The organism is Streptomyces sp. EDA2-14, assembly GCF_054963755.1.
Genome location: NZ_JBUEGE010000003.1, coordinates 569,606 through 626,703, shown reverse-complemented (window position 1 = coordinate 626,703; position 57,098 = coordinate 569,606). Strand labels below are relative to the sequence as shown.

Annotated in this window: 52 protein-coding genes and 1 riboswitch (2 of these 53 running past the window's edge); of the genes, 35 read left to right on the top strand and 17 right to left on the bottom strand. The window is 70.7% G+C overall.

All coding sequences use genetic code 11. The features are described from left to right. Positions 1-408, top strand: partial view of a serine protease gene (locus ACY34M_RS12525; protein WP_462718501.1) — the 3' end only. 426 nt of this gene lie to the left of the window's left edge; only the last 408 of its 834 coding nucleotides appear in the window; the start codon falls outside the window, past its left edge; its stop codon occupies positions 406-408. 102 nt (positions 409-510) lie between these two features. On the opposite strand, the gene ACY34M_RS12520 is transcribed toward ACY34M_RS12525, so the two are convergent. Beyond that, positions 511-741 carry a DUF7455 domain-containing protein gene (locus tag ACY34M_RS12520; RefSeq protein ID WP_207826496.1) on the bottom strand — a complete coding sequence of 77 codons (231 nt, stop codon included), beginning with the start codon at positions 739-741 and terminating at the stop codon, positions 511-513. Between the two features lie 440 nt (positions 742-1,181). Here ACY34M_RS12520 and ACY34M_RS12515 point away from each other — a divergent pair, with 440 nt between their 5' ends. From ACY34M_RS12515 to ACY34M_RS12490, 6 genes are all read left to right on the top strand, one after another. After that, a complete protein-coding gene (locus ACY34M_RS12515) occupies positions 1,182-3,305 on the top strand; it encodes a DNA gyrase/topoisomerase IV subunit B (RefSeq protein WP_462718500.1) in 2,124 nt (707 codons plus the stop codon). 197 nt (positions 3,306-3,502) lie between these two features. Continuing rightward, positions 3,503-4,009 (top strand): DUF1453 domain-containing protein, encoded by a 507-nt coding sequence (locus ACY34M_RS12510; protein ID WP_462718499.1) that lies wholly within the window; start codon positions 3,503-3,505, stop codon positions 4,007-4,009. Next, positions 4,006-5,163 carry a sensor histidine kinase gene (locus ACY34M_RS12505; protein ID WP_462718498.1) on the top strand — a complete coding sequence of 386 codons (1,158 nt, stop codon included), beginning with the start codon at positions 4,006-4,008 and terminating at the stop codon, positions 5,161-5,163. The genes ACY34M_RS12510 and ACY34M_RS12505 overlap by 4 nt, the downstream gene beginning before the upstream one ends. Next, the gene (locus ACY34M_RS12500; RefSeq protein ID WP_462718497.1) at positions 5,160-5,867 is read left to right on the top strand and encodes a response regulator; all 708 of its coding nucleotides are present in this window, start codon (positions 5,160-5,162) and stop codon (positions 5,865-5,867) included. Before ACY34M_RS12505 ends, ACY34M_RS12500 begins: the two co-directional genes overlap by 4 nt. Before the next feature lie 94 nt (positions 5,868-5,961). Then, positions 5,962-6,501, top strand: a complete 540-nt coding sequence (locus tag ACY34M_RS12495; RefSeq protein WP_462718496.1) for a DUF485 domain-containing protein — start codon at positions 5,962-5,964, stop codon at positions 6,499-6,501. Continuing rightward, complete coding sequence (locus ACY34M_RS12490; protein WP_462718495.1) at positions 6,498-8,108, top strand: solute symporter family protein; 1,611 nt, start codon at positions 6,498-6,500, stop codon at positions 8,106-8,108. Before ACY34M_RS12495 ends, ACY34M_RS12490 begins: the two co-directional genes overlap by 4 nt. Positions 8,109-8,154: 46 nt before the next feature. On the opposite strand, the gene ACY34M_RS12485 is transcribed toward ACY34M_RS12490, so the two are convergent. The 4 genes from ACY34M_RS12485 to ACY34M_RS12470 all read right to left on the bottom strand — a co-directional run bounded on the left by ACY34M_RS12485 (position 8,155) and on the right by ACY34M_RS12470 (position 12,868). Continuing rightward, a complete protein-coding gene (locus tag ACY34M_RS12485) occupies positions 8,155-8,832 on the bottom strand; it encodes a response regulator (RefSeq protein ID WP_462718494.1) in 678 nt (225 codons plus the stop codon). Then, complete coding sequence (locus ACY34M_RS12480) at positions 8,829-10,472, bottom strand: sensor histidine kinase (protein WP_462718493.1); 1,644 nt, start codon at positions 10,470-10,472, stop codon at positions 8,829-8,831. Before ACY34M_RS12480 ends, ACY34M_RS12485 begins: the two co-directional genes overlap by 4 nt. Positions 10,473-10,582: 110 nt before the next feature. After that, positions 10,583-11,560, bottom strand: a complete 978-nt coding sequence (locus tag ACY34M_RS12475) for a sucrase ferredoxin (protein ID WP_462718492.1) — start codon at positions 11,558-11,560, stop codon at positions 10,583-10,585. 39 nt (positions 11,561-11,599) lie between these two features. After that, on the bottom strand, positions 11,600-12,868 hold the full coding sequence (locus ACY34M_RS12470) for a citrate synthase (protein WP_462718491.1): 1,269 nt from the start codon (positions 12,866-12,868) through the stop codon (positions 11,600-11,602). A gap of 97 nt (positions 12,869-12,965) precedes the next feature. Here ACY34M_RS12470 and ACY34M_RS12465 point away from each other — a divergent pair, with 97 nt between their 5' ends. Next, complete coding sequence (locus ACY34M_RS12465; RefSeq protein ID WP_462718490.1) at positions 12,966-14,132, top strand: citrate synthase; 1,167 nt, start codon at positions 12,966-12,968, stop codon at positions 14,130-14,132. A gap of 60 nt (positions 14,133-14,192) precedes the next feature. Here ACY34M_RS12465 and ACY34M_RS12460 read toward each other — a convergent pair whose 3' ends face one another. Continuing rightward, positions 14,193-14,429: a hypothetical protein gene (locus ACY34M_RS12460; protein WP_462718489.1), complete on the bottom strand. Its 237-nt coding sequence runs from the start codon at positions 14,427-14,429 to the stop codon at positions 14,193-14,195. Between the two features lie 155 nt (positions 14,430-14,584). Continuing rightward, positions 14,585-15,115 carry a DUF6082 family protein gene (locus ACY34M_RS12455; RefSeq protein ID WP_462718488.1) on the bottom strand — a complete coding sequence of 177 codons (531 nt, stop codon included), beginning with the start codon at positions 15,113-15,115 and terminating at the stop codon, positions 14,585-14,587. Positions 15,116-15,460: 345 nt separating this feature from the next. On the opposite strand from ACY34M_RS12455, the gene ACY34M_RS12450 reads away from it, so the two are divergent. Beyond that, the gene (locus ACY34M_RS12450) at positions 15,461-16,549 is read left to right on the top strand and encodes a CobW family GTP-binding protein (protein WP_462718487.1); all 1,089 of its coding nucleotides are present in this window, start codon (positions 15,461-15,463) and stop codon (positions 16,547-16,549) included. A 36-nt stretch (positions 16,550-16,585) separates the two neighbouring features. On the opposite strand, the gene ACY34M_RS12445 is transcribed toward ACY34M_RS12450, so the two are convergent. Then, a complete protein-coding gene (locus ACY34M_RS12445) occupies positions 16,586-19,042 on the bottom strand; it encodes a DNA gyrase/topoisomerase IV subunit A (RefSeq protein ID WP_462718486.1) in 2,457 nt (818 codons plus the stop codon). 298 nt (positions 19,043-19,340) lie between these two features. Between ACY34M_RS12445 and ACY34M_RS12440 the strand changes: the two genes are divergently transcribed. From ACY34M_RS12440 to ACY34M_RS12425, 4 genes are all read left to right on the top strand, one after another. Beyond that, a complete protein-coding gene (locus ACY34M_RS12440) occupies positions 19,341-20,684 on the top strand; it encodes a M16 family metallopeptidase (RefSeq protein ID WP_462718577.1) in 1,344 nt (447 codons plus the stop codon). Positions 20,685-20,701: 17 nt separating this feature from the next. Beyond that, positions 20,702-22,069, top strand: coding sequence for a M16 family metallopeptidase (locus tag ACY34M_RS12435; protein ID WP_462718576.1), 1,368 nt, complete (start codon positions 20,702-20,704; stop codon positions 22,067-22,069). 239 nt (positions 22,070-22,308) lie between these two features. Then, positions 22,309-22,471, top strand: a riboswitch (cyclic di-AMP (ydaO/yuaA leader). 13 nt (positions 22,472-22,484) lie between these two features. After that, positions 22,485-23,285, top strand: coding sequence for a M23 family metallopeptidase (locus ACY34M_RS12430; RefSeq protein ID WP_462718485.1), 801 nt, complete (start codon positions 22,485-22,487; stop codon positions 23,283-23,285). 228 nt (positions 23,286-23,513) lie between these two features. After that, on the top strand, positions 23,514-24,200 hold the full coding sequence (locus tag ACY34M_RS12425; protein WP_462718484.1) for a GntR family transcriptional regulator: 687 nt from the start codon (positions 23,514-23,516) through the stop codon (positions 24,198-24,200). A 202-nt stretch (positions 24,201-24,402) separates the two neighbouring features. On the opposite strand, the gene ACY34M_RS12420 is transcribed toward ACY34M_RS12425, so the two are convergent. Then, positions 24,403-24,684 carry an HPr family phosphocarrier protein gene (locus ACY34M_RS12420; RefSeq protein ID WP_030021209.1) on the bottom strand — a complete coding sequence of 94 codons (282 nt, stop codon included), beginning with the start codon at positions 24,682-24,684 and terminating at the stop codon, positions 24,403-24,405. A gap of 188 nt (positions 24,685-24,872) precedes the next feature. On the opposite strand from ACY34M_RS12420, the gene ACY34M_RS12415 reads away from it, so the two are divergent. The 4 genes from ACY34M_RS12415 to ACY34M_RS12400 all read left to right on the top strand — a co-directional run bounded on the left by ACY34M_RS12415 (position 24,873) and on the right by ACY34M_RS12400 (position 30,286). Continuing rightward, the gene (locus tag ACY34M_RS12415; RefSeq protein WP_462718483.1) at positions 24,873-27,713 is read left to right on the top strand and encodes a bifunctional acetate--CoA ligase family protein/GNAT family N-acetyltransferase; all 2,841 of its coding nucleotides are present in this window, start codon (positions 24,873-24,875) and stop codon (positions 27,711-27,713) included. A gap of 70 nt (positions 27,714-27,783) precedes the next feature. Next, positions 27,784-28,383, top strand: coding sequence for a DUF5998 family protein (locus ACY34M_RS12410; RefSeq protein ID WP_462718482.1), 600 nt, complete (start codon positions 27,784-27,786; stop codon positions 28,381-28,383). Next, complete coding sequence (locus ACY34M_RS12405; protein WP_462718481.1) at positions 28,380-29,567, top strand: alkaline phosphatase family protein; 1,188 nt, start codon at positions 28,380-28,382, stop codon at positions 29,565-29,567. The genes ACY34M_RS12410 and ACY34M_RS12405 overlap by 4 nt, the downstream gene beginning before the upstream one ends. Before the next feature lie 68 nt (positions 29,568-29,635). After that, positions 29,636-30,286 (top strand): thymidine kinase, encoded by a 651-nt coding sequence (locus ACY34M_RS12400; protein ID WP_462718480.1) that lies wholly within the window; start codon positions 29,636-29,638, stop codon positions 30,284-30,286. Positions 30,287-30,293: 7 nt separating this feature from the next. Here ACY34M_RS12400 and ACY34M_RS12395 read toward each other — a convergent pair whose 3' ends face one another. Continuing rightward, a complete protein-coding gene (locus tag ACY34M_RS12395) occupies positions 30,294-31,070 on the bottom strand; it encodes a VOC family protein (RefSeq protein WP_462718479.1) in 777 nt (258 codons plus the stop codon). A gap of 286 nt (positions 31,071-31,356) precedes the next feature. Between ACY34M_RS12395 and ACY34M_RS12390 the strand changes: the two genes are divergently transcribed. Next, positions 31,357-32,214, top strand: a complete 858-nt coding sequence (locus tag ACY34M_RS12390; protein ID WP_462718478.1) for a sulfurtransferase — start codon at positions 31,357-31,359, stop codon at positions 32,212-32,214. A 128-nt stretch (positions 32,215-32,342) separates the two neighbouring features. Here the strand turns inward: ACY34M_RS12390 and sepH are convergent, their stop codons facing one another. Continuing rightward, a complete protein-coding gene (sepH, locus tag ACY34M_RS12385) occupies positions 32,343-33,425 on the bottom strand; it encodes a septation protein SepH (RefSeq protein WP_462718477.1) in 1,083 nt (360 codons plus the stop codon). A 519-nt stretch (positions 33,426-33,944) separates the two neighbouring features. On the opposite strand from sepH, the gene ACY34M_RS12380 reads away from it, so the two are divergent. Continuing rightward, positions 33,945-35,297 carry a hypothetical protein gene (locus ACY34M_RS12380; protein ID WP_462718476.1) on the top strand — a complete coding sequence of 451 codons (1,353 nt, stop codon included), beginning with the start codon at positions 33,945-33,947 and terminating at the stop codon, positions 35,295-35,297. 33 nt (positions 35,298-35,330) lie between these two features. Here the strand turns inward: ACY34M_RS12380 and ACY34M_RS12375 are convergent, their stop codons facing one another. Together ACY34M_RS12375 and ACY34M_RS12370 are read right to left on the bottom strand one after the other, a co-directional pair. Next, complete coding sequence (locus ACY34M_RS12375) at positions 35,331-36,671, bottom strand: D-arabinono-1,4-lactone oxidase (RefSeq protein ID WP_462718475.1); 1,341 nt, start codon at positions 36,669-36,671, stop codon at positions 35,331-35,333. After that, on the bottom strand, positions 36,610-37,878 hold the full coding sequence (locus ACY34M_RS12370) for an MFS transporter (RefSeq protein ID WP_462718474.1): 1,269 nt from the start codon (positions 37,876-37,878) through the stop codon (positions 36,610-36,612). Before ACY34M_RS12370 ends, ACY34M_RS12375 begins: the two co-directional genes overlap by 62 nt. Positions 37,879-37,983: 105 nt before the next feature. Here ACY34M_RS12370 and ACY34M_RS12365 point away from each other — a divergent pair, with 105 nt between their 5' ends. After that, positions 37,984-39,123 carry a ferrochelatase gene (locus tag ACY34M_RS12365; RefSeq protein ID WP_462718473.1) on the top strand — a complete coding sequence of 380 codons (1,140 nt, stop codon included), beginning with the start codon at positions 37,984-37,986 and terminating at the stop codon, positions 39,121-39,123. A 10-nt stretch (positions 39,124-39,133) separates the two neighbouring features. Next, positions 39,134-39,967: an inositol monophosphatase family protein gene (locus tag ACY34M_RS12360; protein ID WP_462718472.1), complete on the top strand. Its 834-nt coding sequence runs from the start codon at positions 39,134-39,136 to the stop codon at positions 39,965-39,967. A gap of 111 nt (positions 39,968-40,078) precedes the next feature. On the opposite strand, the gene ACY34M_RS12355 is transcribed toward ACY34M_RS12360, so the two are convergent. Next, complete coding sequence (locus tag ACY34M_RS12355; RefSeq protein ID WP_356378267.1) at positions 40,079-40,252, bottom strand: hypothetical protein; 174 nt, start codon at positions 40,250-40,252, stop codon at positions 40,079-40,081. Positions 40,253-40,592: 340 nt separating this feature from the next. Between ACY34M_RS12355 and ACY34M_RS12350 the strand changes: the two genes are divergently transcribed. The 4 genes from ACY34M_RS12350 (at position 40,593) to ACY34M_RS12335 (ending at position 44,158) form a co-directional block, all read left to right on the top strand. Then, complete coding sequence (locus ACY34M_RS12350; RefSeq protein ID WP_266714992.1) at positions 40,593-41,246, top strand: response regulator transcription factor; 654 nt, start codon at positions 40,593-40,595, stop codon at positions 41,244-41,246. 7 nt (positions 41,247-41,253) lie between these two features. Further along, positions 41,254-42,495: a sensor histidine kinase gene (locus tag ACY34M_RS12345; protein ID WP_462718471.1), complete on the top strand. Its 1,242-nt coding sequence runs from the start codon at positions 41,254-41,256 to the stop codon at positions 42,493-42,495. A gap of 426 nt (positions 42,496-42,921) precedes the next feature. Beyond that, complete coding sequence (locus tag ACY34M_RS12340) at positions 42,922-43,218, top strand: DUF4193 domain-containing protein (protein WP_018535993.1); 297 nt, start codon at positions 42,922-42,924, stop codon at positions 43,216-43,218. 13 nt (positions 43,219-43,231) lie between these two features. After that, positions 43,232-44,158 carry a hypothetical protein gene (locus ACY34M_RS12335; RefSeq protein ID WP_462718470.1) on the top strand — a complete coding sequence of 309 codons (927 nt, stop codon included), beginning with the start codon at positions 43,232-43,234 and terminating at the stop codon, positions 44,156-44,158. Positions 44,159-44,189: 31 nt separating this feature from the next. Here ACY34M_RS12335 and ACY34M_RS12330 read toward each other — a convergent pair whose 3' ends face one another. After that, a complete protein-coding gene (locus ACY34M_RS12330) occupies positions 44,190-44,639 on the bottom strand; it encodes a DUF3093 domain-containing protein (protein WP_462718469.1) in 450 nt (149 codons plus the stop codon). A 58-nt stretch (positions 44,640-44,697) separates the two neighbouring features. Here ACY34M_RS12330 and ACY34M_RS12325 point away from each other — a divergent pair, with 58 nt between their 5' ends. From ACY34M_RS12325 to ACY34M_RS12295, 7 genes are all read left to right on the top strand, one after another. Continuing rightward, positions 44,698-45,282, top strand: coding sequence for a PaaI family thioesterase (locus ACY34M_RS12325; RefSeq protein WP_462718468.1), 585 nt, complete (start codon positions 44,698-44,700; stop codon positions 45,280-45,282). 5 nt (positions 45,283-45,287) lie between these two features. Further along, the gene (gene dut, locus ACY34M_RS12320) at positions 45,288-45,833 is read left to right on the top strand and encodes a dUTP diphosphatase (RefSeq protein WP_462718575.1); all 546 of its coding nucleotides are present in this window, start codon (positions 45,288-45,290) and stop codon (positions 45,831-45,833) included. 1 nt (position 45,834) lies between these two features. Continuing rightward, entirely contained in the window at positions 45,835-46,587 is a 753-nt protein-coding gene (locus ACY34M_RS12315; RefSeq protein WP_462718467.1) for a DUF3710 domain-containing protein, read from the top strand. A 188-nt stretch (positions 46,588-46,775) separates the two neighbouring features. Then, positions 46,776-49,406 carry an ATP-binding protein gene (locus ACY34M_RS12310; protein WP_462718466.1) on the top strand — a complete coding sequence of 877 codons (2,631 nt, stop codon included), beginning with the start codon at positions 46,776-46,778 and terminating at the stop codon, positions 49,404-49,406. Then, positions 49,403-50,086, top strand: a complete 684-nt coding sequence (locus tag ACY34M_RS12305) for a response regulator (RefSeq protein ID WP_462718465.1) — start codon at positions 49,403-49,405, stop codon at positions 50,084-50,086. Before ACY34M_RS12310 ends, ACY34M_RS12305 begins: the two co-directional genes overlap by 4 nt. 66 nt (positions 50,087-50,152) lie before the next feature. Then, positions 50,153-50,563, top strand: coding sequence for an OB-fold nucleic acid binding domain-containing protein (locus ACY34M_RS12300; protein WP_385765766.1), 411 nt, complete (start codon positions 50,153-50,155; stop codon positions 50,561-50,563). A 3-nt stretch (positions 50,564-50,566) separates the two neighbouring features. Further along, positions 50,567-51,358 (top strand): DUF3159 domain-containing protein, encoded by a 792-nt coding sequence (locus ACY34M_RS12295; RefSeq protein ID WP_462718464.1) that lies wholly within the window; start codon positions 50,567-50,569, stop codon positions 51,356-51,358. A 76-nt stretch (positions 51,359-51,434) separates the two neighbouring features. Here ACY34M_RS12295 and ACY34M_RS12290 read toward each other — a convergent pair whose 3' ends face one another. Beyond that, on the bottom strand, positions 51,435-52,106 hold the full coding sequence (locus ACY34M_RS12290; protein WP_266715002.1) for a potassium channel family protein: 672 nt from the start codon (positions 52,104-52,106) through the stop codon (positions 51,435-51,437). Further along, positions 52,106-52,774, bottom strand: coding sequence for a potassium channel family protein (locus ACY34M_RS12285; RefSeq protein WP_306318136.1), 669 nt, complete (start codon positions 52,772-52,774; stop codon positions 52,106-52,108). Before ACY34M_RS12285 ends, ACY34M_RS12290 begins: the two co-directional genes overlap by 1 nt. Before the next feature lie 270 nt (positions 52,775-53,044). On the opposite strand from ACY34M_RS12285, the gene ACY34M_RS12280 reads away from it, so the two are divergent. The 3 genes from ACY34M_RS12280 to ACY34M_RS12270 all read left to right on the top strand — a co-directional run. Further along, a complete protein-coding gene (locus ACY34M_RS12280; RefSeq protein ID WP_462718463.1) occupies positions 53,045-55,090 on the top strand; it encodes an APC family permease in 2,046 nt (681 codons plus the stop codon). A 122-nt stretch (positions 55,091-55,212) separates the two neighbouring features. Further along, a complete protein-coding gene (locus tag ACY34M_RS12275; RefSeq protein WP_462718462.1) occupies positions 55,213-56,541 on the top strand; it encodes a class I SAM-dependent RNA methyltransferase in 1,329 nt (442 codons plus the stop codon). Between the two features lie 62 nt (positions 56,542-56,603). Then, on the top strand, positions 56,604-57,098 hold the 5' portion of the coding sequence (locus ACY34M_RS12270; protein ID WP_462718461.1) for a TetR/AcrR family transcriptional regulator. It continues 84 nt past the right edge of the window; 495 of the gene's 579 nt are visible here — the first part of the coding sequence; its start codon is at positions 56,604-56,606; the stop codon falls past the right edge of the window.

The following is a 57,098-nucleotide window of genomic DNA, read 5'->3' as shown; positions in this document are numbered from 1 at the left end:
TCCGCACCGCTGCCCGAGGGATACGTGCTCCCGATGGCCGAGGCGGACGACCCGGCCTACCGGGCCGGCACCGAAGCGCATGTCTACGGGTGGGGTGACACGACCGGGGCCGGCGACTACGCGCGTACGCTGCACGCCGCTCAGGTGCAGGTGCTCGCCGACTCCGCGTGCAAGCAGGCCTACCCGCCGGGCGGCACGGACGGGACGTACCAGCCGTCGTCGATGGTGTGCGCGGGCGAACCGGAGGGCGGCAAGGACGCCTGCCAGGGGGACAGCGGAGGCCCGCTGGTCGCCAAGGGCAAGCTGATCGGTCTCGTGTCGTGGGGGAGCGGGTGCGGGCGCGCCGGGAGCCCCGGCGTCTACACGCGCGCCTCGAAGGCGCTGGAGGTGCTCCGAGAGCACGCCTGACGCGTCGTACGGATACGAGGACGGGCGGCTGCTCCCGATGTCGGGAGCAGCCGCCCGGTTACCGGCCTGGTGCCGGAGCTGGCTCGTCGTTAGTGCGAGGTGTCAGCGTTCCTCGGTCTCGGCGCTTGCCGGAACGGCGGTGAGCCGCTCCGTCTCGTCCTGTATCTCAGCGGCGATCTTCTTGAGTTCCGGCTCGAACTTGCGACCGTGGTGGGCGCAGAAGAGCAGTTCACCACCGCTGATCAGTACGACGCGCAGATATGCCTGGGCGCCGCAACGGTCACAGCGGTCAGCGGCCGTCAGCGGGCTCGCGGGGGTCAGAACAGTAGTCACGTCGCCTCTTCTCTAGCTCGACGAGCTGTCGTACCAGGGTCAACATCCAACCAGGCCGAAAACGTTCCCGCTCTCAGCTTTTCCTCGAAAAATTTCTTCGAGGCCGGCTGTCTGTCGCCGGGTGGCGGCGAATGTGCCGTATTGCGTCTCTAGCGTCTTACGGGTTCGCGCGTTCTGTCAGGTCGGTCCTCCCCCGGCTGGTTGCCGGTTTGTTCATGAGGACGTGCCCGGAGCCTAAATGGTTCATGCCTGGAAGGGAACGTGATGTGGGCTTCACTCCATCGAGGGATCGAACACTCATGCGATCCTGGACTAGTCTGGGCTGACGTGAGGGTGGCGTGACAAAGGCTCTACCAGGCCTCGGTACCCTCTGAACGGCGACCGACGCCGGCCCTTCATCCACAAGGGCCTCATCTGAAATTCAGCGAGGAGCGAACCGCGTGACCGCCGATACGTCCGTGCCGTCCACAGCGCTGCTGACTGGAGCAGACCGGGACGGTTCCAACTACACCGCGCGGCACCTGCTCGTCCTTGAGGGGCTTGAAGCCGTACGCAAGCGTCCGGGCATGTACATCGGCTCGACCGACAGCCGCGGCCTGATGCACTGCCTCTGGGAGATCATCGACAACTCCGTCGACGAGGCACTCGGAGGTCACTGCGACCACATCGAGGTGATCCTGCACGACGACTCCTCGGTGGAGGTGCGGGACAACGGCCGCGGCATCCCCGTGGACATCGAGCCCAAGACCGGCCTCTCCGGAGTCGAGGTCGTCATGACCAAGCTCCACGCGGGCGGCAAGTTCGGCGGCGGCTCGTACGCGGCCTCCGGCGGTCTGCACGGCGTGGGCGCCTCCGTGGTGAACGCGCTGTCGGCGCGCCTCGACGTGGAGGTTGACCTGGGCGGGCACACGCACGCCCTCAGCTTCCGGCGCGGCGTGCCCGGTGCCTTCGCCAAGCAGGGGCCGGATGCCTCGTTCGACCCCTCGGTGGGACTGAGCAAGGTCAAGAAGATCCCCAAGGCGCGCCGGGGCACCCGCGTCCGCTACTGGGCGGACCGCCAGATCTTCCTCAAGGACGCCAAGCTCTCCCTGGACAACCTGCACCAGCGGGCGCGGCAGACCGCCTTCCTGGTGCCGGGCCTGACCATCGTCGTGCGCGACGAGTTCGGCCTCGGCGAGGGCGGCAGCAAGGGCGAGGAGTCCTTCCGCTTCGACGGCGGCATCAGCGAGTTCTGCGAGTACCTGGCGCAGGACAAGGCGGTCTGCGACGTCCTCCGCTTCACCGGGCAGGGCACCTTCAAGGAGACCGTCCCGGTGCTCGACGAGCACGGCCAGATGACGCCGACCGAGGTCCAGCGCGAGCTCGGCGTCGACATCGCGCTGCGCTGGGGCACCGGCTACGACACGACCATCAAGTCGTTCGTGAACATCATCGCCACGCCCAAGGGCGGTACGCATGTGACGGGCTTCGAGCGCTCGCTCACGAAGACGATGAACGAGGTTCTGCGCAGCCAGAAGGTGCTGCGCGTGGCCGAGGACGACATCGTCAAGGACGACGCCCTGGAGGGCCTCACGGCCGTCGTCACGGTGCGTCTGGCGGAGCCGCAGTTCGAGGGTCAGACCAAGGAGGTCCTCGGCACCTCTGCGGCCAACAGGATCGTCGCGAACGTCTTGGCCAAGGAGCTCAAGGCGTTCCTGGCGTCCACGAAGCGCGACGCCAAGGCGCAGGCCCGCGCCGTCATGGAGAAGGCCGTCGCCGCGGCCCGTACCCGCATCGCCGCGCGTCAGCACAAGGATGCGCAGCGCCGCAAGACGGCCCTGGAGTCCTCGTCCCTCCCCGCCAAGCTCGCGGACTGCCGCAGCGACGACGTGGAGCGCAGCGAGCTGTTCATCGTCGAGGGGGACTCCGCGCTCGGCACCGCCAAGCTCGCCCGGAACTCGGAGTTCCAGGCGCTCCTGCCGATCCGCGGCAAAATCCTCAACGTTCAGAAGTCGTCCGTGTCGGACATGCTGAAGAACGTCGAGTGCGGCGCGATCATCCAGGTCATAGGAGCTGGGTCCGGCCGGACCTTCGACCTCGACACGGCGCGCTACGGCAAGATCATCCTGCTGGTCGACGCCGATGTCGACGGCGCGCACATCCGCACGCTGCTGCTGACGCTGTTCCAGCGCTACATGCGGCCGATGATCGAGGCCGGCCGTGTCTTCGCCGCTGTGCCGCCCCTGCACCGCATCGAGCTTGTCCAGCCGAAGAAGGGCCAGGACAAGTACATCTACACGTACTCGGACCGCGAGCTGCGCGAGACGCTGCTCGAGCTCCAGCGCAAGGGTGTGCGGTACAAGGACTCGATCCAGCGGTACAAGGGTCTCGGCGAGATGGACGCCGACCAGCTGGCGGAGACCACGATGGATCCGCGTCACCGCACGCTGCGCCGGATCAACATCGGCGAGCTGGAGGCGGCGGAGCAGGTCTTCGATCTGCTGATGGGCAACGACGTGGCGCCGCGCAAGGAGTTCATCAGCAGCTCCGCCTCGACCCTCGACCGGTCGCGCATCGACATGTAGCGCAGACGGCGTGGGCGCCTCCGCGGTGACCGTGCCCCCACGCAGTCCACACTGGTGCGGCTCCACCCACGGGTGGAGCCGCACCAGTCGCATGTTCCACCCGCGATCCACCCTGGCTCCGATCTCCTGACCTGCTGATTTCCGTAGCGTCGAAGGCGTTGAACCACTTCGCTCCCGACCGCTCCACGGAGGCAGTCATGTCCGGGGTCCCCACCGTCTTGGTGATCGTCGCCGTCGTCGCACTCGTCCTTGTGCGCCAGTTCCGCACGGAGCGCCTGTCCGGCGACCGGAAGTGGTGGCTCCTGCCCGCGATCCTCGCGGTCGTCGCCGTGAAGGACGGCGTGGTGACGGATCCGCACCATGTGCCGGGCTCGGTCGTCCTGCTCGCCGTCGAAGTGCTCGTGAGCGTGGGCATAGGCATCGGGTGGGCGTTCACCACACGGGTCTGGACGGACGAGCGGGGCGATGTGTGGACCAAGGGCACCGTCGCGACGGCCGGAGCCTGGCTCGGTGGTGTCGCGGCCCGCGCCGCCGTGGCGGGCGTCGGCCTGGCGATGGGCATCCACCTCGGCAGCTCCGGCCTCATGCTCGGCTTCGCCGTCTCGCTCCTGGTCCGCTCCGGACTGCTGATGCTGCGGGCCGACCGCGAGCGCCCGGCGTACGTTGGTCCTGTCGCCCAGCCGGCGTGGGAGGACCGAAGGTGATCCGCGGAAACTGGACGGAATGGCCCTCCCGAGAGGCGCTCTCCCGCGAGGGGGTCACCCGCGCCCGGCGAATGCTCGCCCGCACGGTGCGGGTCGCCGCCCTCGCGGTCCTGGTGTGGACGGCCGTCACACAGCGCGACATCAGCCACGGGGCGCTGCTTCTGTCCCCCGTCCTGCTGATTGCGTGCGTGGCAGCGGCCTGGGCCTTCTACCGCACCACGCTCGAGCACCGGCTGTGGACCTCCCTCGGGCTGCTGGCGTTTCTGGTGGCGGTCGCCGTACTGGCCCAGTGGGCCGGATTCACCGGTCCGGCCGTAGTGCTCTGGTGCGGCTGCGCGGTCTCCGCGCTCGAGCGGCTGCCCCTGGTCGCCTCCGTGCCCGCCGCCGCGGTGACGATCACCGGATTCGCGGTGGTCAACAACGACGCCTGGCTGACCACCGCCGTCATCGCCGTCGGGCTCGTACTCTCGGCGTACGTGCTGCGCCTGGACGCCGAGGCGCGGGGGAGCGCACAGCGGGCTCTGGTGCAGGAGCGTGCCGCGCGGGCCGCCGAGGCCGAGTCGGCGGCGCTCGCCGAGCGCTCGCGGATCGCCCGCGAGATCCACGACGTCCTCGCGCACAGCCTCTCCGCCCAGCTCGTGCACCTGGAGGCCGCCCGGCTCCTCATCGAGCGCGGGGCGGACCGGGACCAGATCCTGGAGCGGGTCGTGGCGGCGCGCGGCATGGCCAGGGACGGGCTCGACGAGACCCGGCAGGCCCTGTCCGCGCTGCGGGGCGAGATGACACCGCTGGAGGACTTCCTGCGGGAGCTGGTCGCGTCCTCGGACGGGGCGACGCTCACGGTGGAAGGCGAGCGCAGACCGCTGCCCGCCGAGGCGTCCCAGACCGTGCGCAGAGTCGCGCAGGAGGCCCTGACGAACGTACGCAAGCACGCGCCGGGGGCCAGGGCGGACCTGCGGTTTGAGTACGGTCCGGCCGAAGTCGCTCTGGAAATACGGGATTCGGGGGCGTCCCGGCCGCACGAGGAGCTCACTGTCAGTGGCGGCGGTTACGGTCTGTTGGGGATGAAGGAGCGTGCGGAGTTGCACGGCGGCACGCTCGAGGCGGGGCCGTACGAGGAGGGTTTCGTGGTCAGGTTGAAGGTTCCCGTATGACGGGGAGCGAGGCGGGGGCGAGCGCGGGGAGGCCACCGGCCCGCGTGGTGGTGGTCGACGACCAGACGGTGGTGCGCGAGGGCATCGTGATGCTGCTCGGGCTGCTGCCCGGGATCGAGGTCGTCGGATCCGGGGGAGACGGTGAGGAGGCGGTCGCACTCGTGGCCGAACTGGCGCCGGACGTGGTCCTGATGGACCTGCGGATGCCGCGCTGCGACGGAGCCGAGGCGACGAGACGGATCCGGCAGGAGTACCCGGGCACTCAGGTCGTCGTCCTCACCACCTATGTCGACGACGAGTCGCTCTTCCCGGCCCTGAAGGCGGGAGCGCGCGGGTATCTCACGAAGGACGCCGGCGGGGAGGAGATCGTCCGGGCGGTGGAGGACGTGCTGTCCGGTGACGCGGGTCTCTCGCCGAGGATTCAGCGGCGGCTCCTGGAGAGACTGTCGCAGCCCGAGGCCACCGCGCCGGAGCCCGTGGAGCCGCCCGACGGGCTCACGGCGCGCGAAGCCGAGGTGCTGGTGCTGATCGCCGACGGTCTGACGAACCAGGAGATCGCCCGGGCCCTGCAGGTCTCCACGGCCACGGTGAAGACGCACATCAACAATCTGTTCGCGAAGTCCGGGCTCAAGGACCGCGCTCAGGCGGTGCGTTACGCGTATCAACACGGGCTTGCGAAGCCACCGGGGACGTCCATCACCTAATGGGGTGAAGGGTCTGCGGAGTGCGTCCGGGATCTTCCCGGTCTGTCCATCCTTGGCCACGCGGCTGCAGTGGGCCGCGGACAAGGAGAGTTCGGTGGACAAGCACGACGGGCGCGCGACCGCGCAGCCCAGGGCCGGTGCCATGAGCGGCATCGGCGATCCCTGGTACGACGAGCCGGACTCGGATTGGAGTGAGTGGCGCGCTCCGGGCGCGCGGGTGGCCGCGGTGCCCGCCCAGGCCGCGCCGTCCGAGCGGAGCGCGGCGGGGATCTACCTGGAGGTGCAGCGCAGCGCGGCGTTCCAGGAAGTGCGCAGGCGCTATCGGCGGTTCGTCGTGCCGGCGGTCGTGCTCTTCTTCGCCTGGTACGTCGCGTACGTCGTGACCGCGACGACGGCGCCCGGACTGATGGCCCAGCCGGTCGCGGGCGCCGTGAACGTGGCGATGGTCGCGGGCCTCGGGCAGTTCGCCAGTACGTTCCTGCTGACGTGGCTGTACGCGCGTCACGCCCGGCTGCGGCGGGACCGCTTGGCGCTCCAACTGCGCTGGGACACGCAGGAGATGACGCGTGGTCTCAACGGACACGCGCACATGAGCGGAAACGGTGCTGCGCGCGGCGAGGGCGGCCAGCGATGACCGGCGCACATCAGACCCTGGCCCTCGTCCTGTTCAGCGTGTTCGTGGCGGTCACGCTCGCCATCACGACCTGGGCGAGTCGCAATCGGCACGGTTCGGCGGAGGAGTTCTACGCGGGCGGCCGGCTGTTCTCACCCATGGAGAACGGATTCGCCATCGCCGGCGACTACATGTCGGCCGCGTCCTTCCTCGGCATCTCCGGACTGATCGCGCTGTTCGGTTACGACGGGCTGCTCTACTCGGTCGGCTTCCTCGTGGCCTGGCTCGTGGTGCTCTTCCTCGTCGCCGAACTCGTGCGCAACTGCGGCCGGTTCACACTCGCCGACGTCGTCGCGGCGCGGATGCGGGAGCGGCCGGTGCGCATCGCTGCGGGAACTTCCTCCGTGACCGTGTCCGTTCTCTATCTGGTGGCGCAGATGGTGGGCGCGGGAAGCCTGGTCGCGCTGCTGCTGGGAGAGGCGAGCGGCGCCGCGCAGGCCTGGACCGTCGTCGGTGTGGGCGCGCTCATGATTGTTTATGTGTCGATGGGAGGGATGCGGGGCACCACCTGGATCCAGATCGTGAAGGCCGTCCTGCTCATGGGCGGGGCGATCGCCCTGACGGTGCTCGTCCTGGCGCGCTTCCACGGTGACTTCGACCAGCTGCTGCGCACCGCCGCCGCACGCAGCGGACACGGCTCGGACTTCCTCGTGCCCGGTCTGAAGTACGGCGGAAGCTGGACCGCGCGATTCGACTTCATCAGTCTGGGCCTCGCGCTCGTGCTGGGCACGGCGGGCCTTCCGCACATCCTGTCGCGGTTCTACACCGTGCCGACCGCGCGGGCCGCGCGCCGCTCGGTCGTCTGGTCCATCGGGCTCATCGGCAGCTTCTACCTGATGACGATCGTGCTCGGGTTCGGTGCCGCGGCCCTCGTGGGTTCCGATGCCGTACGCAGCTCCAATGCCGCGGGGAACACCGCGGTTCCGCTGCTCGCCCTCGACCTCGGCGGTGGCGCGGACTCCACCGGGGGCACGGTGCTGTTCGCGATCGTCGCCGCGGTCGCCTTCGCCACCATCCTCGCCGTCGTCGCCGGGATCACGCTCGCGTCGTCGGCCTCCGTGGCACACGACCTGTACGCCACTCTCCGCAGCGGCGGCCCCGACGGGAAGCCTGGTGGCAAGCAGTGGGGCGAGGTCGCGGTGGCGCGGGTCGCCGCGGCCGGTGTCGGCGTGGTCGCGATCGGGCTCGGACTGCTCGCGCGAAACCTGAACGTGGCGTTCCTGGTCGGCCTCGCGTTCGCCGTCGCGGCCTCGGCCAATCTGCCCGTGCTGCTGTACTCGCTGTTCTGGCGGGGCTTCACCACGCGTGGCGCGGTGTGGTCGGTGTACGGCGGACTGGTGCCCGCGCTGGTGCTCGTGGTGCTGTCGCCGGTGGTCTCCGGAAGCCCCACATCGCTGTTCCCCGGCGTGGACTTCCAGTACTTCCCGCTGGAGAACCCCGGACTCGTCTCGATCCCGCTCGGCTTCCTCGCGGGCTGGTTGGGCACCGTGACGTCCCCCGAGGTGCCGGACGAGGCCAAGCACGCGGAGACCGAAGTACGGGCGCTCACGGGCGCCGGGGCGGTCTGACAGGGCTTTTCTGCGAGGGGGGGGGCGGGGCCGGGCCGGCGCGGAGTCAGCGGCTGGCCGCCCACTCGTAGCGGTGTTCGGGCCGCCCGGTGTCGCCGTACTTGAGGCTCAGCCGCACCCGCCCGGTGCGCTCCAGCAGCTTGAGATAGCGCTGGGCGGTCTGCCGGCTGAGCCCGGTGACATCGGCCAACTCCTGCGCCGAGAGCGGGCCCTCCGCGGTCATCATCGCCCGGCGGACCAGGTCGGCGGTGGTGGGCGAGTGGCCCTTGGGCAGCTCGGGCGCGGGCCCCGCGGAGAGCGCGCCGAAGATCCGGTCGACCTCCGCCTGCTCCGCCTCGCCCCCGCCGTCGAGGGTGCGCCGCAGCGTCGCGTACGCCTCCAGCTTGCCCCGAAGACCCGCGAACGAGAACGGCTTGACCAGGTACTGCAGCGCCCCGTGGCGCATCGCCGCCTGTACGGTCCCCACGTCGCGCGCCGCGGTCACCATGATCACGTCGATCTGGTGGCCACGTTCGCGCACGGTCTGAGCGACGGCGAGACCCGTCCGGTCCGGCAGATAGTGGTCGAGCAGCACCAGATCGACATGGAGATCCTCGATCCGGTCGAGCGCCTCCTGCGCGCTGTGCGCGGTCGCCGCGACGCGGAAGCCGGGGACCTTCGCGACGTAGGCGGCGTTGACATCGGCCACGCGGGTGTCGTCGTCCACGACCAGTACGTCGATCATCGGGCCTCCTCGGTCACGTCCGGCACATCCAGGGTGAGCGCCTCCGGCAGGACGACGACGAACTCGGCGCCGCCGAGGGGAGACTGGGTCGCCTCGGCCGTGCCGCCCTGCCGCTCGGCGAACCTGCGCACCAGGGCGAGCCCGATGCCGCGCTTCCCGTGGGCCGGTGGCTCCTTGGTGGACCAGCCTTCCACGAAGACGGTCTCCCGCTGATCGGCGGGGACGCCCGGCCCCGAGTCGCGTACCCGAAGGACCGCACTACGGCCCTCGGCCCGCAACACCACCTCCACGCGCGCGTGCTGACCCGAACCGGCGGCCGCGTCCAGGGCGTTGTCCACGAGATTGCCGACGATCGTGACGAGTCCGCGCGGATCGACGAGACGGTCCGGCAGCCACGTGTCCCCGGAGATGCCGAACGCGACACCGCGCTCCGCGGCGACGGTCGCCTTGCCCACCAACAGCGCCGACAGCAGCGGGTCCTCGATCCGCTCCGTGATCTGCTCCGCGGTCACCCGGCGCGCTCCCGCCACCTCGCCGACGAACTCCACGGCCTCCTCGTACATCTCCAGCTCCAGCAGGCCCAGCAACGTATGCATGCGGTTCGCGTGTTCGTGGTCCTGCGCGCGCAGCGCGTCGATCAGGCCGCGCGTGGAGTCGAGTTCGCGGCCCAGCTGCTCCAGCTCCGTGCGGTCGCGCAGGGTGGCGACCGCGCCCCCGTCGTCGGTGGGCATCCGATTCGCGACCAGCACGCGCTGGCCCCGGACGGTCAGCAGGTCGGTCCCGGATACGTGCCCCGCGAGCACGTCCGTCGTGCGGCCCGCGCCGAGCGCCTCGTCCAGTGGCTGCCCGATGATCCGCGCGTCCACGCCCAGCAACCGCTGGGCCTCGTCGTTGAGCAGGCGGATCCGCCCGCCGCGGTCCAGCGCCACGACGCCCTCGCGAATGCCGTGCAGCATGGCCTCGCGCTCGGCCAGGAGAGCCGAGATGTCCGAGAAGGCCAGGTCACGGGTCTGTCGCTGGACCCGGCGCGAGATCAGATACGCGGCGAGCGCCCCGACGGCCAGGGCCCCTCCCGCGTACGCGAACAGGCCGGGGATGGCGTGCACGAGGCGCGCGCGGACACTGTCGTACTCGATGCCGACCGACACGGCTCCCACAATGGCCCCGTCAGCGGCCCTCAGGGGCACTTTGCCGCGCGCGGAGCGGCCCAGCGTCCCGTCGTCGATCTCCATGACGTCGCGGCCCGCCAGCGCCGCGCTGGGGTCCGTCGAGACGACGTGCCCGATCCGGTCGCCGTCGGTGTGCGACCAGCGCACGCCCTCCCGGTTCATGATCACGACGTACTCGGCGCCGCTGGCCCGGCGGATCCGCTCCGCATCGGCCTGTACGGGGCCGTCCGCGCTCGGCCGTGACGACCGCAGCTCCTCGGCCAGGCTGGGCTGCGCCGCCGTGGTCTGTGCGATGGCCAGGGCCCGGCGCATCGCCTGGTCGTCGAGCTGATCGCTCAGCGGCGCCAGGAAGAGCCCCGTGGCCAGCACGGCCACGCCCGCGGCGATCGCCACCTGCATCAGCAGGACCTGGGCGAACACCCGCTTCGGGAGGCCGAAGCGCAGGCGGCGGGCAGGGGAAGTCGAGCTCATGGCTCAGAACCGTACGGGCCCGTCGGCCCTGGTCGAAGGCCTTGTGGCGCGTATCTCCTCCGCCGCGTGGAAGCGGATGCCCTGCACCGCGTGGGCCGGCGCCGGCCCCGTCAGCCGCCTGCCGCGGTGACCTCACGCACAGCCACGACATCCATGCGCGCGGGTGATCCCAGCGCCGCCCCACAGCTTTCCGGACGCGGCGGCGACGAAGCCCCCTGGACCACGGTGACCTCCCACCGCCGCCCGTCGGTGTGGGCGACGGTCACGTCCCACCGAGGCGCGTTCACGTCCCACCGAGGCGCGTCGCCACCGGCCGCGGCACTGCGTACGTCCTCCGAGGACGCGCGTTTCGTGTCCACGACGCCGAGGACGCCGGCGCCGTACTCGCCGGCGGTCCGGCGCACGGCGAGCTCGGCGGCCTGCCCCGGACGGTCCCAGGCGGAGCTGCCACGGCACCCATGGAGCACGATCCGGTCGGAGCGCACCGCCTGAAGGGCATCCTTGACCTCGGCGGTCGAGCACCTTCCGTAGGCGTAGCCGTAGGGCAGCACAAGAAGGGTGGGGGAGAAGCGGTGGCCGCCCAGGTGGGTGATCTCCCAGACGCCCTCCTCTTCGGAGGCGGCGAGATCGGAGGCCAGGGGCCGCCCCAGCAGCGCGCAGCACCGGTCGCGCTTTCCGTTTGTGCAGACCAGGGCGAGGGGCCCGCCTTCGTGGGGTGCGCCGAAGCCGCCGTGCCGACCCGCTCCCAAGGAGGCGAAGTCGAGCCGCAGCAGGTCTTCGGGAGCCTCGACCGTGGTGCCGTGCAGCCAGGTGTTTCCGGGAGCCGTGTGGGCCGCGTACACCTGGCGACGCTGCGCCGTGTGGCCGTCCGCGTGCCGCCCCGGACGGCGGATGAGTGCGACACGCACCCCCGTGCCGTCGGCAGCCGCCTCGAGGGCGCGGCCCACCTCGGGGTCGAGATGGCTGGAGACCAGGGCCTTCGCGCCCCACGGCCCCGGCTGTTCGATCAGCAGCCAGGTGCGTGCGGTGGCCGCCGTCCCGGCCAGAGGCTCCTCAAGATCCCGCGAGGCGGTCGTGCACGTATTCACAGCGGTGACCCTAACCCTGCCCGGACCTTGCCCGGCGGATCACTCCGTCGCGCTCGCCGATGGCAGGGGCTGCGGCGGACGCAGGCCTACGTAGTGGCCCGACGGCCGCATACGGAGTGGGCGTTCGCCGTACTCCTCCAAGGCGTGCGCGATCCAGCCCGCCGTGCGGGCGACGGCGAAGATCGTCTCGCCCGCCTCCGCCGCCATCCCGAACGACGCCGTGAAGGCGGCGAGCGCCAGGTCCACATTGGCGTGCAGATCCGTGTGGCGGGCCGTGGTCGCCACGACGTCGCGGGCCGCGGCCAGCGCGGGGCGCGCCTTGGGAAGCTCCTCCAGGGCCGCGAACAGCGCCTTCGCGCGCGGGTCCTCGCCCCGGTAGAGACGGTGGCCGAGACCGGGCACACGGCGGCCCGAGCGCAGTTCGTCGGCCACCACGGCGCCCGCGCTGCCCCGGTCGAGGACCTCGAGCAGCATCCGGTGGGCGAGACCGCTCGCCGCCCCGTGCAGCGGCCCCTCCATGACGCCCAGGCCCGCCGAGACGGCGGCGTAGGCGTGCGCCCGCGCGGACGCGGCGACGCGCACCGCGAGCGTCGAGGCCGCCAGGTCGTGGTCGACCAACAGGGCGAGCGCCATGTCCAGGACGCGCAGAGCCGCCTCGTCGGGCTCCCTGTAGGTCAGCCGCCCCCACAGCCGCCGCGCGATCGGCGCGCCGTCCGGGTACGTCGTGCGGACGAGGGGCGGCGCGGTCGCCAAGGTGGGGATGAGGGACCGGGCGGCGCCGAGCACGGAGTCCTCGGACAGGTCGTAGCGCAACGGATCCGCCGTCGCCGCGGCGACGGCCGCCACCCGCAACCGGTCGACGGGGCTGCTCAGTTCGGGCAGGGCGGAAACGGCCTTGCGGGCCGCGGCGAGCGACTCCTTGGGCGCGGTGAACCGGATGCCGGGGCGCAGGCGGCCCGTCCACAGCCACTCCGCGACCTCCTCGTACGAGTGGCGGGCCGCGAGCTGTGTCGCGTCGACCCCTCGGAAGAAGTACTGGTCGTCGTCGATGAGGGTGAGCCGCGTGCGCACCGACAGTTCGCCCGCGCCCGAACCGGCCGTGGACTCCCGCCTGTTGCGCCGGGCGAGAGCCTCGACCTCCGCGGCGTCGAAGGTGCTGCCGCGCTGGCTCGCCCCGCGCCTGCTGGTGAGCTGCCCGCGGCTCACGTAGGCGTAGACCGTCTCGGGCTTCACGCCGAGCAGTTCGGCGGTCTCCTTGGTGGTCAGGCGGCGGGCCTGCTGCGCGGGTGCAGGTTCTTGATCCCTCATGCGCGTCACCGTATCCGGATCGCTCCACATTGATTCAATCAATATTGACAGCTTTTGAGTCAAGCATGGACAGTCAAATCAAGTCCAGGGAGGAAACATGCCGATCAACGGGGCCACGGCCGCTGCCGTCGACGTACCGCGCGGGCTCGCCGGTGTCGTCGTCACCGACACCGAACTCGGGGACGTCAGAGGACGCGCGGGGTTCTACCACTACCGCCAGTACTCCGCCGTCGAGCTCGCGCAGAACCGCAGCTTCGAGGACGTGTGGCACCTGATGCTGCACGGCGAACTGCCCGATTCCGAGCGGTCGGCGGCCTTCGGCCGGGAGACCGCGGGGCTGCGCGGACTGCCCGACGACGTGCGGGCCGCGCTGCCCGCGATCGCCCGCGCCGGCGCCGTCTCGGGGCCGCTGGCCGGGCTGCGCACGGCGCTCTCGCTGTTCGGCGCCTCTCGCGGGTTCCGACCCGTGTACGACATCGAGCGGGACCGGCGTCGCGCGGACGCCGTCGCGGCCACGGCCGTGGTCCCCACGATGCTCACCGCGCTGCACCGGCTCGGCGAGGGGCTCGACCCCGTGGAGCCGCGCGAGGACCTCTCGTACGCGGCCAACTACCTGTACATGTTGACCGGTTCGGAGCCCGACCCTGCGCATGCGCGGGCCATCGAGCAATACCTGATCTCAACCATTGATCACGGATTCAATGCGTCAACATTCACCGGTCGCGTCATCGCATCGACCGGAGCCGATGTCGCGGCCGCTCTGGTCGGGGCGGTCGGAGCACTGTCCGGCCCCCTGCACGGCGGGGCACCCAGCCGGGCGCTCGACACCCTGGACGCGATCGGCACCCCGGACCGCATCGACTCCTGGATCCGTCAGCGGGTGCTCGCGGGGGAGCGGATCATGGGCTTCGGCCACCCCGTCTACCGCACGGAGGACCCGCGCTCGCGGATGCTGCGCACCATCGCGGAGGGGTTCGGCGGCCCCTTGGTGGAGTTCGCGGTCGAGGTCGAGCGCCACGTGGAGGCGATCCTCGCGGAGCTGAAGCCGGGCCGCGAACTGCACACGAACGTGGAGTTCTACGCGGGCGTGGTCATGGAGCTGTGCGGACTGCCGCGCACCATGTTCACGCCGACGTTCGCGGCGGCCCGGGTCGTCGGCTGGAGCGCCAACATCCTTGAGCAGGCGGAGGATTCGAAGATCATCCGCCCGGCCGCGCGGTACGTGGGAGTGGAGCCGCCGGTGGCGGTGCCGAGGTCCGTCTGACACGGACCCGTCGGCCGCCGACCTGAGAACCGGTCGTCGGCCGACACGGCGGCTCCCTGGTCAGGAATCCGGGATGTCCGCCTTCGCGCGCACGAGCGTCTCCCGGTTCACGATCACGATGCGTTCATAGTCGGCGACCCCCGCGTCCGGGGGGAGTTCGGCTTTGAGGTCCGCTGTGGCCTCAGTGCCGATCACGGCGAAGTTCCCATCGCTGAGTTCGAAGACATCGGGGCAGGTGGCGCCGGAGCTGCTTCCGCGTGCGCTCGGGGGCACCCCGATGCGGCGTACGATCTTCAAGGGAACCGGTTCCTTCACAAGGGGTGGCGTGGTGACGTAGCGTCGTCACAGTAGTGGGCCGAATGTCGCGTGAGGATACCGATTTGCCTCATATCGGGGGCAGTTATCGCCAAACTTCACCACTACGGGCGAAGTTGCGCGGCGGACAGCGCCCGTCAGTCCGAGGGCGGCTCGCCCACGACCCACCATTCCTCCGCGTCCGCGGCGGCCTCGATCTCGTGGAACAGTGCTTCCGCCATGCGACCGATCTCCGCCTCGCTGGACGAGGGGTCCAGTGACGCCCGATGGGGACGCGTCGCCTCCCAGTACTCGCGCATGTACGGGCTCTGGAACAGCTCGCGCAGGATGCCGAAGAGCTCGCGCTGGTCGTGCAGACCGGATTCGTAGTTGTGGAAGGCGTTGACGTACCAGAGGTTGGCGTACATGTACTGGCGCCGCCTCTGGGGGGTGAGATCCAGGCCGTAGTTGTCGATCACGACGGCGAGGTCCGGGTCGTCGATGGCCTTGCTCAGCAACTCCCAGTGCATGCGCTGTTGGTGTGCGCGGGCCAGACGGCGGCGCTCCTCCGAGCCCCGGATCGCTGCCGGACCGAAACGGTGCCACAGGTGCGTCGCGGTGCCACCCGCGAGTCCGCCCGCGGCGGCGGCGACTACCGTCCGGAAAATCCCTTTACTCTGTGTGGTCATGTCAACCCCCGATTCAGGCGACCGTGCGCCGGTCGTCGGTTGCGGGGCTGGGTAGACGGGGACCGGCGGCGGTGGGCGGCGCGCTTGCCGCCTCCACGGGCTGCCGAGCGGCTCTGATCGGCGAGGAGGCGGAGAGGAGGCGCACGGAGGGGTGCTCAGTTCGCGAAAACCGGCGCCATGCCCAACGTCTGCCCAGCGGGCGGCGTTAGCAATCGTTCACTCCGCACCCTTTTCACCTGCTCGTATCCTGGGGCGGAAGTCATTCTCCGTCCGAGAGCCGGACCCTCGACCGGCGTGCGCCGCAGCGCATGCCACGGCGTGCGATTCGGTGTGAGAGAGGTCGCGTTGAGCAAGGCCAGCCCCCAGCAGATCCCCGTCGTCGTCCTCGCCGGCTTCCTGGGGTCGGGGAAGACCACGTTGCTCAATCATCTGCTGCACCGCAGCGGCGGCACCAGGATCGGGGCGATCGTCAACGACTTCGGGTCGATCGAGATCGACGCCATGGCGGTCGCCGGACAGCTGGGCGACTCGACGGTCTCGCTCGGCAACGGCTGCCTGTGCTGTGCCGTGGACGCGAGCGAACTTGACGTCTACCTGGACAAGTTGACCCGGCCCGTCAATGACGTGCATGCCATTGACGTCATCGTGATCGAGGCGAGCGGCATCGCGGAGCCTCAAGAACTCGTGCGCATGGTGCTGGCCAGCGACAACCCGCGGATCGTGTACGGAGGGTTGATCGAGGTCGTCGACACCGCCGAGTTCGACGCCACCCGCGAGAAGCACCCCGAGGTGGATCGGCACCTGGAGATCGCGGACCTGGTCGTGGTGAACAAGGGCGATCGCGTGGGCCCGGACGAGCGCGAGCGCGTCCTGGGCGCGGTACGGGGCATGGCCGGCCGGGCCGCCGTCGTGTCCGCGTCGTACGGGCGCATCGATCCGGAGCTGCTCTTCGACTGCCGCCCCACGGAGGAGCGGATCGGGCAGCTGTCCTTCGACGACCTGCACCGCCACGAGGGCGACAGCGCCGGGGCGCACAGCGGGCATCTGCACGCCGCCTACGACAGCGTCGCGTTCACCTCCGAAGTCCCCATGGACCCCCGCCGGCTGATCGCGTTCCTCGACAGCAGGCCGGACGGGCTCTACCGCATCAAGGGATACGTCGACTTCGGCGCGTACGACACGGACAACCGGTACGCCGTGCATGCCGTGGGGCGCTTCCTGCGGTTCTACCCGGAGCCGTGGCCGAGCGGCCAGGAGCGCCTCACGCAGCTCGTACTGATCGGCTCCGGCCTCGACGCGGCCGACCTCGACCGGCAGCTGGACGCCGCCAAGAGCGACGCCCCACACACCGCGGACGAGCGCGGCATGTGGGGCGTCCTCCGCTACGTGCAGGAGACCGGCGAGGCGGAGGAAGTCGCGGACTACGTGCTCTAGACGCGGCCCGCGCGCTTCGGACGCGGACTACGTGCTCTAGACCGGGCCCGCTGTCGCCGCCACCGTCTTCGGAAGCGACACGCCCGAACCGTCGCGACGCGGGTCCATCTCGGGCAGCTCGGCCGCCGCACCGTTCTTCTGCGCCGCACGGGCGGGTGCCGGGCCGGCCCAGGCCACGCTCAGACAGTCCTCGCCCTTCAGGAAGCGCTGACAGCGGACGCCGCCCGTGGCGCGCCCCTTCCTCGGGTACTGGTCGAACGGGGTCAGCTTGGCCGTCGTCTGCACCGAATCGTCCAGCGTGCCGCGCGAGCCGGCGACGGTGAAGACCACCGCGTCGACCGCCGGGTCGACAGCGGTGAAGGAGATGACCTTCGCGCCCGTCGCCAGCTTCACGCCGGCCATGCCGCCCGCCGCGCGGCCCTGCGGGCGCACGATGGAGGCCTGGAAGCGGAGCAGTTGGGCGTCGTCCGTGATGAAGACCAGGTCTTCCTCGCCGGTGCGCAGCTCCGCCGCGCCCACGATGCGGTCACCGTCCTTGAGGGTGATGACCTCCAACTCCTCCTTGTGGGACGGATAGTCGGGCACCACGCGCTTCACGATGCCCTGCTCCGTGCCGATCGCCAGACCGGGCGAGGACTCGTCCAGGGTCATCAGACAGACGACCGTCTCGTCCGCCTCCAGGGACGGCAGGAACTCCTTGATCGGCGCGCCTCCGGAGAGGTTCGGCGCAGACGCGGACTCCGGAAGCTGCGGCAGGTCGATCACGCTCAGCCGCAGCAGGCGGCCTTCGGACGTGACGACGCCGACCTCGCCGCGTGCCGTCGCGGGGACCGCGGAGACGATCACGTCGTGCTTGGCGCGCTTGGTGCCCTCGTCCTCGGCGAAGGGCTCGCCGTTCGCCGTACGGGCCAGCAGACCGGTCGAGGAGAGCAGCACGCGGCACGGGTCGTCGGCGACCTGGAGCGGCACCGCCGACACCGGGGCGCCCGCCGACTCCAGGAGCACCGTGCGCCGGTCGTCGCCGAACTTCTTCGCCACGGCCGCCAGTTCCGCGGAGACCAGCTTGCGCAGCTCGGTGTCCGACTCGAGGATGCCGGTCAGCTCGTCGATCTCGCCGTTGAGCTTGTCGCGCTCGGCGTCCAGCTCGATGCGGTCGAACTTGGTGAGGCGGCGCAGCGGCGTGTCCAGGATGTACTGCGTCTGGATCTCGCTCAGCGAGAAGCGCTCGATCAGGCGCTCCTTGGCCTGTGCGCTGTTGTCACTGGAGCGGATGATGCGGATGACCTCGTCGATGTCGACCAGGGCGACGAGGAGGCCCTCCACCAGGTGGAGCCGGTCCTGCTTCTTCTTGCGGCGGAACTCGCTGCGGCGGCGCACCACGTCGAAGCGGTGGTCCAGGTAGACCTCGAGGAGCTCCTTGAGGCCGAGGGTGAGCGGCTGGCCGTCCACCAGGGCCACATTGTTGATGCCGAAGGACTCCTCCATGGCGGTCAGCTTGTAGAGCTGCTCCAGGACGGCCTCCGGCACGAAGCCGTTCTTGATCTCGATGACCAGGCGCAGGCCGTGCTCGCGGTCCGTGAGGTCCTTGACGTCGGCGATGCCCTGGAGCTTCTTGGAACCGACCAGTTCCTTGATCTTCGTGATGACCTTCTCGGGGCCGACCGCGAAGGGCAGCTCGGTGACGACGAGGCCCTTGCGGCGCGCCGTCACGTTCTCCACGGAGACCGTCGAGCGGATCTTGAACGTGCCGCGGCCCGTCTCGTAGGCGTCCCTGATGCCGGACAGGCCGACGATCCTGCCGCCGGTGGGCAGGTCGGGGCCGGGCACGTACTTCATGAGCGTGTCGAGATCGGCGCCCGGGTGCTTGATCAAGTGCCGCGCGGCGGCGATCACTTCGCCCAGGTTGTGCGGCGCCATGTTGGTCGCCATGCCGACCGCGATGCCCGACGCGCCGTTCACCAGCAGGTTCGGGTAGGCCGCCGGGAGGACGAGCGGCTCCTGCTCCTGGCCGTCGTAGTTGGGCGCGAAGTCGACCGTGTTCTCGTCGATCGACTCCGTCATCAGGCTCGCGGCCGGGTCCATGCGGCACTCGGTGTAACGCATGGCGGCCGGGCGGTCGTCATTGCCGAGGGAACCGAAGTTCCCGTGCCCGTCCACCATCGGGACGCGCATGGAGAACGGCTGGGCGAGGCGGACCAGCGCGTCGTAGATCGACGAGTCGCCATGGGGGTGCAACTTACCCATGACCTCGCCGACGACGCGGGCGCACTTCACGTAGCCGCGCTCGGGGCGAAGGCCCATCTCGTTCATCTGGTAGACGATCCGACGGTGGACGGGCTTCATCCCGTCGCGGGCGTCGGGCAGGGCGCGTGAGTAGATGACCGAGTACGCGTACTCCAGGTAGGAGCCCTGCATTTCGTCGACCACGTCGACGTCGAGGATCTTCTCCTCGAAGTCGTCGGGCGGCGGGGTCTTCGTGCTGCGGCGGGCCATCGCGGCTGCGGCTCCTTCACCTACAAGAACGGGTACATGAACGGGAACTGTCGCGGACCATTGTGGACCGCCGCACTGACAACGCTGCTCGCGGCCCGTCAGTACAGGGTGTCGCGCGGTCCCGGGAGGGCCGAGCGCTCGCTCACGGCGTAGCCCCGGTGGGAACTTCGCCAGGTGCCAGCACGCTTGCATACAGTGGCAGCACTCGCAGCAGTTCAGTGTTCCAGGACCTACCTGCCGCAGTCCGTAGCTCACCGCGTATTCGCGTTGTACCGCGATCGAAGGGACGTACATGCCCATGGGTCACACGGCCACCGCCGAGGCCGGCTCCGGCGGCCTGACAGCGACCGAGCACCGGCTGGCCAACGGCCTGCGCGTGGTGCTCTCCGAGGATCATCTGACCCCGGTCGCGGCGGTCTGCCTCTGGTACGACGTCGGCTCGCGCCACGAGGTCAAGGGCCGTACGGGCCTGGCTCACCTTTTCGAGCACCTGATGTTCCAGGGTTCGAAGCAGGTGCACGGCAACGGACACTTCGAGTTCGTCCAGGGCGCGGGCGGCTCGCTCAACGGTACGACGAGCTTCGAGCGCACCAACTACTTCGAGACCATGCCCGCCCACCAGCTGGAGCTCGCGCTGTGGCTGGAGGCCGACCGCATGGGCTCACTCCTCACGGCTCTCGACGACGAGTCGATGGAGAACCAGCGGGACGTCGTGAAGAACGAGCGGCGCCAGCGGTACGACAACGTCCCGTACGGCACGGCGTTCGAGAAGCTGACCGCCCTCATGTACCCCGAGGGCCACCCGTACCACCACACGCCCATCGGCTCCATGGCCGATCTGGACGCGGCCACCCTCGAGGACGCGCGGAACTTCTTCCGCACCTACTACGCGCCCAACAACGCGGTCCTGTCGATCGTCGGCGACATCGACCCCGAGCAGACGCTGGCCTGGGTCGAGAAGTACTTCGGCACCATCGTCGGCCACGACGGCAAGCCCGCCCCGCGCGACGGCGCCCTGCCGGAGGTCATCGGCGAGCAGCAGCGCGAGGTCGTCGAGGAGGAGGTGCCGGCGCGCGCCCTGATGTCGGCCTACCGCCTCCCGCACGACGGCACGCGCGCGTGCGACGCCGCCGACCTCGCCCTCACCGTCCTGGGCGGCGGCGAGTCCTCGCGCCTGTACAACCGCCTCGTACGACGCGACCGCACCGCCGTGGCGGCCGGTTTCGGCCTGCTGCGCCTCGCCGGAGCGCCCTCCCTGGGCTGGCTGGACGTGAAGACCTCCGGGGACGTCGAGGTGCCGGTCATCGAGGCCGCCGTGGACGAGGAGCTCGCCCGGTTCGCCGAGGAGGGCCCGAGCCCCGAGGAGATGGAGCGCGCGCAGGCCCAGCTGGAGCGCGAGTGGCTGGACCGCTTGGGCACGGTCGCGGGGCGCGCCGACGAGCTGTGCCGCTACGCCGTCCTGTTCGGCGACCCGCAGCTCGCCCTGACCGCCGTGGGGCGCGTCCTGGACGTGACCGCCGAGGAGGTCCAGGAGGTCGCCAAGGCCCGCCTGCGCCCCGACAACCGCGCGGTCCTCGTGTACGAGCCGACCGCCCCCGCCGACACCGAGACCGCCGAGATCACCGAGGAGGCGGGCCAGTGACCGAGCAGCTCGCGAGCATGGAGTTCCACCCCCGCCCGCAGGCCGGCGAGCCCAAGCCCTGGGCGTTCCCGGCCCCGGAGCGCGGCGCGCTCCCCAACGGCCTGACGGTGCTGCGCTGCCACCGGCCCGGTCAGCAGGTCGTCGCCGTGGAGGTGCACCTGGACGCGCCGCTGGACGCCGAACCCAAGGGCCTCGACGGCGTCTCCACGATCATGGCGCGGGCCTTCAACGAGGGCACCGACAAGCACTCCGCCGAGGAGTTCGCCGCCGAACTGGAGCGCTGCGGCGCCACGATGGACGCGCACGCCGACCACCCCGGTGTCCGCGCCTCCCTCGAAGTACCGGCCTCCCGCCTCGCCAAGGGCCTCGCCCTCCTGGCCGACGCCCTGCGCGCCCCGGCCTTCGACGACAGCGAGATCGAGCGCCTGGTGCGCAACCGCCTGGACGAGATCCCGCACGAGAGCGCCAACCCGGCCCGGCGCGCCGCCAAGGAGCTCTCCAAGCAGCTCTTCCCGGCCGACGCGCGCGTGTCGCGCCCGCGCCAGGGCACCGAGGAGACCGTCTCGGCCATCGACGCGGCGGCCGTGCGTGCCTTCTACGACCGGCACGTGCGCCCCGCCACCGCCACGGCCGTCGTCGTGGGCGACCTGACGGGCATCGACCTGGACGCCCTCCTCGCCGACACGCTCGGCGCCTGGACCGGCGGAACCGCCGAGCCGCGCCCCGTGCCGCCCGTCGTCGCCGACGACACCGGCCGCGTGGTCATCGTGGACCGTCCGGGCGCCGTGCAGACGCAGCTGCTCATCGGTCGGATCGGACCGGACAAGCACGACCGCGTGTGGGCCGCGCAGGTCCTCGGCACGTACTGCCTGGGCGGCACCCTGACGTCGCGTCTGGACCGCGTCCTGCGCGAGGAGAAGGGCTACACCTATGGTGTGCGCTCCTTCGCCCAGGTGCTTCGCTCCGCGCCCGACGGCAGCGGCGCGGCGATGCTCGCCATCAGCGGCTCGGTCGACACGCCGAACACCGGGCCGGCGCTCGACGACCTGTGGAAGGTCCTGCGCACGCTGGCGGCCGAGGGGCTCACGGACGCCGAGCGGGACACCGCCGTGCAGAACCTGGTGGGCGTGGCCCCGCTGAAGTTCGAGACCGCCGCGGCCGTCGCGAGCACCCTCGCCGACCAGGTGGAGCAGCACCTGCCGGACGACTTCCAGGCGCAGGTCTACCGGCAGCTCGCCGCCACGGGCACCGTGGAGGCCACTGCCGCCGTCGTGAGCGCGTTCCCCGCGGACCGTCTGGTGACGATCCTGGTGGGCGACGCCGCGCAGATCGAGGAGCCGGTCAAGGCCCTCGGGATCGGCGAGGTCACGGTGGTCGCGGGCTGAGTCCGTCACCCGCGGCACGTACGAAGCCCCGGCGCCGGTAGCGGCTGCCGGGGCTTCGTGGCGTCGGTCACGATCATCTTCAATCACTACACGCTCGCAAATGTCCGAATTGGCATAGAGGTTGCCTGTCCGCCCTGTGGCGTGCACTACAAAACACGGGTTCTGTTTGTCGATCCCAAGACGCCCCGCTTAGCGTTCCCTCCGGCTGTCCGCCAGACGTACGTCGCGCCCGCGACACCGGACAGTCATCGCCGAGTCCCCATGGTGCGAGCCAGGGGAGCCGGGGACCCACCGAAGTCCCTGGGGTGAATCGGGCGCTCTTCCCGCGAGGGGAGGGGGCCCGTAGGAGACCTTCCTGCTCCGAACCCGTCAGCTAACCCGGTAGGCGAGAAGGAAGGAAAGGACCAGCCACTTCATGGGGTTCACCCGTGCCACCGGGAAGCACCGCCGTCCCAGCCGCCTGACGCGTACCACCGCTCAGGTCGCGGGCGTCGCCGCCATCACCACGACGGGCGTGGTGGGCGGTCTCGCCGCCCCCGCCCTCGCCGCCGACACCGCGGTCGCCCCGCACGACGGCCTCACGCAGGCCGTGGCCATCGGCGACTCCCTCGCGGAGCAGATCGACGCGCAGGCCTCCGCGCAGCAGAAGGCCGCCGCCAAGGCGAAGGCCGAGGCCGAGGCCAAGAAGAAGGCCGAGGAGGCCAAGCGCAAGGCCGAGGCGGAGGCCAAGAAGCGGGCCGCCGAGAAGGCCAAGAAGGAGCGCGAGGCCAAGGAGCGCGCCGCCCGTGAGGCCGAGCGCAAGCGCCTGAACAGCTTCGTGTCGCCGATATCCGGCTCGTACGTCTCCACCGCCTACCAGTCCAGCAGCGGCCTGTGGTCCTCCGGCAGCCACACCGGCATCGACTTCCACGCCTCCAGCGGCACCTCGGTGCACGCGGTCGGCAGGGGCACCGTCGTCGAGGCCGGCTGGGGCGGCGCGTACGGCAACAACGTCGTGATCAAGATGAACGACGGTACGTACACCCAGTACGGTCACATGTCGTCGATCGGCGTCTCCGTCGGCCAGGACGTCACCCCCGGCCAGCAGATCGGCCTCTCCGGCGCCACCGGCAACGTCACGGGCCCGCACCTCCACTTCGAGGCCCGCACCAGCCCGGACTACGGCTCGGACATCGACCCCGTCGCGTACCTGCGCCAGCACGGTGTGAACGTCTGACCCACCCGGCACACGCACACGCGTCGAAAGCCCCGGCTCACCCGAGCCGGGGCTTTCGCGTGCGCGGGTCTGCGTTGTCCAAAAAATAACCCCGGATTCCGCTCCCGCGTCGGAAATTCGGGGTCGGTGGAATAGAGTCATTGGACAAGTGCTCCGGCCGCGTGTCATTCGCGCTTGCACGGGCGTCAATCGACCGCTTTTCGCGGGGATCAAGGCGGAGGTCGACTCATGCGCATTCCCGCGCACTCGGTATGCACGGCGATCCGTGACGACATCGTCGCCGGGGTCTACGAGCGCGGCGGCAGGCTCACCGAGGAGCTGCTCGCGCGTCGCTACGGGGTCTCGCGCGTGCCCGTCCGCGAGGCGCTGCGCACCCTGGAGGCGGAGGGCTTCGTCGTCACGCGCAGGCACGCGGGCGCGTGCGTGGCCGAACCCACCGAGCGGGAGGCGGCCGACCTCCTGGAGATCCGCATGCTGCTCGAACCCATGGGCGCCGCCCGCGCCGCGCAGCGCCGCACCGAAGCCCATCTCAAGGTCCTGCGCGGCCTGGTCAGGCTGGGTCAGGAGCGCTCCAGGCGGGGGCAGAACGAGGACCTTCGCTCCCTGGGCGGCTGGTTCCACGAGACGCTCGCCCAGGCCTCCGCAAGCCCCGGTCTGATCGCCCTGCTCACCCAGCTCCGGCACAAGATCGCCTGGATGTACACCGTGGAGAGCCCGGCCCAGCCCGCCGAGTCCTGGGCCGAGCACGGAGCCATCGTCGACGCCGTGGCGCGCGGCGACGCGGAGCGCGCCCGCGCCCTGGCCGCGCTGCACACGGAGCGCGCGACGGCCGCGCATCGGCTGCGCGTCCCCCGCGCGGGCGAGCGTGTGAGGACTTCGCAACATGCAGTCAACACGGTGGGGCACCAGGTTTAACAACGGCGCCGTATACAAAGAAGTGCGCTATTCATGGAGCGGCTTGAAGTCGAGCTGTTCGGGCGATTCGAGAACCCTGAATTTGGTGCGAATCAATTTCTGCTGCCCGATTCTTTGGAATTCGCATCGCGTGAGCGGAACTAAAAAGCCGCACGCCCCGAAAGGGGGCGCGCGGCTTTTCAGTACTGCTTTTGTCTTTGTGTCAGACGGTCTCGGGGAGCTCCTCGAGACCCTCGGCGACCAGCTTCGCCAGACGGTCGAGCGCGGCGTCCGCGCCCTCGGCGTCGGAGGCCAGCACGATCTCCTCGCCACCCTGGGCGCCGAGGCCCAGCACGGCCAGCATGGAGGCGGCGTTGACGGGGTTGCCGTCGGCCTTGGCGATCGTCACGGGAACGCCGGCCGCCGTGGCCGCGCGGACGAAGATGGAGGCGGGGCGGGCGTGGAGGCCCTCGGCCCAGCCGACGTTGACGCGGCGCTCAGCCATGTGATGCTGCCCTTCAGGTGTCTCACGGTTGTCTAGACCAGTGTTCCATACCGGGAGGCGTGCGTAACGCGGACCCGGGTCCTCGTCGGCACGGCCCTTCGGTCCTCCATAGGGTGCCTTCCGTCCGCGCGGGCCGCGACCCGTACGACCGGCCGACGGTTGTCGGTGCCCGGCCCTACTCTTGCGACATGGAGATCCCGTCGGACCGGCATGCGTATCCCGCCCACTGGGAGGCCGACGTAGTGCTGCGCGACGGCGGCACCGCGCGGATCAGGCCCATCACCACGGCGGACGCCGAGCACCTGACCAGCTTCTACGAGCAGGTCTCGGACGAGTCGAAGTACTACCGCTTCTTCGCGCCCTACCCCCGCCTGTCCGCCAAGGACGTGCACCGCTTCACCCATCACGACTACGTGGACCGGGTCGGCCTCGCGGCGACGGTGGGCGGCGAGTTCATCGCCACGGTGCGCTACGACAGGATCAACGCGCACGGGATGCCCGCCACCGCGCCCGCCGACGAGGCGGAGGTCGCCTTCCTCGTGCAGGACGCCCACCAGGGGCGCGGGGTCGCCTCCACCCTCCTGGAGCACATCGCGGCCGTCGCCCGTGAGCGCGGCATCCGCCGGTTCGCCGCCGAGGTGCTGCCCGCCAACACCAAGATGATCAAGGTGTTCCGGGATGCCGGATACACGCAGAAGCGCAGCTTCGAGGACGGCGTCGTCCGCCTGGAGTTCGACATCGAGCCCACGGAGGCCTCGCTCGCGGTGCAGCACGCGCGCGAGCAGCGCGCCGAGGCCCGCTCGGTGCAGCGTCTGCTCGCCCCCGGCTCCGTCGCCGTGATCGGAGTGGGGCGTGCGGCCGGAGGAGTGGGCCGCAGCGTTCTGGACAACCTGAAGGACGCCGGCTTCACCGGACGCCTGTACGCGGTGAACCAGGCGTTCGGGGACGACGTCACGGAGATCGACGGCGTACCCGCCCACCGCTCCGTGCGCGACATCGACCCGGCGGCCCCGGTCGACCTGGCCGTCGTCGCCGTGCCCGCCCCCGACGTCCCCGAAGTCGTCGCCGAATGCGGCGAGCGCGGCGTGCAGGGCCTCGTCGTGGTCTCCGCCGGCTACGCCGAGAGCGGCGACGAGGGCCGTGAGCGCCAGCGCGCCCTGGTCCGCCAGGCCCGCAGCTACGGAATGCGCATCGTGGGGCCGAACGCCTTCGGGATCGTCAACACCTCTCCGGAGGTACGGCTCAACGCCTCGCTCGCCCCCGAGATGCCGCGCCCCGGCCGCATCGGCCTGTTCGCCCAGTCCGGCGCCATCGGCATCGCGCTCCTGTCCCGACTGCACCGCAGGGGCGGCGGCGTCACCGGGGCCAGTGGGGTCTCCACGTTCGTCTCCGCGGGCAACCGCGCGGACGTCTCCGGGAACGACGTCCTTCAGTACTGGTACGACGACGCCGACACCGATGTCGCCCTCATGTACCTCGAATCGATCGGCAACCCCCGCAAGTTCACCCGCCTCGCCCGCCGCACCGCCGCCGCCAAGCCCCTCGTGGTCGTGCAGGGCGCCCGGCACAGCGGCATCGCCCCCACCGGGCACGCGGTCCGCGCCACCCGTCTCCCGTACGCCACCGTGTCCGCGCTGCTGCGCCAGGCGGGTGTCATCCGGGTCGACACGATCACCGAACTCGTGGACACCGGACTTCTGCTGGCCCGCCAGCCGCTGCCCGAGGGGCCGCGCGTCGCCATCCTGGGCAACTCGGAGTCGCTCGGCCTCCTCACCTACGACGTGTGCCTCTCCGAAGGGCTGCGCCCCAAGCCGCCGCTGGACCTGACGACGGCCGCCTCCGCCGCCGACTTCCGGGCCGCGCTGGAGCAGGCCCTGGCCGACGAGAAGACCGACGCCGTCGTGGTCACCGCGATACCGGCCGTGGGGGAGGGCCCCTCGGAGGACGCGGAACTCGCGGCCGCCCTGAGCGCGGCCGCCGCCACCGGCCCCACGAAGCCGGTGCTCGTCGTGCACGTCGAGCTCGGTGGCCTCGCGGAAGCGCTCTCCGCCGCGACCAGCACGGGGCCCAACGCGCCGGGCACCCCGCAGCAGCGCTCCGCCCCCACGACGCCCGACGCCCCCGAAGGCACCCCGGCCCCGCAGGACGCCGCCCCGCGCCTCATCCCTGCCTACCCGGCCGCCGAGCGTGCCGTCCGCGCGCTCTCCCAGGTCGCCAAGTACGCCCAGTGGCGGCGCGACGCGGCCGAGCCCGGCAAGGTGCCCGAGTACGACGCCGTCGACGAGCAGGGGGCCGCCGAGCTGATCGCGGAACTGCTCGCGAAGGACAGCACGCCGAAGGGCGCCGACCTCGCCCCGGAGGACGCCCGCGCGCTCCTCGCCCGCTACGGCATCGACGTACGCCCCACGCTGCCCGCGCCGGGGCCGGACGAGGCCGTGGAGGCGGCCCGCTCGCTCGGCTACCCGGTGGCCCTGAAGACGACGGCCCCGCACCTGCGGCACCGCGCCGACCTCGGCGGCGTACGCCTCGACCTGTCCGGTGAGGGAGAGCTGCGGCGCGCCTACGAGGACCTGACCCAGCGCCTGGGCAAGCCCGCCGAACTGCGGCCGGTCGTGCAGTCGATGGCGCCGCGCGGAGTCGACACCGTGGTGCGGGCCGTCATCGACCCGGCCGCGGGCGCCGTGCTCTCCTTCGGGCTCGCCGGAGCCGCCTCCGAACTGCTGGGCGACACGGCGCACCGTCTGATCCCGGTGACCGACAAGGACGCGCAGGCGGTCGTGCGGTCGATCAAGACGTCCCCGATCCTGTTCGGCTGGCGCGGCGCGGCCCCCGTGGACACGCCCGCGCTGGAGGAGTTGTTGCAGCGCGTGTCGCGCCTGGTCGACGACCACCCCGAGGTCGTCGCGGTCGCCCTCGAACCCGTCGTCGTGGCGGAGCGCGGCCTCACCGTCCTCGGCGCCTCCGTCCGGCTCGCGCCCCCGCCCGCCCGCACCGACCTCGGCCCGCGCACCCTGCCCGCCGCCTACTGAACCACCTCGTCACATGCCCCCACGGAGGGTTGTCCACAGGGGCAACGGCAGTCTCTTTTCGGGCCTTAGGATGGACCCCATGGCCAAGACCAGTACGACGACCCAAGGGCTCCGCACGGCGATCGAGCGCAGCGGCTACTACCCGGCTCTCGTGGCCGAGGCCGTGGAGGCCGCGGTCGGCGGCGAGCCGATCTCGTCGTATCTGGTGCACCAGGAGACCACGTTCGATGCGAACGAGGTTCGCCGTCATGTCACCGTCCTGGTCCTGACCGACAGCCGCTTCATCGTCAGCCACACCGACGAGCAGGCAGCCGACAGCACGTCCCCGACGTCGTACGCGACGACGTCCACGGAGTCCGTGCAGATCGGCCGGATCTCGTCGGTCGTGCTCAGCCGCGTCGTCGCCAACCCGGAGAAGTACGTTCCGGGGTCGCTGCCCCGCGAAGTCGTGCTCACCATCGGGTGGGGCGCCGTGTCCCGCATCGACCTGGAGCCCGCGACCTGCGGCGATCCGAACTGCGAGGCGGACCACGGATACACGGGCAACACGACGGCGGACGACCTGAGCCTGCGCGTCAGCGAGGCCGGGGACGGTCCGGAGACCGTGCGCCAGGCCCTGACCTTCTCCCAGTCCCTCTCCGAGGCCATCGCGGACGCGGGACGCCGATGACGCAAGCCGCCTGGGACGACGTAGAGCCGCTGCCCGTCCACACCGCTCCCGTCCCGGCGTACGGCACCGGATCCCTCGCCGACCTGCTGCCCACGATCGGCGCCCATCTGGGCGTGCCCGGCTGCACCGCCGGGATCCCGGAGCTTCAGCCGGTCGACCGCGCCTGCGTGTTCCTGATCGACGGCCTGGGCTGGGAGCAGCTGAAGGCGCACCCGGACGAGGCCCCGTTCCTCGCCTCCCTCATACCGTCCTCGCGCGGCGGCACCGGCAGCCCGATCACCGCGGGCTACCCGGCGACCACCGCGACCTCCCTCGCCTCCGTGGGCACGGGACTGCCGCCCGGCGCGCACGGCCTGCCCGGTTACACGGTGCGCAACCCGGCGACCGCCGAGCTGATGAACCAGCTCCGCTGGAACCCGTGGACGAAGCCGGAGGTCTGGCAGCCGTACCCGACGATCTTCCAGCGCGCCCACGAGGCGGGCATCCACACGGCGCAGGTCTCCGCTCCCCACTTCGAGACGACACCCCTCACCAAGATCGCTCTCAGCGGCGGCACGTTCCACGGCCGTCTCTCCGGCGAGGACCGCATGGACCTGGCCGCCGAGCAACTGGCCGCGGGGGACCGGTCGTTGGTCTACACGTACTACAGCGAGGTCGACGGCAAGGGGCACCGCTTCGGCGTCGACTCCGATCCCTGGCGCGGACAGCTCATGTACGTCGACCGCCTCGCGCAGCGCCTCGCCGAGCAACTGCCGCCGCGCAGCGCCCTGTATGTCACCGCCGACCACGGCATGGTCGACATCCCGTTCGACGAGCAGTCCCGTATCGACTTCGACGAGGACTGGGAGCTGGGCGCGGGCGTCGCCCTGCTCGGCGGCGAGGGCCGCGCCCGCCACGTGTACGCGGTGCCGGGAGCGGCGGGCGACGTTCTGGCGGTGTGGCGCGATGTGCTCGGTGAGCAGTTCTGGATCGCGTCGCGCGACGAGGCGGTCGCGGCCGGCTGGTTCGGTCCACAGGTTGATCAACGTGTGTACGACCGCCTCGGCGACGTGATCGCCGCGGCCCGTGACGACGTGCTCATCATCGCGTCGCAGAGCGAGCCGAAGGAATCCCTGATGGTTGGCAACCACGGCTCGATGACCCCGGCGGAGCAGCACGTACCGCTGCTGGAAGTGCGGTCCTGACCCCTCCCGCCGCTCGCGCCGCCTCGGCGGCCACCCCCTCACGCAACGCGAAAGGTGCTCAACCTCCCATGCCCGAGCTGGTGTTCTTCTCCGGAACCATGGACTGTGGGAAGTCGACCCTCGCTCTGCAGATCGAGCACAACCGCTCGGCGCGTGGCCTCCAGGGCCTCATCTTCACCCGCGACGACCGGGCGGGGGAGGGCAAGCTCTCCTCGCGCCTCGGCCTGGTCACGGACGCCGTGGAGGTCGCGGACGACCTGGATGTGTACGCGTACGTGGTCGATCACCTCTCGCACGGCGGGAAGGTGGACTACGTGATCGCGGACGAGGCGCAGTTCCTCGCCCCCGTACAGATTGATCAACTCGCCCGCGTCGTCGACGAGCTGGAACTCGACGTCTTCGCCTTCGGCATCACCACCGACTTCCGCTCCAAGCTCTTCCCCGGCTCCCAGCGCCTGGTCGAACTCGCCGACCGCGTAGAGGTGTTGCAGGTCGAGGCGCTCTGCTGGTGCGGCGCCCGCGCCACGCACAACGCCCGCACCGTCAACGGCGCGATGGTCGTCGAGGGCGCCCAGGTGGTGGTCGGCGACGTGAACCGGACGCCGGACGAGGTCGGCTACGAGGTGTTGTGCCGCCGCCATCACCGGAGGCGGATGACGAGTGCCACGTCGCACGCGGCGGCGCTGTCCCCGGACGTGCTGCCGGTCGGCTCGGCCTGATCCGCGGCTACGCGTCCCGCGACGTCACCACAGAGAACTCGGCCCCTTCCGGATCCGCCACCGTCGCGACCCGCCCGTGCGCGCCCTCGCGCGCGGGGGAGATCACGTGGCCACCCAGGTCGGCGACCCGTTCCACCGCCTCGTCGACGTCCCCGACCTCGAAGTACGTCATCCAGTGCGGGCCCTGGTCGTGCGGCAGGGCGTGCCCGATGCCGTGCACGGAGGCCACCGGACGGCCCTCCAGGTGCAGGGTCAGGAAGTCGAAGTCGGCGGAGACGACGGCCTCTTCGGTGTAGCCGAAGACCGCCTGGTAGAACTTCGCGACGCTCGCGGTCTCCCGCGTCACCAGCTCGGTCCACGCCATCGCGCCCGGCACCCCGGTCACGGCCGTGCCCACGTGCTCGGCGGCCTGCCAGACGCCGAACACCGCGCCCGCCGGGTCGCATCCGACCGCCATCCGGCCGGCCTCCCCGGCGTCCAGCGGGCCCACGCCCACCGTGCCGCCGCAGTGCCGCACCGTCTCGGCCGTGGCGTCCACGTCGTCCGAGGCCAGGTATGGGGTCCAGGCGATCGGCAATTGGCGCTCGGGCGGCAGCTGGCCGATCCCGGCGACCTCCTTGCCGTCGAGGAGCGCCCGCACGTACGGGCCGAGTTGTTGCGGGCCGGGCCTGAACTCCCAGCCGAACAGCGCCCCGTAGAACTCCTGGGTCGCGGCCATGCCGTGCACCATCAGGCTCACCCAGCAAGGGGTGCCCGGTGCGCGCCGGGCTGCTGCCTCGGTCATCGTCACTCTCTCCTCGGAACGGAACCCTCGGGCCGTCGGCTCGGGACCCCACGTGTCGTGTGGCGCCCGTGCTGATGGTGGCACTCGGTGCCGCACAGCGCTCCTCGGCCGCGCCGAAGCCTTCGGTCTCCCACGGTGGGAGTGCCCGAAATGGTGTTTCGCACACGTTTCGACGCCATGCCCGGGCCACGTTCGGTCCATGTCCGGCATCGAGACGCTCGGTAGTTGATCGAGCACGCTATACGACCACGGGCGCACGGGCCAGAGCATGAGCAAGGATGGGCCCATGAATGCCATCATCTCTGCATCCGAACTTGCGCGCGATTTGGCGGGGGCGCGCCCGCCCGTCCTGCTCGACGTCCGCTGGCAGCTCAGCGTCGCCAAGGCCGCGGGAGCGCCCGCCTTCGACGGCCGCGCCGAGTACGCGGCGGGCCATGTCCCGGGCGCGGTCTACGTCGATCTCGACACGGAACTCGCCGGTCGTGCGGGACCGGGCGACGGCCGGCACCCCCTGCCCGAGATGTCCGCGTTCGGTGCGGCGATGCGCGCGGCCGGAGTCTCGGCGGACCGCGACGTCATTGTGTACGACGGCGGGCAGGGCTGGGCCGCGGCGCGTGCCTGGTGGCTGCTGCGCTGGACGGGTCATCCGTCCGTGCGGGTGCTCGACGGCGGGCTCGCCGCGTGGAACGGGCCTCTGGAGACCGAGACCCCGACGCCGGAGCCGGGCACCTTCGAGCCTGCACCCGGTGCCACCGGACTGCTCGACGCGGACGCCGCCGCGGCCCTGGCCCGCTCAGGTCTGCTCCTGGACGCCCGCGCCGCCGAGCGCTACCGCGGTGACGTGGAGCCCATCGACCGCGTCGGCGGCCACATCCCCGGCGCGGTGTCCGCCCCGACCACGGAGAACGTCGGCGAGGACGGCCGCTTCCGCCCGGCCGCCGAGCTCGCCGAGCGCTTCAAGTCCCTTGGTGCGAACGGCGATCCGGGCCAGGTCGGCGTCTACTGCGGCTCGGGTGTCTCGGCAGCGCACGAGATCCTTGCGCTCGCCGTGGCCGGCATCGACGCCCGGTTGTACGTCGGCTCCTGGTCCCAGTGGTCCGCCGACGAGGCGCGCCCGGTGGCGACCGGGCCGGACCCGCAGTAGCGGCCCGCCGTACGCAGATGCAGAGGGGACCCGCGCCGACTGAACGGCGCGGGTCCCCGCTGCGTACAAGTACACGACGTGGCTGCCCGGCAATCCGGATTGGCCCGACTGCCGCCCAGCTGCCCCGGCTACTCCTGCTTCTTGCGGCGCGTGCCGAAGACGATCTCGTCCCAGCTCGGTACGGCGGCGCGGCGGCCGGGCCGCACCCCGTCGGCCTCCGCCTGGCGGTCGGTGGTGCCGGTGAGGCGGTCGCGGTGACCGGCCACGGCGCGCGGCATCAGGATGTCCGCGTACGCCGATCCGGCACCGGCCGAAGCGGCGGGCGCGGGCGGCTCCTCCACCTCGGCGGCCGCGGGCGGCTCGGGCTCCTCCTGCGGCGGCTCGGGGGCCACCGCGGGACGCTCGGGCACCGCGAGATCGCCTCGGTAGCTGGGCACGGCCTCCAGGAGGCTGGTCAGCGAGTCGCGCTCCGGCGAGGCCGAGGAGGCGATCGCCGGGAGCTCGGTCTCGTCCGGCTCCGGCTCGGCGGGCGCCGTCGGGCGCTCGAGCTGCCGGTCCAGGGCGCGGTCGAGGGGACGGTCCCTGGGCAGCCGTGCGATGCGCGGCACGAACGGGAACGTGGGTTCGGGCGTGCCGATGTCGTCGGACTCGCCGATCAGCGAGCGCGCCTCGTCGTCGACGGCCTGGACGAGCCTGCGGGGCGGGTCGTACGTCCAGCTCGCCGAGTGCGGTTCGCCCGCGACCCGGTAGACGAGCAGGACCTCCCAGGTGCCGTCGTCGCGGCGCCAGGAGTCCCACTGGACCGTGTCCTTGTCGGCGCCGCGCAGCAGGAGGCGCTCCTGCACCGCCTCACCCAGCTGGGGTCCGGCGTTCTCGCCGGGGCGGCGCACGGGAGTCTTTCTGGCGCGCTCGGCCATGAACGCGCGCTCCGCGAGCACGGGGCCCTCGAAGCGACGGACGCGGTCCACCGGAATGCCGGCGAACTGTGCGACCTCTTCCGCGGTCGCGCCTGCCCGTATACGCGCTTGGATGTCGCGTGGGCGGAGGTGGCTCTCCACCTCGATCTCGATCTGGCCGAGGCGCGGACGGTCGCCGCGTACGGCGGCCCGGAGGCGCTCGTCGATCGGCAGCGTGTACTCCGTGCTGTCCGCAGCCTTCAGCACCAGCCGTGTGCCGTCGTTAGAGACGGCCACGACACGCAGTTCGGGCATGGGGACCTCCCGGGTGGTGCCTGCCGACGTCACGTGCGTCGCTGCTTCCGCTAGTCGAGTGTGGCCTGCCCGGGTGCAGCCTGCCACAACCTTGCCGAGTTGCCCGGCGTGTCGGGCATGGGCCCTGGATCGCCGTTATGGCACGGTTACCTATTCGCAACGCTAAGTGACGGACTCCGTCACCCTGTGCAGCGAACCCCCTCCCCACGGCCCTTTCGGGACCCGAGCACCCTGGCGGGAGACCGGACCCAGGGCTCGCAACAGTACTCCATTCGGGCCACTCGCGTGGATCGGCACGCCGCCGAAGTTCTCTCGGGGTGCGGGAGTTGAGGTCGCGGGCCCCGAACCTTGGTGGGGGATGTGAGGGGTGCGCGTGTTCTGCTTCACGAAATCTCCGGAACTGGAACTGATTCCTCCCTTGGTTCGTCCTTTCTCATGCGTCCTGGGGAGTTCGCTTACTCTTGGGAGCTTCGCTGAGGCGTGGGCGGTTTTGTCGAGAAAGGTAGGCCAGGTCCGAAAATGGGCAAGAAGCCGGAGATCCCCGAGGACATAGCGGAAGAGCTGGCGGAAGAGCCCAAGAGGAAGCGGCTGGATCTGAGCGTGCCGCAGGTGGCGGGCAGTGCGGTGGCCGCCGTCGTGGCCGCGAAGCTCGCCTCGGGCCTCGGCGTCTACGGAACGATCCTCGGTGCCGGTGTGGTCAGTGCCCTGGCCACCTGCGGAGGCACGCTCTTCCAGCACTTCTTCCGGCGCACCGGCGAGCAGATACGCGACGTCCGGGTGCCGAAGCCGAAGACCCGGAAGGTGCCGGTGACGGCGCAGGGGACCCCCGTGCCCCGCACGTTCCGCTCGGACTCCTCGATGGACGCGACGCGTTCCATGGCCACGGGATCCGGGCCGCCGGCGGCCCGGCCCGCCGTGACGGCGCTGCCGACGACCACGAACTGGGGGATGTCGAAGATCCGGTCCGCGGAGGCCGAGGAGACGGCGCCGCCGCAGCTCTCCGCCATGGAGAAGGCCACCGCCATGCAGCAGATCTCCACCGGGGAGCGGACCGCGGCCGTGGGAGAGACCTCCGCCACCGAGGGGACGCAACTGCTCGACACGGGCGCCGTGGCCGACCTCTGGGCCGACGAGGACACCGACAAGACGCAACTGCTGTCCGCCGGGACCCTCTCCGCCGCGGCCGACCCCGAGAAGACCCAGCTGCTCAGGCCCGAGACGGTCGATCAGGCGACGCGGATGCTGCGCGTCACGGACGCCGAGCACGCCGACGGCGGGAGCATCGGCGGCGAGGGCGGCGACGGGGACGCGGACCTCGGCGACGAGTTCACCGAGGGCACCGTGCACCGTTCGAGCATCAAGAGCTGGAAGCGGCCGTTGGTCGCCGCGGCGGTCGTGTTCGGCGTCACCATGGGCGGGATCACGACGTACGAACTGGTGTCGGGCCAGACCTTCGGCGGTGGCGGTCGCGGCACCACCATCGGCGACGCCTTCAAGGGGAGGAGCTCGTCCTCCGGCAGCGACAACCCGACTCCGGAAACGACGCAGACGCCGTCCGACGGCAGCAGCACGGGTTCGGGGTCCGGTACCGACCAGAACAACGACTCCGGTACCACCGTCCCGGACCCGAGCGCCACGCCGTCGACGGGCAGCTCCAGCGGCTCGGGCACGGGCTCGGACTCCGGCTCGGACAGCGGGTCCTCCGATTCCGGCTCGGACTCGGGCTCCGACTCCGGTTCGGACTCCGGTTCGGACAGTGGATCCGACTCCGGCTCGGATTCCGGTAGCGGTTCCGACTCCGGTTCGGACAGCGGCACCAACCCGAGCACCGCGCCCACGCAGGGCTCGGACGTCGTGCCGCAGTCGGAGTGACCGAAGGCCCCTTCGGGGCCGGGGGAGGCCGGATCAGTCGCCGAGGACCCGCCGCAGATAGGCGTTGCCGAACACGCGGTCCGGGTCCAGGCGGTCGCGCAGCGCCGTGAACTCCTCGAAGCGCGGGTACGCGCGCGCGAGGTACTCGGCATCGCGCGTGTGCATCTTGCCCCAGTGCGGGCGGCCCTCATGAGCGGTGAAGATCTGCTCCGCCGCGGTGAAGTACCGGTGGTAGGGCGTCCCCTTGTACATGTGCACGGCCACGTAGGCGGTGTCGCGGTCGGACGCCGTGGACAGCGCGATGTCGTCGGCCGGGGCGGTGCGGACCTCCACGGGGAAGCTGATCCGCAGACGTGAGCGGTCGACCATGGACCTCAGCTCGCGCAGCGTGTCCACGAGGGCCGCGCGCGGAACCGCGTACTCCATCTCCACGAAGCGCACGCGGCGCGGCGACGTGAAGACCTTGTAGGGAATGTCCGTGTACGTCCGGGAGGACAGCGCCCGGCTGGAGATCTTGGCGATCGACGGGATCGTGGCGGGCACGGCGCGGCCGATCGAATTGACCACCTGGAACATGCCGTTGGAGAGCAGTTCGTCCTCGACGAAGCTGCTCAGCTTCGAGACGGGGGCCTCAGGTCCGGCGCTGCGGTTGTTGCGCTTGGTGTTGCAGCTGCCGGTGTGCGGGAACCAGTAGAACTCGAAGTGCTCGTTCTCGGCGTGCAGCGCGTCGAAGTCCGTGAGCACCCGGTCGAGGCTCATCGGCTCCTCGCGCGCGGAGAGCAGGAAGATCGGCTCCACGGCGAAGGTGATCGCCGTGACGATGCCGAGGGCGCCGATGCCGATCCGGGCGGCCGTGAAGACCTCGGGGTTCTCCTGTTCGGAGCAGGTGAGGAGTTCGCCACTCGCGGTGACCAGCTCAAGTCCCTTGATCTGCGCGGCGATCGAAGCGGAGTCGCGGCCCGTGCCGTGGGTGCCGGTGCTGGTGGCGCCGGAGACCGTCTGCTCCATGATGTCGCCCATGTTCGTGAGCGACAGGCCTTCGCGGGCCAGGGCCATGTTGAGTCGCTTGAGCGGGGTGCCGGCCTCGACCGTGACGGTCCCGTTCTCCCGGTCAATGCTGCGGATGCCGGTCAACAGTTGAGGGCGTATCAATACGCCGTCGGTCGCGGCCGCCGCTGTGAAGGAGTGGCCCGAGCCGACGGCCTTCACCTTCAGGCCGTCCTCGGCGGCGCCGCGCACCGCCGCGGTCAGCTCCTCGACGGACGCGGGCGTCACCTCGCGCATGGGGCGCGCCGTGACGTTCCCCGCCCAGTTACGCCAGGCTTCGCTGCTCTTCCGGGTGCCCGTCTGCCTGCCCGTTTGCGCCGTGCTCATCGGTGCTTCCTCCCCGCTGCGGAACAACCGGCCGCTTCAGCCGGCGATAGCCCAGGAGCCCGACGAGGACCGCGACGGCGCCGGAGACCCCCGGCACCGCGTACCCGGCACCCGCCCCGGCCGCGTCGATCACCCAGCCGGCCACGGAGGAACCGAGCGCGACGCCGACCGAGAGTCCGGTACTCACCCAGGTCATGCCCTCGGTCAGCTTCGCGCGAGGTACGTGCTGCTCGACGAGGGCCATCGTCGTGATCATCGTCGGTGCGACGGACAGGCCCGCGACGAAGAGCGCCACGGCCAGGAGTGGCAGGTTCCCGACCAGTTGGAGGGGGATCATACTCACGGCCATCGTGACGACACCCACCAGCCACCTGGGAGCGGGCGCTCCCTTGAAGTGCAGCAGGCCGAACAGGGCGCCCGCGAGGCAGGAGCCGGTCGCGTAGACGGCGAGCACCACGCTCGCCATCGACTTGTGGCCGAGATCCTCTGCGTAGGCCACCGTGACGACGTCGATCGACCCGAAGATCGCGCCCGTCGCGACGAAGGTCGCCACCAGGACCTGCAACCCGCGCGCGCGGAGCGCCGATCCGCGACTGTGCTGCTCACGAGGGTGCGGCGTCGGCTCCGTGGCCCGCTGCGAGGTCAGCCAGAAGACGCCGACCGCGAGGAAGCAGCCCGCCAGGAGGGGACCTGCCTCCGGGAACCACACGGTCGACAGGCCGATGGAGATGATCGGCCCGAACACGAAGCACACTTCGTCCAGCACCGACTCGAAGGAGTACGCGGTGTGCAGCTGCCGCGGCACGTCTCCGTAGAGGGCCGCCCAGCGTGAGCGGATCATCGAGCCGACGCTCGGGACGCAGCCGACGAGCGCCGCGCACGCGAAGAGCGTCCAGTCCGGCGCCGTGTACTTCGCGCACAGCAGGAGTCCGGCGACCGCGACGAGCGAGACCAGCGTGGCGGGACGGAGCACCCGCCGCTGCCCGTGCCGGTCGACGAGGCGGGAGATCTGCGGTCCGATCAGGGCGGCGGACAGTGCCACGGTCGCGGACAGCGCGCCGGCGAGCCCGTAGCGGCCGGTCAGCTGGGAGATCATCGTGACGATGCCGATGCCCATCATCGACAGGGGCATCCGGCCCAGGAGCCCCGCCGCGGAGAAGCTCTTGGTGCCCGGAAGGGCGAATATGGCGCGGTAGGGGCTGGGCAACTCGACTCCAGTAAGGCGTAAAACCGGTCGATACAGCTTACGCCTGTCAAAGATCGACACGTGGCGGTTTCTCGCCTGTCAGTGCCGGGTGGCAGGATCGAACACATGCCAGAAGCGCACGCTGCCAGCCCCGATGCCCGCCCTTACGACGCCCTGCTGCTGCTCTCGTTCGGCGGCCCGGAGGGCCCCGAGGACGTCGTCCCGTTCCTGGAGAACGTGACGCGCGGTCGAGGCATCCCCACGGAGCGGCTCAAGGAGGTCGGACAGCACTACTTCCTGTTCGGCGGAGTCAGCCCGATCAACGAGCAGAACAGGGCCCTGCTCGACGCCCTCCGCAAGGACTTCGCCGACCACGGCCTGGAGCTGCCGGTCTACTGGGGCAATCGCAACTGGGCGCCGTACCTGACGGACACCCTGCGCGAGCTCGTCACCGACGGCCACCGCCGCGTCCTCGTCCTCGCCACCAGCGCGTACGCCTCGTACTCGGGCTGCCGCCAGTACCGGGAGAACCTCGCGGAGGCGCTCGCGACGCTGGAGGCCGAGGGCCTGGAGCTGCCGAGGATCGACAAGCTGCGGCACTACTTCAACCACCCCGGCTTCGTGCGCCCCATGGTCGACGGCGTCCTGAAGTCCCTCGCGGAGCTCCCCGAGGACGTCCGCGACGGCGCCCACATCGCCTTCACCACGCACTCCATCCCGACCGCGGCGGCCGACACCTCCGGGCGGCCCGAGGAGCACGGGGACGGCGGGGCGTACGTGAAGCAGCACCTGGACGTCGCCGGGCTGATCGCCGACGCGGTGCGCGAGGAGACCGGCGTCGAGCACCCCTGGCAGCTCGTCTACCAGTCGCGCTCCGGCGCCCCGCACATCCCGTGGCTCGAGCCCGACATCTGCGACCACCTGGAGGAGCGCCACGAGGCAGGCGTCCCCGCCGTCGTCATGGCGCCCATCGGCTTCGTCTCCGACCACATGGAGGTCCTCTACGACCTCGACACCGAGGCCGAGGCCAAGGCGGCGGAACTGGGCCTTCCGGTGCGCCGGTCCTGCACCGTGGGAGCCGACCCGCGCTTCGCCGCCGCCGTACGGGAGTTGATCCTGGAGCGGGCGTCGACCGAGAGCGGCAGGAACGTCACACCCTGCGCACTCGGCGCGCTCGGCGCGAGCCACGACCTGTGTCCCGTGGGCTGCTGCCCGGCCCGCACCCCCAAGCCCGCTGCGGCCGGTGCCGACAGCCCGTACGCATAAGGACAGTCACGTGACCGATCCCCGGGCGGCCCACGCCGCCGACGACCTCGCGCCCCTCAAGGCGGAGCTGCTCGACATCGCCCTGGAGGCGGCCGCCCGAGCCGGTGTGTTCCTGCGCGACGGCAGGCCCGAGGACCTCGGCGTCGCCGCCACCAAGACGAGCGCCGTCGACGTCGTCACCGAGATGGACATCGCCTCCGAGAAGCTGATCACGGACTACCTGGCCGAGCGCCGCCCCGACGACGGGGTGCTCGGCGAGGAGGGCTCCTCCACGCAGGGCACCAGCGGCGTCCAGTGGGTGATCGACCCCATCGACGGCACCGTCAACTACCTTTACGGGCGCCCGGAATGGTCCGTTTCCATCGCGGCCTTCAAGGACGGCGAGACGCTCGTCGGCGTCGTCGCCGCCCCGATGCGCGGCGAGACCTACCGCGCCGTCCTCGGCGAGGGCGCCTTCGTGAACGACCGGCCCGCCCGCGTGCGCGTGGCGCCGCCCTTCGAACAGGCCCTCGTCGGCACCGGATTCGGCTACCTCGAATCCCGTCGCGCCCGACAGGCCGACGTGCTGCGCCAGTTGGTGCCGAGCGTGCGCGACATCCGGCGCGGCGGCTCGGCCGCCATCGACCTGTGCGACGTGGCGGTCGGCCGCCTCGACGCCTACTTCGAACGCGGCCTGAATCCCTGGGACTTCGCGGCCGGCGACCTCATCGCGCGCGAGGCGGGCGCCCTCACCGGCGGCCGCCCCGGAGAGCCCCTCTCGCCGGAACTGACCGTCGCCGCGCCCCCCGGCCTGTTCGAGCCGCTCCAGAATCGGCTGGAAGAGCTCGGTGCCTGGCACGACTGAGCCTTCCGCCCCACGGCACGCGCGGCGCAAGCCGTGACGGCGCACACGGCACACGAAAGGGCCCCGGCGCCCGCCTGGATCGAACCAGGCGCCGGGGCCCTTCTTCGTGCGTCAGACGCTCGAGGCGTGAACCTCCACGCCGTGCTCGGCGGCGAGGCGGCGGAGGTCGTCCAGCTCGCCCTGCTCGACCTCGGCAAGGAAGTCGTCACCGGTCTCGCGCGCCCGCGTCAGGTCGGTCTCGGCCGCCCTAATGCGCTGCAGAAGTCCTGCCGTAAATGCGTCCATGGTTGCGCCCCCTCGTCCTGGGTCGTGGGTCGATGGCACGGGGGTGTGCCCTAGGAAGGGTCGATCACGTCCCGTGTCGCCCCTGGCGGATGTGCGGTCTCGACAGCGGCTCGTGGCATGCCACATACAAAGCGTGATCGCGGGTGTACAGCCGTCCTCCCCAAGCTCCCTTCGGGAGAAACCTCGACCCTGACAGAAAATCCCGCATTCCCCGGACGCCCGTCCGCCTTACAGCCGGTTTATGGCCGAAAGGGGCAGGATGGTGACCACAGCCCAACACCGAGCCTGCCCGCGCGCCCGAGAAACGCGCCGGTGGGAGACCAGAGGAAGGACAAGCGACGTGCGCGTACTCGTCGTCGAGGACGAGCAACTGCTCGCCGATGCGGTGGCCACCGGACTGCGCCGGGAGGCCATGGCCGTCGACGTCGTGTACGACGGTGCGGCCGCCCTGGAGCGCATCGGCGTCAACGACTACGACGTGGTCGTCCTCGACCGCGACCTCCCGCTCGTGCACGGCGACGACGTGGCCCGCAAGCTCGTCGAGCTGGGCATGCCCACCCGCATCCTCATGCTGACCGCCTCCGGCGACGTCAGCGACCGCGTGGAGGGCCTGGAGATCGGGGCGGACGACTATCTGCCCAAGCCCTTTGCGTTCAGCGAGCTGACGGCCCGCGTACGGGCCCTCGGACGCCGTACGAGCATGCCCCTGCCGCCCGTGCTCGAGCGCGCGGGGATCAAGCTCGACCCGAACCGCCGAGAGGTGTTCCGGGACGGCAAGGAGATCCAGCTCGCCCCCAAGGAGTTCGCCGTCCTCGAAGTGCTGCTGCGCAGCGAGGGCGCCGTCGTCTCGGCCGAGCAGCTCCTGGAGAAGGCCTGGGACGAGAACACGGACCCGTTCACCAACGTCGTGCGGGTCACCGTGATGACCCTGCGCCGCAAGCTGGGCGAGCCCGCCGTCATCGTCACCGTGCCCGGCTCGGGCTACCGGATCTGATCCCTAGATGGCCGCCGCACCCGCGCCACCCTCCCAGGCGCCACCGAAACCGACATGGAAGCCCGGCACGAAGGCGGAAGCGCCCTTCCCCTGGCTCCGACCGACCATCCGGATAAGGCTCACGCTGCTGTACGGCGGCATGTTCCTCATCGCGGGCATCCTGCTGCTCTCGATCATCTATCTGCTGGCGGCGCAGGCCCTCGACGTGGGAGGCGATCTGCCGTTCAAGGTCACCGACGGGCACGTCGTCAGCGCCAGCTGCAACTTCCCGCCGGGGAACATCTCGGCGAGCGAGCTGAACGACCTGATGAACGGCTGCGTCAACAAGCAGCGACAGCACGCCCTCGACGTGCTCCTCAGCCGCTCCCTGATGGCCCTGATGGGCCTCGCCGTCATCGCCTTCGCCTTCGGCTACGCCATGGCGGGGCGCGTCCTGTCCCCGCTCGGCCGGATCACGCGCACCGCGCGCCGGGTCGCCGGCACGGACCTCACGCGCCGCATCGAGCTGGACGGCCCGGACGACGAGCTCAAGGAGTTGTCGGACACCTTCGACGAGATGCTGGACCGCCTGGAGCGCGCCTTCACGGCCCAGCAGCGCTTCGTCGGCAACGCCTCGCACGAGCTGCGCACACCGCTCGCGATCAACCGCACCCTCCTCGAGGTGCACCTCTCCGATCCGGGCGCCCCCGTGGAGCTCCAGCAGCTCGGCAAGACGCTGCTCGCCACGAACGAGCGCAGTGAGCAGCTCGTGGAGGGCCTGCTGCTGCTCGCCCGCAGCGACAACCAGATCGTCGAGCGCAAGCCCGTGGACCTGGCGGAGGTCGCCTCGCAGGCGATCGACCAGGCCAGGGCCGAGGCCGACGAGAAGGGCGTGGAGATCCGCGGCGAGTGCAAGGAATCGGTCATCCAGGGTAACGGCGTGCTCCTTGAGCGCATCGCCCTGAACCTCGTACAGAACGCCGTCCGCTACAACATCCCCGAAGGGGGATGGGTGCAGGTGGACACGGAGGCCCAGCACGGCCAGGCGGTCCTGGTGGTGGCGAACACGGGTCCGGTGGTCCCCGCGTACGAGATCGACAACCTCTTCGAACCGTTCCGGCGGCTGCGTACCGAGCGCACCGGCAGTGACAAGGGCGTGGGCCTCGGGCTCTCCATCGCCCGGTCCGTCGCCCGGGCCCACGGGGGCCGCATCACCGCCGAGCCGCGTGAGGGGGGTGGGCTCGTGATGCGGGTCACCCTGCCGATCTAGGCCGGTTCGACGTGCGTGCCGCCCACGGATCTGACATGCTGCCGCCGACGCGCTGGACAGTTCGCTTTTGGCTGAATTTTCCGGACCTGCGCCGGAGAACGTCGTGTGTGATCGATCACATGGGCATTTTTTCGGCCGTCCACTCTCCGTGATCGCAAAAGCCGTGTGAAAGCCGGGAAAATCCGGGTTTTCGGGCGCCTTGATCACGGGAAGTACACGGGGTGGCGCCCGTGCAGTGCGGCAATCGGACCGTGTACGGTCCCGTTCGCCACCCAAGACGATCACTCGTGAGGGGTCCAGTTGGGTGTCGATTGAGTAACAGACCTTGATGTGAGGCAAAATCTCCGCCTCAGGTCGGGCACAAGTCCGGCCTCTCATGCGTTACGGCGCTTGAGACACCGCAGACACCCAGAGGGGGAGAGCGACATGGCAACGGATTACGACACCCCACGCAAGACGGATGACGACCTCAACGAAGACAGCATTGAGGAACTGAAGTCCCGGCGTAACGACAAGTCGGCTTCGAACGTCGACGTGGACGAGTTCGAGGCGGCGGAGGGCCTGGAGCTTCCGGGCGCCGACCTCTCGAACGAAGAGCTGGCCGTCCGCGTCCTGCCCAAGCAGCAGGACGAGTTCACCTGCATGAGCTGCTTCCTGGTGCACCACCGCAGCCAGCTCGCGCGGGAGAAGAACGGGCAGCCCATCTGCCGCGACTGCGACTGAGGCGGGGTCGGGCATGACCGGCTCGACCCCGTCCTGGAAGCGCCGCTCCCGCAACAAGCTCCGCGGGACGGCTCAAGGCCCGTCAGAGGCCGTGCGTGACGACGAGCGAGGCTCTTTCCCAGGAGCACCCGGGACACCCGGTGCCCCCGGAGAAGAGGCCTCGCTCGAATCGGCACAGAACCACGAAGCGGCACAGAAGCACGAAGCCGCAGAGAACCAAGAGGACGGTGCGCGCACAGGCGGCGCCGTCGCGAGAGGCGCCAGAACGGCCAGAGCGGGGCTGGCCAGAAGTGGCGCCGCCGCCAAGGCCGGCATCGGCTACCTCGCCGACCGGATCATCGACATCGCGCCGCGGGTGCCCGTGCGGGACCTGGCGACGCTCCGCAAGCAGTTCCCGGGGCTCGGCCCCGAAGAACTCGCGGACAAGCTGGTCACGGGCGCGAGTGCCGCCTCGTCGACCGTGGGCGCCGGAGTCGGCGCCGCCGCGATGCTGCCCGTACCGCCCGCGATGCCCACCGAGTTGGCCGCGGAGGTGACCGGCGTCGCCGCGATCGAGCTGAAGCTGATCGCCGAGCTGCACGAGGTCTACGGACAGCGTCCGCCGGGCAATCTGAAGTCCCGCAGCAGCTCCTATCTGACCGCGTGGACGGAAGAGCGCGGGATCGACGTGGCGAAGCCCGTGACGATCAACGCCGCGCTCGGCGGGCAGATGAAGCGCGAGCTGCGGCAGCAGATCATGAAGCGCACGGTGCGGAACCTGCCGAGCCTGACGCCGTTCATGATCGGCGCGGCCGTGGGGGCGTTCATGAACCGCCGCGACACCAGGAAGCTGGCCGACCGGGTCCGTCAGGACCTGCGACGACACCAGGTGCCCTGGGACGCGCTGCCCGAACTGCCGCCCCTGGAGAGGCCGCAGGACGCCCTGGAGATCGAGGACTGAGTCCTCGGCACACCGGCGTCCGCGCCCGCCCTCAGGCGCCGCGCAGAGCCTTTGCCAAAGCTTCAGGTTCGCGCGTCGACACGTACACGTACGGGGTCGGGTCCGACGGGTCGGTGATCTCGGCCCGCACCGCGGTCCTGACATAGCTGCGCAGCAGCATGAAGGCGCGCGGATCGGCCTTGTGGGTGCGCCACGCGCGGGCCTCCTCCTCGTCCAGGACGTGCACCTCGCCGAGGGCCGACAGCGGGATCTTCGCGTCGCCCGCGACCAGCGAGTCGGCCACGACACGGACCCGCGCCGAACCGTACGAACTGGTGATCACGGCGGCGACGAGCAGTCCGCCGACGAAGCCGCCGAGCAGCGGCAACGTGCCGAAGGGCAGCAGGATGATGGCGCCGACGACCCCCACCATGAACGTGATCAGCCACCACGAACGGGGTGCGGTGAGTCGTTCGTCGTAAGGCGTCGTCGAGAGCTCCATGGGGTCAAGCTTGGCACGATGCGTGCCCTGATAGGACGCGCGGGTAAGGTCTGCGCCTGTGAGTGGTACTTCTGCAGCTCTGACGCCCCCCGCCGACGCCATAGCCCCGGTGCGGCACCCCGACGCGCCCGCCCCCGGCGAGCTCCTCGGCGCGCACTACGGACACTGTTTCGGTTGCGGTGGTGAACAGCCGCACGGGCTGCACCTGGAGGCCCGGGCCGGTGAAGGCGTCACCATCACCGCCGAGTTCACCGTGCGCCCCGCCCACCAGGGCGCGCCGGGTCTGGCGCACGGCGGGATCCTCGCGACCGCGCTCGACGAGACGCTCGGTTCCCTGAACTGGCTGCTCCAGGCCATCGCCGTGACCGGCCGGCTCGAGACCGACTTCCTGCGGCCCGTTCCCGTGGACACCGTGCTGTTCCTGTCCGCCGAGGTGACGGCCGTGGCCGGGCGCAAGATCTACTCGACCGCGACCGGCCGGATCGGCGGCCCCGACGGGCCCGTCGCCGTGCGCGCCGACGCCCTCTTCATCGAGGTCAAGGTCGATCACTTCATCGAGAACGGCCGCGAGGAAGAGATCCAGGCGGCCATGAGCGACCCCGATCAGGCAAGGCGCGCCCGCGCCTTCGAGGTGAATCCGTGAATCCAGTGACCGGCAACCAACTCGGCGTGCTCGTACGGCGCGTCGACCCCGACGTGCCGCTGCCCTCGTACGCGCACCCCGGTGACGCCGGAGCCGATCTGCGGACCACCGAGGCGTGCGAACTCGCGCCCGGAGAGCGGGTCGTTCTGCCCACTGGTGTGTCTGTCGCCCTGCCGGAGGGGTACGCGGCCTTCGTGCACCCCAGATCCGGTCTCGCAGCACGCTGCGGCGTGGCTCTGGTGAATGCCCCGGGGACGGTGGATGCCGGGTACCGTGGGGAGATCAAGGTAATCGTGGTGAATCTCGACCCGCGCGACAGTGTGCGGTTCGAGCGCTTCGACCGGATTGCCCAACTGGTGGTCCAGCAGGTCGAGAGGGTTCGCTTCCAGGAGGTCGCGGAGCTTCCCGATTCGGTGCGGGCCGAGGGGGGCTTCGGGTCCACCGGCGGGCATGCCGCCGTGGGTGACCCGACCGTGGCCGGCGACGGCACGGACGGTCAAAAGGGTGGGAATCGATACGCTTCGGTCGTATCCGACCGGGAAGGACAGTGACGTGTTCGGACGTCGTAACAAGAACGGCGCCGCCGAGGATGCGGCCGGCGAGACCGAGCAGGTCGTCGACAGCGTCGACACGGACGAAGAGGGCGCGGAGCGCGTCCGGCTCGAGCCCGAGCCCCGTCCCGACGGTCCCTGGGACGACTCCGAGGTCCGCGAGCCCGGCGAGGGCCGGGTCGACCTGGGCGGAGTCTTCGTCCCCGGTGTAGAGGGCATGGAGCTGCGCGTGGAGGTCGCGGGCGACGCGATCGTCGCGGCGACCGTGGTCCTCCAGGACAGCGCGATCCAGCTGCAGGCCTTCGCCGCCCCCAAGAAGGAGGGCATCTGGGGCGAGGTCCGCGAGGAGATCGCCACCGGCATCACCCAGCAGGGTGGTGTGATCGACGAGGTCGAGGGCCCGCTCGGCTGGGAGCTGCGCGCCCAGGTGCCGGTGCAGCTGCCGGACGGCACGGGCGGTTTCCAGGTCGTGCGGTTCATCGGCGTGGACGGCCCGCGCTGGTTCCTGCGCGGCGTGATCTCGGGCCAGGGCGCCGTGCAGCCGCAGGCGGCCGGCCTCCTGGAGCAGATCTTCCGTGACACCGTCGTGGTGCGCGGCGAGGGCCCGATGGCCCCGCGCGACCCGATCGTCCTCAAGCTCCCCGACGACGCGCAGATGGTCGCCGAGGCCCAGGGCGACAGCCAGGAGCCCTCGCGCTTCTCCGGCGGCATGGGCCAGCTGGCCCGCGGCCCGGAGATCACCGAGGTCCGCTGAGGCGCTCACACCGACGTACGAGGCCGGGGCCGCGCATCCTGAGGGGTGCGCGGCCCCGGCCTCGCGTGTCTCGGGGGCATCAGGGTTGCGTCAAGGCCACCCGCCCGGCCGCCGTCCGTCCCATTTGCGTAGGTCCCTGGCCGTAGGCTCGACGCTGCGTGGAGCATTCACGGGAAGACAATGAGGCCATGGGACGCGGGAAGCTTCGGATCTACCTCGGTTCGGCGCCGGGCGTCGGCAAGACGTACGCGATGCTGTCGGAGGCGCACCGCCGTGTGGAGCGGGGCACGGACTGCGTGGTGGCGTTCGTCGAGCACCACGACCGGCCGCGTACCGAGGTGATGCTGCACGGCCTGGAGCGGGTGCCGCGCCGGGAGCTGGCGTACCGGGGAACCGTCTTCCACGAGATGGACGTGGACGCCGTGCTGCGCCGCGCCCCCGCTGTCGCCCTCGTCGACGAGCTGGCCCACACGAACGTGCCGGGCTCGCGCAACGCCAAGCGCTGGCAGGACGTCGAGGAACTGCTTGGTGCGGGCATCGACGTCATATCGACCGTCAACATCCAGCATCTTGAGTCACTCGGCGATGTGGTTGATTCGATCACGGGTGTACGTCAACGGGAGACGGTCCCCGACGAAGTCGTCCGCCGTGCCGACCAGATCGAACTCGTCGACATGTCGCCCCAGGCGCTGCGCCGCCGCATGGCCCACGGCAACATCTACAAGCCCGACAAGGTCGACGCGGCGCTCTCCAACTACTTCCGCCCCGGAAACCTCACCGCGCTGCGGGAGTTGGCTCTCCTGTGGGTCGCCGACCGCGCCGACGAGTACCTCCAGGAGTACCGGGGCGAGCACAACATCCGCTCCACCTGGCAGGCCCGCGAGCGCATCGTCGTCGGCCTGACCGGGGGACCCGAGGGCCGTACGTTGATCAGGCGCGCGGCGCGGCTCGCCGAGAAGGGCGCGGGCGGCGAGGTGCTCGCCGTGTACATCGCCCGCAGCGACGGCCTCACCGCCGCCTCGCCCAAGGAACTCGCCGTGCAGCGCACCCTGGTCGAGGACCTGGGCGGCACGTTCCACCACGTCATCGGCGACGACATCCCCGCCGCCCTTCTGGAGTTCGCCCGCGGCGTCAACGCCACCCAGATCGTCCTCGGCTCCTCGCGGCGCAAGACCTGGCAGTACATGTTCGGCCCCGGCGTCGGCGCGACCGTCGCCCGCGAGTCCGGACCCGACCTCGACGTCCACATCGTCACGCACGACGAGGTCGCCAAGGGGCGCGGACTGCCCGTCGCCCGCGGCGCCCGGCTCGGCCGCTCCCGGATCGTCTGGGGCTGGCTGACCGGCATCGGCGGCCCCGCACTGCTCGCGCTGATCCTCACGCACGCCCACAGCGACCTCGGCCTCGCCAACGACATGCTGCTGTTCCTGTCGCTGACGGTCGCCGCCGCCCTGGTCGGCGGACTGCTCCCCGCGCTTGCCTCGGCCGCCTTCGGCTCGCTGCTGCTCAACTACTTCTTCACGCCGCCCCTGCACCTGTGGACCGTCGCCGACCCCCGCAACATCGTCGCCATCGTCATCTTCGTAGGGGTCGCGGTGTCCGTGGCCTCCGTCGTGGACATCGCGGCGCGGCGCACCCACCAGGCCGCCCGGCTGCGCGCCGAGTCCGAGATCCTCTCCTTCCTGGCGGGCAGCGTGCTGCGCGGCGACACCAGCCTGGAGGCGCTGCTCGAACGCGTACGCGAGACGTTCGCGATGGAGTCCGTGGCGCTCCTGGAGCGGGAGGGCGACACCGCGCCGTGGACCTGCGCGGCGAGCGTCGGCCAGCAGTCCCTCGGGCGGCCCGAGGACGCGGACGTCGACATGCCGGTCGGCGACCACATGGCGCTCGCCCTGACCGGGCGCGTGCTGCCCGCGGAGGACCGGCGCGTGCTCGCCGCCTTCGCCGCGCAGGCCGCCGTCGTGCTCGACCGCCAGCGGCTGCAGTCCGAGGCCGACCAGGCCCGCACGCTCGCCGAGGGCAACCGGATCCGCACGGCCCTGCTGGCCGCCGTCTCGCACGATCTGCGCACCCCGCTGGCGAGCATCAAGGCGTCGGTGTCGTCCCTGCGCTCCGAGGACGTCGACTGGTCGCCCGAGGACCAGGCGGAACTGCTCGCCGGGATCGAGGAGGGGTCCGACCGGCTCGACCACCTCGTCGGGAACCTGCTCGACATGTCGCGCCTCCAGACCGGCACCGTCACCCCGCTCATCCGCGAGATCGACCTCGACGAGGTCGTGCCGATGGCGCTGGTCGGCGTGCCGGACCCGGACCTCAGCGTCGACCTGGACGTACCCGAGACGCTGCCCATGGTCAGCGTCGACAAGGGGCTTTTGGAGCGGGCCGTCGCCAACGTCGTCGAGAACGCGGTCAAGTACAGCCCGCCCGACCAGCCCGTCCTCGTCTCCGCGAGCGCGCTCGGCGACCGCGTCGAGCTGCGCGTGGTGGACCGCGGGCCAGGCGTCCCGGACGAGGCCAAGGACCGGATTTTCGCCCCCTTCCAGCGCTACGGTGACGCTCCGCGCGGCGCCGGTGTGGGCCTCGGGCTCGCCGTGGCGCGCGGCTTCACGGAGGCCATGGGAGGCACGCTCGGCGCGGAGGACACTCCAGGAGGGGGGCTCACCATGGTCCTGACCCTGCGGGCCGCGTCCCGCCCCACCCCGGACCCGGCCCCGGAGGCCGAACACACAGCCGTACAGGCAGCCGAACAAACGGCAGCACAGACAGCCGCACAGACCGCCGTACAGGCAGCTGGACCCCAGAGAGGCAGGCACGCATGACCCGGGTGCTCGTGGTCGACGACGAGCCGCAGATCGTGCGCGCCCTCGTCATCAACCTGAAGGCGCGCAAGTACGAGGTGGACGCCGCCACGGACGGTGCGCAGGCGCTGCAGCTCGCCGCCGCCCGCCACCCCGACGTGATCGTCCTCGACCTGGGGCTGCCCGACATGGACGGCGTCGAGGTGATCAGAGGGCTGCGCGGCTGGACCCGCGTACCGATCCTCGTGCTGTCGGCGCGGCATTCGTCCGACGAGAAGGTCGAGGCACTGGACGCGGGCGCCGACGACTACGTGACCAAGCCCTTCGGCATGGACGAGCTGCTCGCCCGGCTGCGGGCGGCCGTGCGGCGGGCCGAACCCACCGGCGGGACCGAGGACGAGGGGATCGTCGAGACCTCCGACTTCACGGTCGACATGGCCGCGAAGAAGGTCAACAGGGGCGGGCACGACGTGCGGCTGACCCCGACCGAATGGCACCTGCTGGAGGTCCTGGTGCGCAACACGGGCCGCCTGGTCAGCCAGAAGCAGCTGCTGCAAGAGGTGTGGGGGCCCTCGTACGGGACGGAGACCAACTATCTGCGGGTGTACATGGCACAGCTGCGCCGCAAGTTGGAGACCGACCCCTCGCACCCCCGGCACTTCGTCACGGAGCCCGGAATGGGGTACAGATTCGAGCGGTGAGAGCGTGCCGAAGCGGGGTACACCAGCCGGTACGACCGTGTCACAGGGCCCAGGTACGCTTCCAGTATGAGTGCTGTTCCTCGCTCCGACAGGGCGTCCGAGAAGCCGGCGGGCCGGTTCCGGCGCATGCTCGATCGGCTGTCCAGTTCCCAGGAGGACCTGGAGTCGGAGGAGCTGCGTGAGGACTCGGAGACCACCGGCTGTACACGCATCGGCGACTGTACGGACCGACAAATGGTCACCGTTACTGGTACGTTGCGCACGGTAACCCTGCGACCACGCGCCGGAGTTCCCGCGCTGGAGGCCGAGCTGTTCGACGGCTCGGCAGCCGTGGACGTGGTGTGGCTCGGCAGGCGCTCGATCGTCGGGATCGAGCCGGGGCGCAAGCTCATAGCTTCGGGGCGGATCTCGATGAGTCGGGGCCGTAGGGTGCTGTTCAATCCGAAGTACGAACTCAGACCGCTCGGACGGGAGTAGCCGGTGACGTCCCTCGACAAGCCGACCGACCGCGAACCCACAGGCCAGGACGGCGGCCAGGACGGCACGGACAAGGCCGTGACCGAGGCCGCGCTCTTCGAGGCCTTCGGCGGCGTGCGGGGCATGGTGGAGACCGTCCTGCCGGGCCTGCTCTTCGTGAGCATCTTCACGGTGAACAAGGACCTGCACATGTCGGCCATCGCGGCCCTCGCGGTGTCCCTGGTCATGGTCGCCGTGCGCCTCGTCATGAAGGACACCGTCAAGCACGCCTTCAGTGGCGTCTTCGGCGTCGCCTTCGGTGTCGTCTTCGCGATGATGACCGGCAGTGCCAAGGCGTTCTATCTGCCGGGCATGCTCTACACGTTGGGGCTCGCGCTCGCCTACATCGTCACGACGCTGTGCGGGGTGCCCCTGATCGGCCTGATCCTCGGGCCCGTGTTCAAGGAGAACCTGTCCTGGCGCACGCGCAACCCCGGCCGCAAGAAGGCGTACGCGAAGGCGAGTTGGGCCTGGGGCCTGATCCTTCTGGCCAAGTGCGCGATTCTGTTCCCGATGTACTTCTGGGCGGACACGGACTCGGCCAACACCCAATTCGGCTGGGTGCTCGTCGCGTTGAAGATTCCGCCGTTCCTGCTGGCCGTGTGGCTCACCTGGGTCTTCCTCGCGAAGGCGCCCGCGCCCATCGACGTGTTCGCGGAGATGGAGGCGGCCGAGCGCGAGAAGGAGGCCGACCGCGAGAAGGCCGAGGCCGCCCGCGCCGACAGCGGGGGCGCGCGGCACCGCCGCGAGGTCTGATCCTCCTGGAGAACGCGTAGAAAAAGGGTGTGGCCCCGAGCACCGCTCGGGGCCACACCCTTTCGTTCTGTCCCGCTTACGCGTCCTCGCGCCGCACCGACAGCAGATCCTCCAGCTGCTCCTCGCGCGCCTGCGCGGCGACGAACAGCAGCTCGTCGCCCGCCTCCAGCGAGTCCTCCGCGCTGGGGGCCAGGACGCGGGTGCCGCGGATGATCGTCACGAGGGACGTGTCCTGCGGCCACTGGACGTCGCCGACCCGGGTGCCGGCCAAGGCCGACTCCTCCGGGAGCGTCAGCTCCACCAGGTTCGCGTCGCCGTGGCTGAAGCGGAGCAGGCGGACGAGATCGCCCACGCTGACCGCCTCCTCGACGAGCGCCGACATGAGGCGCGGCGTCGAGACGGCGACGTCCACACCCCACGACTCGTTGAACAGCCACTCGTTCTTCGGATTGTTGACGCGGGCGACGACCCGCGGGACCCCGTACTCGGTCTTCGCGAGCAGCGAGACGACCAGGTTGACCTTGTCGTCGCCGGTGGCCGCGATGACCACGTTGCAGCGCTGCAGCGCCGCCTCGTCCAGGGAGGTGATCTCGCAGGCGTCGGCGAGCAGCCACTCCGCCTGCGGGACGCGCTCGACCGAGATGGCCGTCGGCGCCTTGTCCACGAGGAGCACCTCGTGGCCGTTCTCCAGGAGCTCGCCCGCGATCGAGCGACCGACCGCCCCGGCTCCGGCAATGGCGACCCTCATCAGTGACCGCCTTCCTCAGGGCCCTCGGCGAACGCCGCCTCGACCTTCTCGACGTCGTCCGTGCGCATCATCACGTGCACCAGGTCGCCCTCCTGCAGCACCGTCTGCGACGTCGGCAGGATCGCCTCGCCGAGCCGGGTCAGGAACGCGACGCGCACGCCCGTCTCCTCCTGGAGGCGGCTGATCTTCTGGCCGATCCAGGACTCCGACGCGTGCACCTCGGCGAGCTGGACGCCCCCGGTGGGGTCGCGCCACAGCGGCTCGGCGCCGGACGGCAGCAGACGCCGCAGCATCTGGTCGGCGGTCCAGCGGACCGTGGCGACCGTCGGGATGCCGAGGCGCTGGTAGACCTCCGCGCGGCGGGGGTCGTAGATGCGCGCCGCCACGTTCTCGATGCCGAACATCTCGCGCGCCACGCGCGCGGCGATGATGTTCGAGTTGTCACCGCTGGAGACGGCGGCGAAGGCGCCCGCCTCCTCGATGCCGGCCTCGCGCAGGGTGTCCTGGTCGAAACCGACTCCGGTGACGCGACGGCCGCCGAAACCCGAACCCAGGCGACGGAACGCCGTCGGGTCCTGATCGACCACGGCGACCGTGTGGCCCTGCTGCTCCAGGGTCTGGGCGAGTTGGGACCCTACTCGGCCACAGCCCATGATCACGATATGCACGGCCCTACCCCGCACTCCTCATAGGCCTTTTGACCTGCGTAAACGTCCTGCTCATGTCTCTCTCTCGCAGCTCGGTCCAGCCGGTGCGGCTCGATCCTGGGCACGGTGCGGGCAGCTATGCGGCTCGCGCTGTGGACCACCGTATCGGCTCTGTAAGGGAACTCGTCCTCCGCGTAGGCGGCGAGATCGCCGGAGGCGTGGCACAGAGCACGAAGCTGAATGGGGGTGGTGGGTGGGCGGCCCCCCGTTCGAACGCTTACGATCCTCTGCGTGTCCAAACTGACCGACGTGCCCAAACGGATCTTGATCGGGCGCGCACTGCGCAGTGATCGGCTGGGCGAAACGCTCCTGCCGAAGCGCATCGCACTCCCCGTTTTCGCCTCCGACCCGCTGTCCTCCGTGGCGTATGCGCCCGGCGAGGTCCTGCTGGTCCTCTCCATCGCGGGCGTGTCGGCGTACCACTTCAGCCCCTGGATCGCGCTCGCGGTCGTCGTGCTGATGTTCACGGTCGTCGCCTCGTACCGCCAGAACGTCCACGCCTATCCCAGCGGCGGCGGCGACTACGAGGTGGCGAACACCAACCTCGGCCCGAAGGCGGGGCTCACCGTCGCGAGCGCGCTGCTCGTCGACTACGTCCTCACCGTGGCCGTGTCGATCTCCTCCGGCATCGAGAACCTGGGCTCCGCGATCCCGTTCGTGGTCGAGCACAAGGTGCTCTGCGCGGTCGTCGTCATCGTCCTGCTCACCTTGATGAACCTGCGCGGTGTGAAGGAGTCGGGGAAGCTCTTCGCCATCCCCACGTACGTCTTCGTGGCCGGCGTCTTCATCATGATCGCCTGGGGTGCGTTCCGCGGGCTCGTCCTCGGCGACACCATGCACGCGCCCACCGCCGGCTTCCACATCAAGGCCGAGCACCAGGGAATCGCGGGCATCGCGCTCGTCTTCCTGCTGCTGCGCGCCTTCTCCTCCGGCTGTGCGGCGCTCACCGGCGTCGAGGCGATCTCCAACGGTGTCCCGGCGTTCCGCAAGCCCAAGTCGAAGAACGCGGCGAGCACGCTCGCCCTGATGGGCGGCCTCGCCGTCACCATGTTCTGCGGCATCATCGGGCTCGCCCTCGTCACCGATGTGCGGATGGCCGAGAACCCGGCGAAGGACCTGATCCACAACGGTGCGGCCGTCGGCTCCGGCTTCGTGCAGGACCCGGTGATCTCGCAGGTCGCCGAGGCCGTCTTCGGCGGCGGCAGCTTCATGTTCCTGATCCTCGCGGCCGCCACCGCCCTCGTCCTCTTCCTCGCGGCCAACACGGCGTACAACGGCTTCCCGCTGCTCGGCTCGATCCTCGCCCAGGACCGCTACCTGCCGCGCCAGCTGCACACCCGCGGCGACCGCCTCGCGTTCTCCAACGGCATCGTGCTGCTCGCGGGCGCGGCGGCCCTCCTGGTCGTCATCTACGGGGCCGACTCGACGCGCCTGATCCAGCTCTACATCGTGGGCGTGTTCGTGTCGTTCACGCTCAGCCAGATCGGCATGGTGCGGCACTGGAACCGGCACCTGGCCACCGAGCGGGAGCCCGCCAAGCGCCGCCACATGATCCGCTCCCGCGCGATCAACACGTTCGGCGCGTTCCTCACCGGCCTGGTCCTCGTGGTCGTCCTCCTCACGAAGTTCACGCACGGCGCCTGGGTCGCGCTGCTCGGCATGTGCATCTTCTTCGTGACGATGACCGTGATCCGCAAGCACTACGACCGGGTCGCCGAGGAGATCGCCGCCCCGGAGGTCCCGACGGACGACAGCGTGCGCCCCTCGCGCGTGCACTCCATCGTCCTCGTGTCGAAGATCCACCGCCCGACGCTGCGTGCGCTGGCGTACGCGAAGCTGATGCGCACGGACACCCTTGAAGCGCTCAGCGTCAATGTTGATCCGGCCGAGACGAAGACGTTGAGGGACGAGTGGGAGCGTCGAGGCATTGACGTGCCGCTAAAGGTTCTTGACTCCCCGTACCGGGAAATCACCCGGCCGATCATCGAGTACGTCAAGAACCTCCGCAAGGAGTCCCCGCGCGACGCGGTCAGCGTGATCATCCCCGAGTACGTCGTGGGCCACTGGTACGAGCACCTGCTGCACAACCAGAGCGCACTGCGCCTGAAGGGCCGACTGCTCTTCACGCCCGGCATCATGGTCACCTCCGTGCCGTACCAGCTGGAGTCCTCCGAGGCCGCGAAGAAGCGGGCCCGCAGGCGGTCCGAGTGGAACGCGCCGGGCGCCGTGCGCCGCGGCCCGGTCGAGAAGCGCCCGAAGGAGCCCAGCTCCAAGTAGGCGCAAGCGTGCCCTGGTGAGCGGCCGGGCGACAGCCACGTAAACTGGACGGCTGTTGTCCGGCCGCTCTGCTGCGGCCGCGACGCGGACGAACTTCCCCCTTACGTACTGGAGCCCCCGCCATGCAGGCAGAACCGACGAAGTCACTGGTGGGGGAGGAGTACGAGGTCGAGGTCGGCCCCGTCGCGCACGGCGGTCACTGCATCGCGCGCACCGCGGAGGGCCAGGTCCTCTTCGTCCGGCACACGCTGCCCGGCGAGCGGGTCGTGGCGCGGGTGACCGACGGCGAGGAGGGCGCGCGGTTCCTGCGGGCCGACGCCGTGGAGGTCCTGGAGGCGTCCAAGGACCGCGTCGAGGCGCCCTGCCCGTACGCGGGCCCCGGCCGCTGCGGCGGCTGCGACTGGCAGCACGCGAAGCCCGGCGCCCAGCGCCGCCTTAAGGGCGAGGTCATCGCCGAGCAGCTGAAGCGCCTCGCGGGCCTCACTCCCGAGGAGGCCGGCTGGGACGGCACGGTCATGCCGGCCGAGGGCGACAAGCTCCCGGCGGGCGAGGTCCCGCAGTGGCGCACGCGCGTCCAGTACGCCGTCGACGCCGACGGCAACGCGGGGCTGCGCCGCCACCGCTCGCACGAGGTCGAGCCGATCGAGCACTGCATGATCGCTGCCGAGGGCGTCTCCGAGCTGGGCATCGAGCAGCGCGACTGGTCCGGCATGGAGTCCATCGAGGCGATCGCGGCGAGCGGCTCGCAGGACCGCCAGGTGATCCTCACGCCCAAGCCGGGCGCGCGCCTGCCGATCGTCGAGCTGGACAAGCCGGTCTCCGTGATGCGGGTCGGCGAGAAGGACGGCGGCGTGCACCGCGTCCACGGCCGCCCCTTCGTGCGCGAGCGCGCCGACGACCGGACGTACCGCGTCGGCAGCGGCGGCTTCTGGCAGGTCCACCCGAAGGCGGCGGACACCCTGATGCGCGCCGTCATGCAGGGCCTGCTGCCCCGCAAGGGCGACATGGCGCTCGACCTGTACTGCGGTGTCGGCCTGTTCGCGGGCGCGCTCGCCGACCGGGTCGGCGACAAGGGCGCGGTCCTCGGCATCGAGTCCGGCAAGCGCGCCGTCGAGGACGCCCGGCACAACCTGGACTCCTTCGACCGGGTCCGCATCGAGCAGGGCAAGGTCGAGTCGGTCCTGCCGCGCACCGGCATCTCCGAGGTCGACCTCGTCGTCCTGGACCCGCCGCGCGCGGGCGCCGGCAAGCAGACGGTCTCCCACCTCACGACCCTCGGCGCCCGCCGCATCGCCTACGTCGCGTGCGACCCGGCGGCGCTGGCCCGGGACCTGGGGTACTTCCGGGAGGGCGGGTACCGGGTGCGGACGCTGCGGGCGTTCGACCTGTTCCCGATGACGCACCACGTGGAGTGCGTGGCGATTCTGGAGCCGGCGACGAAGGGGTCCTGACCTGGGTTCCGGCTCGAAGGGCGTGACTCCACCGGTGAAAGGCGCCGGATAGGGTTCGGGCCATGGCATCTCGCAGCACTCAGATCCTCGAAGCCGCAGCCCGGGTGATCGCCCGGCGCGGGGTCCGTGGTCTGCGCGTGGAGGAACTGGCCGAAGAGGCGGGCGTTTCCACCGCGCTGATCTACTACCACTTCAAGGACCGCACCGGAGTCCTGCGCAAGACGCTGGAGTTCATCAGCGACCGGGCCGAGCGTTACACGACCCATGCCGATCCCGACGGGGAACCGCTCGGCCCGCGGGAGGAACTGGAACAGACGCTGCTGCGGGAGCTCCAGGACACGACCGAGGTCAGGGAGAACAGCAGCGCCTGGGGCGAGTTGCGCGCCAGCGCGGTCTTCGACGAAGTCCTGCGTGAAGACCTCGCGAGAGCCACCCTGGTGTGGGTCCAGGACGTGGCGGCACTGCTGGGGCAGGTCCGGCCCATGGCCTCGGCGGCGTCCCTCGCGACTGCCGCCGAGCGGCTCACCGCCCTTCTGGAGGGGCTGAGTATGCGCTGG

Coding starts and splice junctions, on each gene's coding strand:
- ACY34M_RS12465 (WP_462718490.1), top strand. CDS start 12,966: ATGCCGATCAACGGGGCCACGGCCGCTGCCGTCGACGTACCGCGCGGG.
- ACY34M_RS12375 (WP_462718475.1), bottom strand. CDS start 36,671: ATGAGCACGGCGCAAACGGGCAGGCAGACGGGCACCCGGAAGAGCAGC.
- ACY34M_RS12440 (WP_462718577.1), top strand. CDS start 19,341: ATGGGTCACACGGCCACCGCCGAGGCCGGCTCCGGCGGCCTGACAGCG.
- ACY34M_RS12305 (WP_462718465.1), top strand. CDS start 49,403: ATGACCCGGGTGCTCGTGGTCGACGACGAGCCGCAGATCGTGCGCGCC.
- ACY34M_RS12340 (WP_018535993.1), top strand. CDS start 42,922: ATGGCAACGGATTACGACACCCCACGCAAGACGGATGACGACCTCAAC.
- ACY34M_RS12395 (WP_462718479.1), bottom strand. CDS start 31,070: ATGACCGAGGCAGCAGCCCGGCGCGCACCGGGCACCCCTTGCTGGGTG.
- ACY34M_RS12400 (WP_462718480.1), top strand. CDS start 29,636: ATGCCCGAGCTGGTGTTCTTCTCCGGAACCATGGACTGTGGGAAGTCG.
- ACY34M_RS12380 (WP_462718476.1), top strand. CDS start 33,945: ATGGGCAAGAAGCCGGAGATCCCCGAGGACATAGCGGAAGAGCTGGCG.
- ACY34M_RS12455 (WP_462718488.1), bottom strand. CDS start 15,115: ATGACCACACAGAGTAAAGGGATTTTCCGGACGGTAGTCGCCGCCGCC.
- ACY34M_RS12490 (WP_462718495.1), top strand. CDS start 6,498: ATGACCGGCGCACATCAGACCCTGGCCCTCGTCCTGTTCAGCGTGTTC.
- ACY34M_RS12330 (WP_462718469.1), bottom strand. CDS start 44,639: ATGGAGCTCTCGACGACGCCTTACGACGAACGACTCACCGCACCCCGT.
- ACY34M_RS12435 (WP_462718576.1), top strand. CDS start 20,702: ATGGAGTTCCACCCCCGCCCGCAGGCCGGCGAGCCCAAGCCCTGGGCG.
- ACY34M_RS12390 (WP_462718478.1), top strand. CDS start 31,357: ATGAATGCCATCATCTCTGCATCCGAACTTGCGCGCGATTTGGCGGGG.
- sepH (WP_462718477.1), bottom strand. CDS start 33,425: ATGCCCGAACTGCGTGTCGTGGCCGTCTCTAACGACGGCACACGGCTG.
- ACY34M_RS12300 (WP_385765766.1), top strand. CDS start 50,153: ATGAGTGCTGTTCCTCGCTCCGACAGGGCGTCCGAGAAGCCGGCGGGC.
- ACY34M_RS12310 (WP_462718466.1), top strand. CDS start 46,776: ATGGGACGCGGGAAGCTTCGGATCTACCTCGGTTCGGCGCCGGGCGTC.
- ACY34M_RS12445 (WP_462718486.1), bottom strand. CDS start 19,042: ATGGCCCGCCGCAGCACGAAGACCCCGCCGCCCGACGACTTCGAGGAG.
- ACY34M_RS12335 (WP_462718470.1), top strand. CDS start 43,232: ATGACCGGCTCGACCCCGTCCTGGAAGCGCCGCTCCCGCAACAAGCTC.
- ACY34M_RS12480 (WP_462718493.1), bottom strand. CDS start 10,472: ATGAGCTCGACTTCCCCTGCCCGCCGCCTGCGCTTCGGCCTCCCGAAG.
- ACY34M_RS12415 (WP_462718483.1), top strand. CDS start 24,873: ATGGAGATCCCGTCGGACCGGCATGCGTATCCCGCCCACTGGGAGGCC.
- ACY34M_RS12345 (WP_462718471.1), top strand. CDS start 41,254: ATGGCCGCCGCACCCGCGCCACCCTCCCAGGCGCCACCGAAACCGACA.
- ACY34M_RS12355 (WP_356378267.1), bottom strand. CDS start 40,252: ATGGACGCATTTACGGCAGGACTTCTGCAGCGCATTAGGGCGGCCGAG.
- ACY34M_RS12290 (WP_266715002.1), bottom strand. CDS start 52,106: ATGAGGGTCGCCATTGCCGGAGCCGGGGCGGTCGGTCGCTCGATCGCG.
- ACY34M_RS12500 (WP_462718497.1), top strand. CDS start 5,160: ATGACGGGGAGCGAGGCGGGGGCGAGCGCGGGGAGGCCACCGGCCCGC.
- ACY34M_RS12275 (WP_462718462.1), top strand. CDS start 55,213: ATGCAGGCAGAACCGACGAAGTCACTGGTGGGGGAGGAGTACGAGGTC.
- ACY34M_RS12420 (WP_030021209.1), bottom strand. CDS start 24,684: ATGGCTGAGCGCCGCGTCAACGTCGGCTGGGCCGAGGGCCTCCACGCC.
- ACY34M_RS12410 (WP_462718482.1), top strand. CDS start 27,784: ATGGACCCCATGGCCAAGACCAGTACGACGACCCAAGGGCTCCGCACG.
- ACY34M_RS12510 (WP_462718499.1), top strand. CDS start 3,503: ATGTCCGGGGTCCCCACCGTCTTGGTGATCGTCGCCGTCGTCGCACTC.
- ACY34M_RS12365 (WP_462718473.1), top strand. CDS start 37,984: ATGCCAGAAGCGCACGCTGCCAGCCCCGATGCCCGCCCTTACGACGCC.
- ACY34M_RS12470 (WP_462718491.1), bottom strand. CDS start 12,868: ATGAGGGATCAAGAACCTGCACCCGCGCAGCAGGCCCGCCGCCTGACC.
- ACY34M_RS12425 (WP_462718484.1), top strand. CDS start 23,514: ATGCGCATTCCCGCGCACTCGGTATGCACGGCGATCCGTGACGACATC.
- ACY34M_RS12405 (WP_462718481.1), top strand. CDS start 28,380: ATGACGCAAGCCGCCTGGGACGACGTAGAGCCGCTGCCCGTCCACACC.
- ACY34M_RS12485 (WP_462718494.1), bottom strand. CDS start 8,832: ATGATCGACGTACTGGTCGTGGACGACGACACCCGCGTGGCCGATGTC.
- ACY34M_RS12430 (WP_462718485.1), top strand. CDS start 22,485: ATGGGGTTCACCCGTGCCACCGGGAAGCACCGCCGTCCCAGCCGCCTG.